The sequence below is a fragment of the Streptosporangium sp. NPDC002544 genome (assembly GCF_040295965.1).
Lineage (GTDB): Bacteria > Actinomycetota > Actinomycetes > Streptosporangiales > Streptosporangiaceae > Streptosporangium.
This window is the reverse complement of the sequence record NZ_JBEOWJ010000030.1, coordinates 1-55,730: the sequence shown is the minus strand read 5'-3', so window position 1 is coordinate 55,730 and position 55,730 is coordinate 1. Positions and strand designations below refer to the sequence as shown.

General features: G+C 71.2%; 54 protein-coding genes and 1 pseudogene (1 of these 55 running past the window's edge). 34 read left to right on the top strand and 21 right to left on the bottom strand.

Going from position 1 to position 55,730, the window contains the following annotated elements; translation table 11 throughout:
• The 8 genes from ABT061_RS35320 to ABT061_RS35285 form a co-directional block, all read left to right on the top strand.
• Positions 1-415, top strand: partial view of an ABC transporter substrate-binding protein gene (locus ABT061_RS35320; protein WP_350926270.1) — the 3' end only. Its footprint begins 1,400 nt before the window's first position; only the last 415 of its 1,815 coding nucleotides appear in the window; its start codon lies beyond the left edge, outside the window; it ends in the stop codon at positions 413-415.
• A 6-nt stretch (positions 416-421) separates the two neighbouring features.
• Positions 422-1,429, top strand: coding sequence for an ABC transporter permease (locus ABT061_RS35315; protein ID WP_350926268.1), 1,008 nt, complete (start codon positions 422-424; stop codon positions 1,427-1,429).
• 64 nt (positions 1,430-1,493) lie between these two features.
• On the top strand, positions 1,494-2,396 hold the full coding sequence (locus ABT061_RS35310) for an ABC transporter permease (RefSeq protein ID WP_350926266.1): 903 nt from the start codon (positions 1,494-1,496) through the stop codon (positions 2,394-2,396).
• 3 nt (positions 2,397-2,399) lie between these two features.
• Positions 2,400-3,524, top strand: a complete 1,125-nt coding sequence (locus ABT061_RS35305; RefSeq protein WP_350926264.1) for an ABC transporter ATP-binding protein — start codon at positions 2,400-2,402, stop codon at positions 3,522-3,524.
• Positions 3,521-4,531 (top strand): ABC transporter ATP-binding protein, encoded by a 1,011-nt coding sequence (locus ABT061_RS35300; RefSeq protein WP_350926262.1) that lies wholly within the window; start codon positions 3,521-3,523, stop codon positions 4,529-4,531. Before ABT061_RS35305 ends, ABT061_RS35300 begins: the two co-directional genes overlap by 4 nt.
• Positions 4,532-4,563: 32 nt before the next feature.
• A complete protein-coding gene (locus ABT061_RS35295) occupies positions 4,564-5,433 on the top strand; it encodes a GNAT family N-acetyltransferase (protein ID WP_350926260.1) in 870 nt (289 codons plus the stop codon).
• Positions 5,434-5,561: 128 nt separating this feature from the next.
• The gene (gene murQ / locus ABT061_RS35290) at positions 5,562-6,482 is read left to right on the top strand and encodes an N-acetylmuramic acid 6-phosphate etherase (protein WP_350926258.1); all 921 of its coding nucleotides are present in this window, start codon (positions 5,562-5,564) and stop codon (positions 6,480-6,482) included.
• Positions 6,475-7,572 carry a serine hydrolase domain-containing protein gene (locus ABT061_RS35285; protein ID WP_350926256.1) on the top strand — a complete coding sequence of 366 codons (1,098 nt, stop codon included), beginning with the start codon at positions 6,475-6,477 and terminating at the stop codon, positions 7,570-7,572. The genes murQ and ABT061_RS35285 overlap by 8 nt, the downstream gene beginning before the upstream one ends.
• 123 nt (positions 7,573-7,695) lie before the next feature.
• On the opposite strand, the gene ABT061_RS35280 is transcribed toward ABT061_RS35285, so the two are convergent.
• Both ABT061_RS35280 and ABT061_RS35275 read right to left on the bottom strand, forming a co-directional pair.
• Entirely contained in the window at positions 7,696-8,589 is an 894-nt protein-coding gene (locus ABT061_RS35280; RefSeq protein ID WP_343977259.1) for a MurR/RpiR family transcriptional regulator, read from the bottom strand.
• 247 nt (positions 8,590-8,836) lie between these two features.
• Positions 8,837-10,360: a glycoside hydrolase family 3 protein gene (locus tag ABT061_RS35275; RefSeq protein WP_350926253.1), complete on the bottom strand. Its 1,524-nt coding sequence runs from the start codon at positions 10,358-10,360 to the stop codon at positions 8,837-8,839.
• 387 nt (positions 10,361-10,747) lie between these two features.
• Between ABT061_RS35275 and ABT061_RS35270 the strand changes: the two genes are divergently transcribed.
• The gene (locus tag ABT061_RS35270) at positions 10,748-11,440 is read left to right on the top strand and encodes a mycothiol-dependent nitroreductase Rv2466c family protein (RefSeq protein WP_350926252.1); all 693 of its coding nucleotides are present in this window, start codon (positions 10,748-10,750) and stop codon (positions 11,438-11,440) included.
• 321 nt (positions 11,441-11,761) lie between these two features.
• The gene (locus ABT061_RS35265; RefSeq protein WP_350926251.1) at positions 11,762-12,298 is read left to right on the top strand and encodes a hypothetical protein; all 537 of its coding nucleotides are present in this window, start codon (positions 11,762-11,764) and stop codon (positions 12,296-12,298) included.
• 124 nt (positions 12,299-12,422) lie between these two features.
• On the opposite strand, the gene pgm is transcribed toward ABT061_RS35265, so the two are convergent.
• Entirely contained in the window at positions 12,423-14,063 is a 1,641-nt protein-coding gene (gene pgm, locus ABT061_RS35260; protein ID WP_350926249.1) for a phosphoglucomutase (alpha-D-glucose-1,6-bisphosphate-dependent), read from the bottom strand.
• A 282-nt stretch (positions 14,064-14,345) separates the two neighbouring features.
• Here pgm and ABT061_RS35255 point away from each other — a divergent pair, with 282 nt between their 5' ends.
• From ABT061_RS35255 to ABT061_RS35245, 3 genes are read left to right on the top strand one after another with little or no spacing between them, the layout of a single operon-like run.
• A complete protein-coding gene (locus ABT061_RS35255) occupies positions 14,346-15,266 on the top strand; it encodes an ROK family protein (protein ID WP_350926247.1) in 921 nt (306 codons plus the stop codon).
• On the top strand, positions 15,263-16,012 hold the full coding sequence (locus tag ABT061_RS35250) for a sugar phosphate isomerase/epimerase family protein (RefSeq protein ID WP_350926245.1): 750 nt from the start codon (positions 15,263-15,265) through the stop codon (positions 16,010-16,012). The genes ABT061_RS35255 and ABT061_RS35250 overlap by 4 nt, the downstream gene beginning before the upstream one ends.
• The gene (locus ABT061_RS35245) at positions 16,009-17,112 is read left to right on the top strand and encodes a Gfo/Idh/MocA family protein (RefSeq protein WP_350926243.1); all 1,104 of its coding nucleotides are present in this window, start codon (positions 16,009-16,011) and stop codon (positions 17,110-17,112) included. Before ABT061_RS35250 ends, ABT061_RS35245 begins: the two co-directional genes overlap by 4 nt.
• A 25-nt stretch (positions 17,113-17,137) precedes the next feature.
• Here ABT061_RS35245 and ABT061_RS35240 read toward each other — a convergent pair whose 3' ends face one another.
• Positions 17,138-17,329 (bottom strand): hypothetical protein, encoded by a 192-nt coding sequence (locus tag ABT061_RS35240; RefSeq protein WP_350926241.1) that lies wholly within the window; start codon positions 17,327-17,329, stop codon positions 17,138-17,140.
• 17 nt (positions 17,330-17,346) lie between these two features.
• On the opposite strand from ABT061_RS35240, the gene ABT061_RS35235 reads away from it, so the two are divergent.
• The gene (locus tag ABT061_RS35235; protein WP_350926239.1) at positions 17,347-17,991 is read left to right on the top strand and encodes a hypothetical protein; all 645 of its coding nucleotides are present in this window, start codon (positions 17,347-17,349) and stop codon (positions 17,989-17,991) included.
• A gap of 105 nt (positions 17,992-18,096) precedes the next feature.
• Here ABT061_RS35235 and ABT061_RS35230 read toward each other — a convergent pair whose 3' ends face one another.
• A complete protein-coding gene (locus ABT061_RS35230; RefSeq protein WP_350926237.1) occupies positions 18,097-18,558 on the bottom strand; it encodes a PPOX class F420-dependent oxidoreductase in 462 nt (153 codons plus the stop codon).
• Between the two features lie 210 nt (positions 18,559-18,768).
• Between ABT061_RS35230 and ABT061_RS35225 the strand changes: the two genes are divergently transcribed.
• The 3 genes from ABT061_RS35225 to ABT061_RS35215 all read left to right on the top strand — a co-directional run bounded on the left by ABT061_RS35225 (position 18,769) and on the right by ABT061_RS35215 (position 22,899).
• A complete protein-coding gene (locus ABT061_RS35225) occupies positions 18,769-19,449 on the top strand; it encodes a fasciclin domain-containing protein (protein ID WP_350926235.1) in 681 nt (226 codons plus the stop codon).
• A 349-nt stretch (positions 19,450-19,798) separates the two neighbouring features.
• Positions 19,799-20,539: an HAD family hydrolase gene (locus ABT061_RS35220; protein WP_350926233.1), complete on the top strand. Its 741-nt coding sequence runs from the start codon at positions 19,799-19,801 to the stop codon at positions 20,537-20,539.
• Positions 20,539-22,899 (top strand): glycoside hydrolase family 65 protein, encoded by a 2,361-nt coding sequence (locus ABT061_RS35215; RefSeq protein WP_350926231.1) that lies wholly within the window; start codon positions 20,539-20,541, stop codon positions 22,897-22,899. The genes ABT061_RS35220 and ABT061_RS35215 overlap by 1 nt, the downstream gene beginning before the upstream one ends.
• 208 nt (positions 22,900-23,107) lie before the next feature.
• Here the strand turns inward: ABT061_RS35215 and ABT061_RS35210 are convergent, their stop codons facing one another.
• The 3 genes from ABT061_RS35210 to ABT061_RS35200 all read right to left on the bottom strand — a co-directional run bounded on the left by ABT061_RS35210 (position 23,108) and on the right by ABT061_RS35200 (position 25,548).
• Positions 23,108-23,926, bottom strand: a complete 819-nt coding sequence (locus ABT061_RS35210; RefSeq protein WP_350926229.1) for an SAM-dependent methyltransferase — start codon at positions 23,924-23,926, stop codon at positions 23,108-23,110.
• Between the two features lie 136 nt (positions 23,927-24,062).
• The gene (locus tag ABT061_RS35205; protein ID WP_350926227.1) at positions 24,063-24,878 is read right to left on the bottom strand and encodes an SAM-dependent methyltransferase; all 816 of its coding nucleotides are present in this window, start codon (positions 24,876-24,878) and stop codon (positions 24,063-24,065) included.
• Between the two features lie 166 nt (positions 24,879-25,044).
• Positions 25,045-25,548 carry an ATP-binding protein gene (locus ABT061_RS35200; protein ID WP_350926225.1) on the bottom strand — a complete coding sequence of 168 codons (504 nt, stop codon included), beginning with the start codon at positions 25,546-25,548 and terminating at the stop codon, positions 25,045-25,047.
• Between the two features lie 229 nt (positions 25,549-25,777).
• Here ABT061_RS35200 and ABT061_RS35195 point away from each other — a divergent pair, with 229 nt between their 5' ends.
• Positions 25,778-26,014 (top strand): DUF397 domain-containing protein, encoded by a 237-nt coding sequence (locus ABT061_RS35195; protein ID WP_350926223.1) that lies wholly within the window; start codon positions 25,778-25,780, stop codon positions 26,012-26,014.
• Between the two features lie 130 nt (positions 26,015-26,144).
• Positions 26,145-27,062, top strand: a complete 918-nt coding sequence (locus ABT061_RS35190) for a Sco1979 family transcriptional regulator (RefSeq protein ID WP_350926221.1) — start codon at positions 26,145-26,147, stop codon at positions 27,060-27,062.
• A gap of 166 nt (positions 27,063-27,228) precedes the next feature.
• Here ABT061_RS35190 and ABT061_RS35185 read toward each other — a convergent pair whose 3' ends face one another.
• Positions 27,229-27,771, bottom strand: coding sequence for a TetR/AcrR family transcriptional regulator (locus tag ABT061_RS35185; protein ID WP_350926219.1), 543 nt, complete (start codon positions 27,769-27,771; stop codon positions 27,229-27,231).
• Between the two features lie 93 nt (positions 27,772-27,864).
• Between ABT061_RS35185 and ABT061_RS35180 the strand changes: the two genes are divergently transcribed.
• Genes ABT061_RS35180 through ABT061_RS35170 form a run of 3 tightly spaced genes read left to right on the top strand, consistent with a single transcriptional unit; the run spans position 27,865 to position 31,516 of the window.
• A complete protein-coding gene (locus ABT061_RS35180) occupies positions 27,865-30,378 on the top strand; it encodes a molybdopterin-dependent oxidoreductase (protein WP_350926217.1) in 2,514 nt (837 codons plus the stop codon).
• A complete protein-coding gene (locus ABT061_RS35175; protein ID WP_350926215.1) occupies positions 30,375-30,551 on the top strand; it encodes a hypothetical protein in 177 nt (58 codons plus the stop codon). The genes ABT061_RS35180 and ABT061_RS35175 overlap by 4 nt, the downstream gene beginning before the upstream one ends.
• Positions 30,548-31,516 (top strand): FAD binding domain-containing protein, encoded by a 969-nt coding sequence (locus ABT061_RS35170; protein WP_350926213.1) that lies wholly within the window; start codon positions 30,548-30,550, stop codon positions 31,514-31,516. Before ABT061_RS35175 ends, ABT061_RS35170 begins: the two co-directional genes overlap by 4 nt.
• A gap of 59 nt (positions 31,517-31,575) precedes the next feature.
• On the opposite strand, the gene ABT061_RS35165 is transcribed toward ABT061_RS35170, so the two are convergent.
• Positions 31,576-32,247, bottom strand: coding sequence for a response regulator (locus ABT061_RS35165; RefSeq protein WP_350926211.1), 672 nt, complete (start codon positions 32,245-32,247; stop codon positions 31,576-31,578).
• Complete coding sequence (locus ABT061_RS35160; protein ID WP_350926209.1) at positions 32,244-33,389, bottom strand: sensor histidine kinase; 1,146 nt, start codon at positions 33,387-33,389, stop codon at positions 32,244-32,246. Before ABT061_RS35160 ends, ABT061_RS35165 begins: the two co-directional genes overlap by 4 nt.
• 168 nt (positions 33,390-33,557) lie before the next feature.
• Here ABT061_RS35160 and ABT061_RS35155 point away from each other — a divergent pair, with 168 nt between their 5' ends.
• Positions 33,558-34,463, top strand: a complete 906-nt coding sequence (locus ABT061_RS35155; protein ID WP_350926207.1) for an ABC transporter ATP-binding protein — start codon at positions 33,558-33,560, stop codon at positions 34,461-34,463.
• A 35-nt stretch (positions 34,464-34,498) separates the two neighbouring features.
• Positions 34,499-35,296: an ABC transporter permease gene (locus ABT061_RS35150; protein ID WP_350926205.1), complete on the top strand. Its 798-nt coding sequence runs from the start codon at positions 34,499-34,501 to the stop codon at positions 35,294-35,296.
• Positions 35,297-35,379: 83 nt separating this feature from the next.
• Here the strand turns inward: ABT061_RS35150 and ABT061_RS35145 are convergent, their stop codons facing one another.
• Positions 35,380-35,853: a low molecular weight protein-tyrosine-phosphatase gene (locus tag ABT061_RS35145; RefSeq protein ID WP_350926203.1), complete on the bottom strand. Its 474-nt coding sequence runs from the start codon at positions 35,851-35,853 to the stop codon at positions 35,380-35,382.
• 255 nt (positions 35,854-36,108) lie between these two features.
• Between ABT061_RS35145 and ABT061_RS35140 the strand changes: the two genes are divergently transcribed.
• Together ABT061_RS35140 and cbiE are read left to right on the top strand one after the other, a co-directional pair.
• A complete protein-coding gene (locus ABT061_RS35140) occupies positions 36,109-36,507 on the top strand; it encodes a TIGR03618 family F420-dependent PPOX class oxidoreductase (protein WP_350926201.1) in 399 nt (132 codons plus the stop codon).
• Between the two features lie 148 nt (positions 36,508-36,655).
• Positions 36,656-37,885, top strand: a complete 1,230-nt coding sequence (cbiE, locus tag ABT061_RS35135; RefSeq protein ID WP_350926199.1) for a precorrin-6y C5,15-methyltransferase (decarboxylating) subunit CbiE — start codon at positions 36,656-36,658, stop codon at positions 37,883-37,885.
• 68 nt (positions 37,886-37,953) lie between these two features.
• On the opposite strand, the gene ABT061_RS35130 is transcribed toward cbiE, so the two are convergent.
• From ABT061_RS35130 to ABT061_RS35120, 3 genes are all read right to left on the bottom strand, one after another.
• The gene (locus ABT061_RS35130; RefSeq protein ID WP_350926197.1) at positions 37,954-39,792 is read right to left on the bottom strand and encodes a glycoside hydrolase family 15 protein; all 1,839 of its coding nucleotides are present in this window, start codon (positions 39,790-39,792) and stop codon (positions 37,954-37,956) included.
• Positions 39,793-39,938: 146 nt separating this feature from the next.
• Positions 39,939-40,877 carry a siderophore-interacting protein gene (locus ABT061_RS35125; protein ID WP_350926195.1) on the bottom strand — a complete coding sequence of 313 codons (939 nt, stop codon included), beginning with the start codon at positions 40,875-40,877 and terminating at the stop codon, positions 39,939-39,941.
• Positions 40,878-40,972: 95 nt separating this feature from the next.
• Positions 40,973-41,911 (bottom strand): CHAP domain-containing protein, encoded by a 939-nt coding sequence (locus ABT061_RS35120; RefSeq protein ID WP_350926193.1) that lies wholly within the window; start codon positions 41,909-41,911, stop codon positions 40,973-40,975.
• A gap of 383 nt (positions 41,912-42,294) precedes the next feature.
• On the opposite strand from ABT061_RS35120, the gene ABT061_RS35115 reads away from it, so the two are divergent.
• Positions 42,295-42,744, top strand: a complete 450-nt coding sequence (locus tag ABT061_RS35115; RefSeq protein ID WP_350926191.1) for a hypothetical protein — start codon at positions 42,295-42,297, stop codon at positions 42,742-42,744.
• Positions 42,745-42,749: 5 nt separating this feature from the next.
• Here the strand turns inward: ABT061_RS35115 and speB are convergent, their stop codons facing one another.
• Together speB and ABT061_RS35105 are read right to left on the bottom strand one after the other, a co-directional pair.
• Positions 42,750-43,775 (bottom strand): agmatinase, encoded by a 1,026-nt coding sequence (gene speB, locus ABT061_RS35110; protein WP_350926189.1) that lies wholly within the window; start codon positions 43,773-43,775, stop codon positions 42,750-42,752.
• Between the two features lie 363 nt (positions 43,776-44,138).
• Positions 44,139-44,306: a DUF3073 domain-containing protein gene (locus ABT061_RS35105; protein WP_084195352.1), complete on the bottom strand. Its 168-nt coding sequence runs from the start codon at positions 44,304-44,306 to the stop codon at positions 44,139-44,141.
• Between the two features lie 291 nt (positions 44,307-44,597).
• Here ABT061_RS35105 and ABT061_RS35100 point away from each other — a divergent pair, with 291 nt between their 5' ends.
• Genes ABT061_RS35100 through ABT061_RS35085 form a run of 4 tightly spaced genes read left to right on the top strand, consistent with a single transcriptional unit; the run spans position 44,598 to position 47,189 of the window.
• The gene (locus tag ABT061_RS35100) at positions 44,598-44,798 is read left to right on the top strand and encodes a hypothetical protein (protein WP_350926187.1); all 201 of its coding nucleotides are present in this window, start codon (positions 44,598-44,600) and stop codon (positions 44,796-44,798) included.
• A 2-nt stretch (positions 44,799-44,800) separates the two neighbouring features.
• Entirely contained in the window at positions 44,801-45,136 is a 336-nt protein-coding gene (locus tag ABT061_RS35095; RefSeq protein ID WP_343973370.1) for an ArsR/SmtB family transcription factor, read from the top strand.
• Positions 45,133-46,875 carry a SulP family inorganic anion transporter gene (locus ABT061_RS35090; protein WP_350926185.1) on the top strand — a complete coding sequence of 581 codons (1,743 nt, stop codon included), beginning with the start codon at positions 45,133-45,135 and terminating at the stop codon, positions 46,873-46,875. The genes ABT061_RS35095 and ABT061_RS35090 overlap by 4 nt, the downstream gene beginning before the upstream one ends.
• Positions 46,872-47,189: a hypothetical protein gene (locus tag ABT061_RS35085; RefSeq protein WP_350926183.1), complete on the top strand. Its 318-nt coding sequence runs from the start codon at positions 46,872-46,874 to the stop codon at positions 47,187-47,189. Before ABT061_RS35090 ends, ABT061_RS35085 begins: the two co-directional genes overlap by 4 nt.
• Here ABT061_RS35085 and ABT061_RS35080 read toward each other — a convergent pair.
• On the bottom strand, positions 47,176-48,363 hold the full coding sequence (locus tag ABT061_RS35080) for an FAD-dependent monooxygenase (RefSeq protein WP_350926181.1): 1,188 nt from the start codon (positions 48,361-48,363) through the stop codon (positions 47,176-47,178). The two genes, ABT061_RS35085 and ABT061_RS35080, sit on opposite strands and share 14 nt — an antisense overlap.
• 85 nt (positions 48,364-48,448) lie before the next feature.
• On the bottom strand, positions 48,449-49,306 hold the full coding sequence (locus ABT061_RS35075) for a fumarylacetoacetate hydrolase family protein (protein WP_350926179.1): 858 nt from the start codon (positions 49,304-49,306) through the stop codon (positions 48,449-48,451).
• A 294-nt stretch (positions 49,307-49,600) separates the two neighbouring features.
• Between ABT061_RS35075 and ABT061_RS35070 the strand changes: the two genes are divergently transcribed.
• Both ABT061_RS35070 and ABT061_RS35065 read left to right on the top strand, forming a co-directional pair.
• Positions 49,601-51,916, top strand: coding sequence for a phosphoketolase family protein (locus ABT061_RS35070; protein ID WP_350926177.1), 2,316 nt, complete (start codon positions 49,601-49,603; stop codon positions 51,914-51,916).
• Positions 51,917-52,057: 141 nt separating this feature from the next.
• Positions 52,058-53,239 carry a zinc-dependent alcohol dehydrogenase gene (locus tag ABT061_RS35065; RefSeq protein WP_350926175.1) on the top strand — a complete coding sequence of 394 codons (1,182 nt, stop codon included), beginning with the start codon at positions 52,058-52,060 and terminating at the stop codon, positions 53,237-53,239.
• A 90-nt stretch (positions 53,240-53,329) separates the two neighbouring features.
• On the opposite strand, the gene ABT061_RS35060 is transcribed toward ABT061_RS35065, so the two are convergent.
• On the bottom strand, positions 53,330-53,617 hold the full coding sequence (locus tag ABT061_RS35060) for a Fe-S cluster assembly protein HesB (protein WP_350926173.1): 288 nt from the start codon (positions 53,615-53,617) through the stop codon (positions 53,330-53,332).
• A gap of 253 nt (positions 53,618-53,870) precedes the next feature.
• Positions 53,871-53,966: pseudogene (locus tag ABT061_RS35055) on the bottom strand (hypothetical protein); the annotation flags it as partial.
• A gap of 356 nt (positions 53,967-54,322) precedes the next feature.
• On the opposite strand from ABT061_RS35055, the gene ABT061_RS35050 reads away from it, so the two are divergent.
• Complete coding sequence (locus ABT061_RS35050) at positions 54,323-55,696, top strand: ABC transporter substrate-binding protein (protein ID WP_350926171.1); 1,374 nt, start codon at positions 54,323-54,325, stop codon at positions 55,694-55,696.
• Positions 55,697-55,730: the final 34 nt, after the last annotated feature.

Here is a 55,730-nt window from a genome sequence, read left to right as displayed (position 1 = left end):
CCTCGGCTTCTGGCTGGTGGCGCTCGGGCCCGCCCCGTACAACATCTACCAGCGCCTGTACGGGGCCCAGAACGGCTGGCAGCTTTTCGGCGGCAGGCTCACGCACGTCGCCCCCGGCACGAAGGGCAACTGGATGGGCGGTGCCGAGACCCTCGACGTCAACGGCGAGGGCATGATCAACCCCGGCGAGCTCGCGGTCAGGCTGAACTCCGCGCCCGAGGCGGAGCAGAAGAAGATCATCTCAACCCTGGCCAGGGCCGCCAACCAGGATCTTCCGGTGATCCAGCTGTGGGACTACGTCAACACGCAGGTCGTCAACACCACGCGTTTCAGCGGATTCCCCGGTCAGGACAGCGACACGCTGCGCCTCACCGCAGGCGTCTGGCTCCAACTCGGCATGCTCGAGAGGAAGTAGCCACATATGACGGTCATCGCACGCCGCCTCGCGGGCCATCTCGCCCGAGGGCTCGTCATGATCCTGGTGGTCACCACGATCAGCTTCGTGATCATCAGGAACATCCCCGGCGACCCCATGCAGGCCCGCTACGAGAAGCTGGTCGAGCAGGGCATGTCGCCCGACCAGGCCGAGCGCGCCACTGCGGTGCTGTACGGCTTCATGCCGAAGGGCACGATGTGGGAGCAGTACGTCGACTACATGAAGGGGCTGCTCCACCTCGACCTCGGCCAGTCGGCGAGCGTCCCCGGCGCGGAGGTCACCAGCCTGCTCGCCTCGGCGGCCGCCTGGACGATCCTGCCGGTCCTCGTCGGCACCCTGCTCAGCTTCGCGGTCGGCATCATCATGGGCGTCTACGCGGCGATCAAGCGGTCCAGCAAGCTGGGCGACGTCCTGGCCGTCTCCGGCTCGCTCATGCACGGCCTGCCGCAGTACGTCCTCGCGCTGCTGCTGAGCGCGGTCTTCACGACCCTCCTGCCGATCTTCCCCGCGGGCGGTACGGCGGACGTCACGCTTGAGCCGGGCCTCAACGCCGCCTACATCGGCTCGCTGATCCAGTACGCCACGATGCCGGTCCTGACCTACGCGCTGGCCGGCTACGGAGGCTGGATCCTGGCGATGAAGTCGAGCGTGGTCACCGTGCTCGGCGACGACTTCATCCTGGCCGCCGAGCTACGTGGTCTGAAGCGAGGCTTCATCTTCCGCTACGTGGCGCGCAACGCCATCCTGCCGCTCTTCACCACCCTGGCGCTCTCGCTGGGCCTGCTGTTCGGCGGCGCGATCTTCATCGAGCGGATCTTCACCTACCCAGGGCTGGGTCTGCTGCTGCTCAACAGCATCACCGACCGCGACTACACGCTGATGGGCGGGGCCTTCCTGCTGATCACCGTGGCGATCGTCATCGCCAACATCGTGGCCGACATGCTCTACACCGCGATCGACCCACGGGTCCGTTCCGGACAGGAGGCTTCATGAACCGGCGAATCACGACAGCCGGCGGACACCGCGTCCAGGGCGGGCGGCCGGCGGGAGAGATCGCATGACCGCGCCGGTCATCACCAGGGGCGGCACCCGCGCGACGCTGCGGCGCAACTTCCGGCGCGGCGTCTGGCGGGTCCTGCGGCGCAAGCCCAGCCGGCTGGTGGGCGTGGTCATCCTGGGCGTGTTCGCGTTCATGGGTGTCTTCGGGCCACTGCTCTACCCCGAGCGGCTGCCGCGCGACGACAACGCGCTCTACGCCGCGCCCAGCTGGGCGCACCCCTTCGGCACCGACTTCGAGGGTACGGACGTGCTCGCCCTGGTGATCACCGGGGCCCGGTACGTCCTGCTGACCGCCCTGGTCACCGCCGTCATCACGGTCGCCCTGGGCACCGCGGTCGGGCTGTTCGCCGGGTTCAGGCGGGGGCGCTGGGACAGCGTGCTCATGCGGATCACCGACATGAAGCTGACCATCCCCGGTCTCCCGCTGCTGCTGGTGCTGTCGACGATCTGGAAGTTCACCGGCGCGATCGAGATGGGCCTGGTGCTCGGACTCCTCGGCTGGGGCGGGGTGGCGCGCGCCGTACGGGCGCAGACCCTCTCGCTGCGCGAGCGCGGCTTCGTCGAGGCGGCCAGGGGACTCGGCCTGTCCACCAGGCACATCGTCGGCAGGGAACTGCTGCCCAGCATGGCCCCCTTCATCGCGATGAACACGCTCATCGCGGTGACCGGCGCGGTGTACGCGCAGGTGGGCCTGTTCTTCCTGGGCGTCCTGCCGTTCGACGCCAACAACTGGGGCGTCATGCTCAACCTCGCCGTGTTCGGCGGCGGCGCGCTGACGACGACCGCCGCGCTGCCGTACATGCTGGCGCCGCTACTGGCGATCCTGCTGCTCACCCTGGGCATCGTCCTCGTCGTCGACGCCATGGACGAGATCTTCAACCCCCGGCTGCGGGAGGAGTGACCGATGTTCGTACCTGCTGAGAAGGTGTCCATGACACTGGGCGAGCGGCTGTCCGCGGCCGTGGGCGTCCGAAGCGCCGAGGCCGCCCGGAACACCCGCGGTGCCGCGGGCACCCGCGACGCGGAGAGGAGCGGGCCGCCGGGAGTGCGGGTCAGGGACCTGTCCGTCGTCTACCGGACGGCGGCGGGAGAGTTGCCCGCCGTGTCCGGGATCGACCTGGATCTACCGCCCGGGACGATCACCGGGGTGGTCGGTGAGTCCGGGTCCGGCAAGTCCACCCTGGCGCTGTCGCTGCTCAACGCGGTCCAGCCGCCCGGCAGGATCAGGTCGGGCAGCGTGGAGATCGACGGGCTCGGCGACGTCACCCGGTTGCGGGGCGAGGACCTGCGCAGGGCGAGAGGCCGGCACATCGGATACGTCTTCCAGGCCGCCCAGAACTCCCTCAACCCGCTCAAGACCGTCGGCAAGCAACTGCTCGACCTGGGGCGCTCGCACGAGATCCGGGACCTGCGCGGGCTGGTCAGGGACGCCAAGGACCTGCTCGGCCGGATGGGCATGGACGGCACGCGCGTGCTCGACTCCCACCAGCACGAGCTGTCGGGAGGGATGCGCCAGCGGGTCGGCATCATGTTCGCGCTGGTCCTCAACGCCCACCTCGTCGTGCTGGACGAGCCCACCACCGCACTCGACATGATCACTCAGGCCACGATCCTGCGGATCGTCAGGGAGGTCCACCAGGAGCGCGGGCTCACCACGCTCGTCATCACCCACGACCTCGGCGTGGTGGCCGAGGTCGCGGACCGGCTGGTCATCATGTACGGCGGGCGGGTGGTGGAGCAGGGGCCGACCACCGAGGTGCTCGGCGCGCCTCGCCACCCCTACACCCGGGGTCTGGTCCGGGCCATCCCTCGCCTGGTCGGCGACCTCGGGGAGGCCAGGGCGCTGCCCGGCCGCCCGCCGACGCTTGGGACCGTTCCCGCACGGGGATGCGTCTTCAGGGAACGCTGCGACCTGCGCATGGACGTCTGTGAGACCGAGGAGCCGCCCGCCGTCCCGTACGGCGAGTGGATCGTGGCCTGCCACGCCGTCGCCGCCCGCGACGCGGAGACCAGGGAGGAGAAGGCGTGATCACGGGGCAGCACATCACGAAGACCTTCAGGCAACGAGGAGGCGCGCTCGCCGGACGGGAGGTGAAGGCGCTGCGCGGCGTCGACTTCGCCATCCCGAAGGGCGGGGCGGCGTCGTTCATCGGAGAGTCCGGCTGCGGCAAGACGACGCTCGGACGGATCATCGCCGGGCTGGAGGGGCACGACTCCGGAGAGATCACCATCGACGGCACGCCCATGTCGTCGCTGCGCCCGCGGCAGCGTGAGCCGTACTTCCGCCGCATCCAGCTCATCCACCAGGACCCGTACTCGGCGCTCAACCCGACCCGTACCGTGCACCAGACGCTGGACGCGCCGCTGTCGCTGCGGGCGGGGCAGACCGGCCGTTCGCGGTCATGGGCGGACGGGCGCGCCAGGGAACTGCTGGAACTGGTCGGTCTCGATCCCGGCTACGTGCTGCCCCGCTACCCCCACCAGCTCTCCGGCGGCATGCGCCAGCGGGTCGTCATCGCCCGGGCACTCACCGTCGACCCCGAGATGCTCGTCGCCGACGAGGCCGTCTCCATGATCGACGTGTCGCTGCGGCTTGGCATCCTCGCCCTGCTCAAGGACCTGCGCGAGAACCTCGGGGTGAGCGTGCTCTTCATCACCCACGACGTGGCGACCGCCCGCTACATCGGCGACGACGGCGAGCTGTACGTCATCTACCGGGGGCAGGTCGTCGAGCGCGGCCATGTCGAGACGATCATCTCCGACCCGGTGCACCCGTACACCCAGTCGCTGCTGTCGGCCATCCCGGTGCTGCACGGCCTGGAGCGGCCGGGTGAGCAGCGGGTGACGCCGGCAGGGACGCTCGACGAGAGCCGCCACGACGCGGGCTGCCTGTTCGCCCGGCGCTGCCCGTTCAGCACCGGTCGTTGCGAGTCCGAGCAGCCGGTGCTCGGTCACGGTGGGGACACGCCCCAGGAGCACGCCTGCTTCCACCCCACCCCCCGCAACGTCGTCGCCATGCCGATCGGCCGGTCGTGAACCCGCCGGGGAACGGTCGCGGGACGCGCGGGGTGCCCGGGATCCGTGAGGCCGCCGCGGCCGACGCGGCGGCGCTCGCCGGGATCGCCGAGTCCGCGCTCACCCTGGACACCGGGGAGGCGGCGAGCCTGGTCGCCCGGCTCGCCGAGCCGCCCGGGTGCCGGCGCTGGACGGCACTGGTGACGCGCGACCTCGACGGCGTGGTGTTCGTCTCCATGTCGGCGCGCGATCCGTACGCGGGCCACGTCGACCTGCTCGCCGTGCGTCCCGAGGCCCGGGAGGCGGGGCTCGGCCGGGCGCTGGTCGCCGCGGCCGAGGACTGGCTGCGCGGCCAGGGGGCGACCGAGGTCCGCCTCGCGGGCAACCCGCCCGCCTACGCCTGGCCCGGCATCGACGTGCGCTACACCGAGGCGGCCTGCCTGGCCGAGAGCCTCGGCTACGAGCGCTACAACGTCGCCTGGAACATGACCGTCGATCTCACCGGCGACCTGTCCGTCGACGCCGACCTCGCGCGGCTGGCGGACCTGGGGGTCACCGTGCACGCCGCCGCCCCCGGGGACCGCGCCGCGGTGTCGGCCTTCGTCAGGGAGCAGTGGAACGGCAACTGGGCGTGGGAGGCGGAGCAGGCCGTCGGCTGCCACTACGCCGTCGGGGAGGGGAAGCTCCTCGGCTTCGCGGCGTGGGGGGCCAGGCCCACCTGGTTCGGTCCGATGGGCACCACGCCGGCCGCGCGGGGCCTGGGCGTCGGCCGCGTGCTCCTGCGCCGCTGCCTTGCCGAGCAGCGGGCCGCGGGCATGTCGAGTGCCCAGATCGGCTGGGTGGGGCCGCTGCACTTCTACGCCCGGGCGGTCGGTGCGCACGCCGAGCGGGTCTTCTGGCTTTACCGCCGTGATCTGCGGTGACGGCCCCAGCCCGCCGGCGCGGCCCGATGGGTCCCGCCCCAGCCCGACATACGCCTACAACGCCCGCATTGTCAGAAGATCATTTACTTGACGGTAGCGAGACAGGAACTTCAATGACATTGGACGCCATGAGTGATCCGCTTTCCGCGCTTTCCACCGAACAGAGCGATCCTCGCTACAACCGGATCGACCTGCTCTCGACCGAGCAGGTGGCCCGGTTGATGAACGCCGCGGACAGCACGGTGCCCGCGGCGGTGGCCGCGTCGATCCCGGAGATCTCGGCCGCGATCGACGCGGTCGTCGCCCGGATGAAGGCCGGTGGCCGCCTGTTCTACGTGGGCGCGGGGACGTCGGGCCGGCTGGCCGTGCTGGACGCCTCCGAGTGCCCGCCGACCTTCGGCACCGATCCCGAACTCGTGCAGGGGGTCATCGCGGGGGGTTCCCCCGCGCTGACCCGTTCCGTCGAGGGCGCCGAGGACGACCAGCAGGGGGGAGCAGCCACCATCGCCGAGAGGGGGGTGGGCGCGCTCGACTCGGTGGTGGGCATCTCCGCCAGCGGCCGCGCGCCCTTCGTGCTCGGCGCGCTCGCCGAGGCGAGCCGCCGCGGCGCGCTGACCGTGGGGCTGTCGTGCAACGTGGCGACCCCGCTGTCGGCGGCCGCGCTGCACCCCATCGAGGTGGTCGTCGGCGCGGAGGTGGTGACCGGCTCCACCAGGCTCAAGGCGGGGACCGCGCAGAAACTGGTCCTCAACATGATCTCCACGATCGCGATGGTCAGGCTGGGTCGTACCTACGGCAACACCATGATCGAAGTGTCGGCGATGAACTCCAAGCTGGCCGACCGCGCGGCCCGGATGGTCAGCGACATCACCGGGGCCGCCCTGCCGGTCTCCCGCTCCGCGCTGGAGGCGGCCGAGTGGCACGTGAAGGTCGCGGTGCTGATGATCGAGCACGGCCTCGACGCCGACGGCGCGCGGGTCCTGCTGGAGCGGCACGGTGACCAGTTGGAGGCGGCGCTGGAGGCGGCGGGGCGGAGCCGGGGTGCCTGAGCCTCCGGCGGACCCTCCCGACGAAGGGGGCAGGCTGGCCGAGATCCTGGGAGCGGCGGTGCCGCGCGTCTGCTCGGCGGCGGTGGCCGCGATCGCCGTCGGCGGCGTCACAGTGGCCGCCGCGGCCGTGGGGGAGAGCGTACGCTACTCGTCGGCCTCGGAGGAGCTCGCCGCCGACCGGCCGCCCGCCGGGCACGACTCGATCTTCGATCTCGCCTCGGTCACCAAGCTCTTCACGACCGCCGTCATCCTGTCGCTGGTCGAGGAGGGCCGCCTCGGCCTGGACGAGCCCGTCGCCGCCTGGCTGCCCACCTGTTACGGCGGCGCCCCCGAGGCCACCCTGCGGCATCTGCTCACCCACACGGCGGGCCTGCCGCCGAGCCGCAGGGCTCACGAGGAGATTCCCGGCGACGGCCCCGAGGTCCACGCCAGGCGTATGGAGCGGATCCTCTCGACACCGCCGATCGGCCCCGCGGGCGGGCGTTACCTCTACTCCGACGTCGGGCTGATCACGGCGGGCCGGGTGGCGGAGATCGCCGGGCGGGCGCCCCTGGACGAGCTCACCCGCGCCCGGGTCACCGGCCCGCTGGGCCTGTCCGACACCGGCTACCGTCCGGCCGCGGTCCTGCTGCCCAGGGCCGTCGCCACCGAGCACAAGCCGGAACGCCCGGGGCCGGGGTGCGTGCGCGGCGAGGTCCACGACGAGACCGCGCACGGCCTGGGCGGGGTCGCCGGGCACGCCGGGATCTTCTCCACCGCCGGTGATCTCCTGCGTTTCGCCGAGACGCTGCGCACCGGAGGCGTGCCGGTCCTGCGCCCCGCCACGGTCGCCGAGATCACCCGCGACCACGGCGTCGAGGGCGCGGACTTCCGTCACGGCCTGGGTGTGCGCATCGGCGACCCCGCGATCGTCGGCCCGCTCACCGACGCCTACGGCCACTCCGGCTTCACCGGAACCTCACTCGTCATCGACCCCGGACGCGCCCTCGCCGTCGTCCTGCTGACCAACAACGTCCATCCGTTGCGCGGTCGCGCGGGCATTCGCGACCTGCGCCACGCCGTCGCCGCCGAGGCCCTGCGCCTGTCCTGAACCCGTGCCGTGGCCGCGATCGCGGCCACGAGGGTTCGCGGTGCAGGTGACGGCGGCTTCCGAGGCGGGCCGATGCGGGGCGTCGATCGGCACGACCGTGTTCGGGCTCTCCGGCCCGGCGTGCTACCTGCTTCGGCGGCGGTGGTCGGCTCTGAACCCGTCGATGGCGTCCCTGGTGGCCCGCAGCGCGGCGTCCGAGGTCTCGAAGGTGCGCTGCGCGATGCCGACGAAGATGCAGTCGACGATCAGGAGCTGGCTGATCCGGCTGGCCAGCGCCCCCGGGCGGAAGACCGTCTCCCTGCCGGCCGAGACCAGGACGTGGTCGGTGAGCTCGGCCAGGGAGGAGCGTGGGTTGTTGGTGATGGCCACCGTGGTCGCACCCGCCCGCTGCGCGACGCGCAGCGGCGCGAGCACGTCGGGGGTCTCGCCGGTGCAGCTGACCACCACCGCGACGTCGTCCGCCCGTACCAGTGCCGCGCTGGTCAGCGCCAGGTGCGCGTCGGTGAAGGCGTGGGCGGGCAGGCCGATCCGCATCAGTTTCTGCGCCATGTCGGCCGCCACGAGCCCGGAGGCGCCCACTCCGTAGACATCGATCTTGCGTGCGGCGATCAGTGCCTCGACCACCGCGCCCAGCCGGTCGGGGTTGAGCTGCGCCGCGGTGTCGGCCAGCGCCTCGGCCTCGGCCCTGGCCACCTTCGCGATCACGTCGGTCAGCGGGTCGTCGGGGCCGAGGTCACCGGGCACCAGCCGCTCGGGCTGGTCCCTGGCCACCGCGGCGGCCAGCGCGAAGCGCAGCTGGGAGTATCCGGCGAAGCCCAGGGCCCTGGCGGTGCGCACGATCGTGGCCTCGCTCGTCCCGGAGACCGCGCTGAACTCGGTGATGGTGCTGCGGGCCACCATGCCGGGATCGTCGAGTATGAGGCGGGCGATGGCCTGGGCCGCGGGGGTGAGCGAGGGCAGGACGGCCCTCACCGTGGCCACCAGGTTCACGGGGGTGGGGCCGTCGAGGACGTTCATCAAATCTCCTTGAGCGTGGAGACCCCGAGTTCTGGTTCTGGGGAGGGAAGGCGGCGCGGTGCCGCATGGTTCTGCGGGGTGTTCGGGGGTGGCGATAACCAAGCTACCGAAGCACGCCGCGTGGTGCTCTCGCCGTCGGGCCGGCGGAGAGGCCGGCGGAGAGGTGGGACGCCGGTGGGGGAGAGGTGGGACCCGGCCGGCTGCCGGTGGGAGGTGGGATCTCCTGCTCTCGGCCGTGGGGAGGAGGTCAATGAGCGCCTTCCGGGTCGGTGGTCAGCCAGTGGGCGACGGCGCGGGCCGAGGCCCGGGAGATGCCGTTGGTGGTCACGTACACGGCTCCGGTGGGCTCGCCGGGCACTCCGGTCTCGACCACGATGGCGTCGGGGCGCAGCGTGACGGCCCGTGCCAGCAGGTCCCTGACCCAGGGGTGGCGCCAGGCGTCGTGTACCACCAGGACCAGCGGGCGCCTCTCGCCGCCGGGGCCGGACAGTTCGGGTAGCTCGGGCCTGTCCGCGGTGACGACGTGCCCGGTGGTGTCCGGCACCAGCTCGGCGAAGGCGCCGATGAGGCCGGTGGGCGTACCCGGCTCGACCGCCTGGCTCAGCCGAGGAGCGATGTCGACGACCAGCGGTGGTCCGGAGAGCGCCGGCGGGGTGCCGACCACGCGCATGGCCGCGAGGGCCGTCCTCAGGCCGAGCTCCTCGTCTCCCGGGCCATCCCCGTCCCGCGCGGCGCTCTGGGCCGCTCGGGCCTCCACGGCGCCACTCGCGGCGTACCAGCGGGACAGGGCCAGCACGCGCGAGGCCGCTTCGGCCAGCCGCTCCTCGGGGAGCCTGCCCTCCCGTACGGCGTCCACGATGGCGTCGCGCAGCTCGTGGACGCTCTCGCCGCCGGGGGAGGAGATGCCCGCGCAGATCGCGTCGGCCCCTGCCAGCAGGGCGCGGACCGCGATCTCCCCCGGTGGGTGGAGGGCTGCGACGGCGCGCATCTCGATGGCGTCGGTGACGATCATGCCGTCGAATCCCATCTCCTCGCGGAGCAGCCCGGTCATGATCCGCCGGCTCAGCGTCGCGGGGTTGTCCGGATCGAGGGCGGGGACCAGCAGGTGGCCGCACATGACGGCCCGTACTCCGGCTGCCACCGCGGCGCGGAAGGGCGGCAGGTCGCGCTCGGCGAGAAGCTCTGTGGAGGCGTGCACGGTCGGCAGGGCATGGTGGGAGTCGGTGTGGGTGTCGCCGTGACCGGGGAAGTGCTTGGCGCAGGCGGCGACCCCGGCGCCCTGAAGTCCCAGGATCCAGGCCGCGGTGTGCCTGGAGACCAGCTCCGGGTCCGGGCCGAAGGAGCGGACGCCGATCACCGGGTTGGCGGGGTTGGCGTTGACGTCGGCCACCGGGGCGTAGTCGAGGGTGATGTCGGCCGCGGCGAGGAGACGGCCGATCTCCTGGGCGACCAGCCGGGTCCGCTCGACGTCGTCGCCCACACCCAGCGCCCGGTTACCCGGCCACGAACTGCCCCTCGCGGCCTGCAGGCGGGTGACCGACCCGCCCTCCTCGTCCACCGCGACCACCACGGCGGGATTCTCCGCGCGCAGCCGGGCGACGAGCTCGGCCGTGTGGGCGGGGCCGGTGAGGTTCCTGGCGAACAGCACCGTCCCGCCGAGACCCTCCTCGCCGAGCCCGCGGCGCAGCCAGCCGGGAGGCTCGGTGCCGTCGAAGCCCGGCTGGAGGACGGTCATGGCCAGCCGGGCCAGGTCGGGGCTGCGGTGGGGCATGCGGTCACCTTCTCGGTCGAGGGAGGCGTCTTCGGACAGGTCGGCGGCGGGGGGCGTCCCAGAGCAGGTTACACATTAATGACACTTTTCTTCATAGTGGCTGCCCTGAAAGTAGCTTTTTGTCATTCTCTTGATCGAGATTCGCGCTGCCGGGAATGCCTTGCCGGTGTGCGGGAGCTGTCGGATTCGATCAGCCGTTCGTGACGACGCCGTGTTCGAAGGTCCCGTGAGAGAAGGGTGGCACACGAGCGGGGCGGGCTCGAAAGGCCGGGTCCCCTGACGCGGCCATGTTCTCCACGCGCTCCAGTGATCTCCGGCCCGCCCTTGACCTCCATCGCGGTTGAGGTTCCATCCTGGAATGAGGACTTCCGAGGAAAGAGGATCGCCGTGAGCGAGGATCTGGTCGACTTCTGGTTCGATCCCGGCTGCCCCTGGGCCTGGATCACCTCCCGCTGGATCGTGGAGGTGGGCAAGGTGCGTCCCATCACGGTCAACTGGCGGGAGATGAGCCTGGCGGTGCTCAACGAGAAACAGGAGATGTCCGAGGAGTACCGCGAGATCGTCGAACTCGGCCGGGGCACCATCCGGGTGTTCGCCGCGGCGCGCGAGGCGGCGGGGAACGTCGCCGTCGGTGACCTCTACACCGCGCTCGGCACCCGCTACCACGGCGCGGACGGCCTGTTCCGGCGGTCCCGCGAGGCCGTCGCCGCCGGCGGCCTCACCGACTGGCGGGCCGCGATGGAGGGTCTGGCACCGGTGATCGCCGCCGCGCTGGCCGACGCCGGGTTGCCCGCCGGGCTTCTCGCCGCGAGAACCGATCCCAGCTGGGACGACGCGATCCACGCCTCGCACGCCCTGGTGCCGGCCGGGAAGCGGAACCAGTCGCTGATCGGCGTCCCGACCATCTCGGTGAACGGGCACGCCGGGCAGTTCGGCCCCGTCATCAGTGAGATCCCGGTCGGTGAGCGGGCCGGGCGGCTCTGGGACGCGTTCAAGGTGCTCGCCACCGAGGAGGCGTTCTTCGAGCTCAAGCGGGTCACGGACCGGGCGGATCCCCGCACCTTCCCGGAGGCCCCCTAGCGCGGAACGGGGTCTCTCTCCCCGCGCCCTCGCCGCCCTTTGCGGAGAAATGGCCCGTTCTTTCGTGAACGACATGCCTCATCGTGTTCGTCGCCCCTGCCTGAGGGCAGGCCCCCGAGTGTGATGGAGCGTGAGGTTCGCCGCCGCCGCGCTGCCGGGGTTCGTGGCAGGCGCGGCTTCGCCGGTCTCTCCGTCGTGGACGGTTCCCCCGCCGGGGCCCGTTCCCTTGGTAGGTCCCCCGTGTGAGCTCCGCCTGAACGCCGCCCGCCGGGGCCCTTGGAGCAGGCGGCCGGCGTGCGCTACGAAGGGAGGGAGGTCACCGTGGGTAAATCCGGCCAGGAGGTGGCGCTGCGAGCCCTTGGCGCCGCGCTCGACCTGCACGCCCCGACGGCCCGCCACGGCGTCAGGGCGTTTCCCGAGGGCACGCCGTTCCTGTGGCTGATCGTTCCCGGCGCGGGCGGGGCCACCGTCTTCCTTGACGACCGCCAGTGGATCTGCCTGAGCGAACCAGAGCGGGGCGGGGTGACCGTCCAACTCGTCGCCGGCGGGATCGACGACGACCCCGCCCTCGTCGTGGGCCGGATCATGACCGTCATGGTGCCGGTGCCCCGTCGCAGGGGCCGCCTGTCGCGCGCGCTGGGAGCTGGGCTGCTCGGCATCGTGGGAGGCGCGGGTGTGGGGCTGCTGGCCGCGCTGCTCATGGCCGTCCTCGTCGCAGGCAACGGCTACATCTCGGACGCGGCCGGCAAAGTGGTGTACGCGCTGGCCGCGCTGATCGGCGTCGGGTCCGGGTGCTGGGTGGCGCTGCGCTGCTGGCGGCTGGGCGCGGGGCCGCGTGGCAAAGGTCCCCCCGCCTAAGGTCCCCGCGGGCGGGGACCATCAGGAGGACCACGCGAAGGAGCGGGCCGGGCGGCCGACGGTCTACGACGGGTTCACGGGGCACACCCGCGACCCGGCCGCCCGGTACCTGTTCACCTCGTCATCATCTGCTCAGGGACGCCGAGACCAGGTCGCGTGCCTCCCGCTGGACCTGTGCCAGGTGCTCGGTTCCCCTGAAGGATTCGGCGTAGATCTTGTACACGTCCTCGGTGCCCGAGGGGCGGGCGGCGAACCAGGCGTTCTCGGTGGAGACCTTGAGCCCGCCGATGGCGGCGCCGTTGCCGGGGGCGGAGGTGAGCACCTGCGTGATCGCCTCCCCGGCGAGGGTGTCGGCGGTGACCTGCTCGGCCGAGAGCCTGGCGAGCACCGCCTTCTCCTGCCGGGTCGCGGGGGCGTCGACGCGGGCGTAGGCGGGGTCGCCGAACCTGGCCACCAGGTCGGCGTGGTGCTCGCTCGGCGAACGGCCGGTGGTCGCGATGATCTCCGAGGCGAGCAGCGCCAGGATCAGGCCGTCCTTGTCGGTGGTCCACACCTCGCCGTCGCGCCGCAGGAACGACGCCCCGGCGCTCTCCTCGCCGCCGAAGCCCAGCGAGCCGTCCAGCAGGCCCGGGACGAACCACTTGAACCCGACGGGGACCTCCACCAGTCGCCTGCCCTTCTCGGCGGCCACCAGGTCGATCATCCGGCTGCTCACCAGCGTCTTGCCGATTCCCGCGTCCGCGGGCCAGCCGGGCCGGTGGGAGTAGAGATAGGAGATGGCCACGGCGAGGTAGTGGTTGGGGTTCATCAGACCGGCGTCGGGGGTGACGATGCCGTGCCGGTCGGCGTCGGCGTCGTTGCCGGTGGAGACGTCGAAGGCGTCGCGACTGGCGATGAGCGAGGCCATCGCGTACGGCGACGAGCAGTCCATCCGGATCTTGCCGTCCCAGTCCAGTGTCATGAACCGCCACGTCGGATCGGTCTGCGGGTTGATCACCGTCAGGTCCAGCCGGTGCCGTTCGGCGATCTCCCCCCAGTAGGCGACGCTCGCCCCGCCCAGCGGGTCGGCGCCGATGCGCACCCCCGCCTCCCGGACGGCGTCAAGGTCGAGCACCGAGGGCAGGTCGTCCACGTAGTGGCCGAGGAAGTCGTAGCGGCCGGTCGTGTCGGCGGCCAGCGCCCTGGTGTACGGGAGCCTTCTGACCTCTTTCATGCCTTCGGCGATCAGCGCGTTGGCCCGGTCCTGGATCCACGTGGTGGCGTCGGTGTCCGCCGGGCCGCCGTGCGGCGGGTTGTACTTGAAGCCGCCGTCGCCTGGCGGGTTGTGCGAGGGGGTCACCACCACACCGTCGGCGCGGCCCGCGGCGCGTTTCCGGTTGTGGGCCAGGATCGCGTGGGAGACCGCCGGTGTCGGGGTGTAGCCGTCCCGGCTGTCGATCATGACCGTCACCCCGTTGGCCGCGAAGACCTCCAGCGCGGAAACCCGGGCCGGTTCCGACAGCGCGTGGCTGTCGGCACCGAGGAACAGCGGGCCGTCGACACCCTGGGCGGCCCGGTACTCCACGATGGCCTGGCTGGTCGCGAGGATGTGGTCCTCGTTGAACGCGACGTTCAGCGAGGAGCCCCGGTGTCCCGACGTCCCGAACGCCACCCGCTGGCCGACCTCGCCCGGATCGGGGTGCAGCGCGTAGTAGGACGTCACCAGGCGCGCCACATCGACCAGATCGGACGGTTCGGCGGGCTGTCCCGCGCGTTCGTGCGTCATCACAGTCTCCTCACGTCACTCCTGAGCTAACCGTATCTACTCCTGGAATCGGACAGTTTTCGCAAGCTGTCCGGCCAGTGTGCTGGACCGGTGCCCCACACTCCCCGCGCATCGTTGACAACGTTGTCAGCATCGTCATACCTTCAGCCTGTTTGCCCGGCCGCCGGGGGAACGTACTCTTTGTTCCATTGATCACCGGAGGATCCCCTTGCACAGCCACGTGGTGCTCCCGGTGGCCACCTGCCGTCCCCCCGCGCACCGGCGTGCCCGCGGGGGCGGCCGGTGACCGCCCTCGCGATCGACATCGGCGGCACCAAGTTCGCCGCCGCGCTGGTCAGGCCGGACGGCACCATGGTCCGCAGGGTGGAACTGCCGGTCGGCCACGACCCCGCCGCGACGCTGGCCCTGCTGGTCCGCGACGTCGGCGCGGGCACCGGCGGCGGTACCGGCACGGGGGGCCTGAGCGGGGTCGGGATCGGCTCCGCGGGTCCCCTTGACGCCGTCGCCGGCACGGTCAGCCCGGTGAACATCCCCTCCTGGCGTGACTTCCCGCTGGTCGGCACGGTGGGCGAGCTCCTTCCCGGCCTCCCCGTCACGCTCGCCGGAGACGCGCAGTGCATGGCGCTGGGGGAGTGGTGGCGGGGCGGGCACGGCTCGCGCTCCCGGGCACTGCTGGGCATCGTGGTCTCCACCGGCGTGGGCGGCGGGCTGGTTCTCGGCGGGGTGCCGTACCTGGGACCGACAGGAAACGCCGGGCACATCGGGCACATCTCCGTGGACCGGAACGGTGAGCTCTGCCCCTGCGGGGCGACCGGCTGCCTGGAGACGATCGCCAGCGGCCCCAGCATGGTCCGCTGGGCGCTGGCGAACGGCTGGGGCGACCCCGGTACCCCGACGGACGCCCGCACGCTCTCGGCCGACGCCGCGCGCGGAGTCCCCATGGCCCAGCTGGCCTTCCAGCGGGCCGCCGACGCGTTGGCCGTGGCGATCCTCACCACGGCGGCGCTCTTCGACATCGACGACGTCGTCATCGGGGGCGGCGTCTCCGGGGCGGGCGAGACCCTGCTCACCCCGCTGCGCCAGGCGGTCGTCAAGCAGGCGGGCCTTGGCTTCCTGCGCCGCCTGAACGTCGAGCGCACCCGTCTGGAACGCGACGCCGGCCTGTACGGCGCCGCGGCACTGGTCCTCAAGGAGAGCCGATGAGCCCACTCGCCGTCCAGTTGTACTCCGTGCGCGAACAGGCGGCCGTCGACCGCCGCGCCGTGCTGCGCCGCATCGCCGAGATGGGGTACGGCGCGGTCGAGCCGTACGACGCGCACCTCGATCCGGATGGGCTCCGCGAGGAGCTGGAGGAGACCGGGCTCGCGGTGTGCAGCGTGCACGCCCCGCTGCTCGACGAGCGGCGCGCGACGGCGCTGGCCGCCGCCGCGGCCATCGGCGCCACGACCGTCATCGTGCCCGCCGCCCCCGCCGAGTGGTTCGCCGGCAGGCAGGAGCTGGAGCAGGCGGCCAGGACCATCGGCGAGGTGGCCAGGGAGGCGGCGGACCACGGCCTGCGGCTCGGCTACCACAACCACTGGTGGGAGCTGGAGCAGCGGGTGGAGGGCCGCCCCGCGCTGGAGGTGCTGGCCGACCTGCTGGACCCCTCGGTGCTGCTGGAGGTCGATCTCTATTGGGCGGCGACCGGCGGGGTCGACCCCTCGGGGCTGCTGGCCCGGCTGGGCGAGCGGGTGAGCCACCTGCACGTCAAGGACGGACCTGCCACCCTCCAGGGCCCGATGACCGCGGTCGGCTCGGGTGAGGTGCCCATTGTGGACGCGCTGAACACCGCTCCGGGCGCGGTGCGGATCGTGGAGCTCGACCACTGTGCCACCGACATGTTCCAGGCACTGGCCGACAGCCACGCCTACCTGACCGGCCTCGTCGCCGCCGGGCGGGTGAGCTCGTGACCGGGCCGCTCGGAGTGGCGATCGTCGGCTGCGGGAACATCAGCCACCAGTACCTGAACAACCTCGCCTCCTTCCCCGGCGTGCGGGTGGTGGCGTGCGCCGACCTCGACCGGGCACGTGCCGAAGAGGTCGCGGCGCGCTACGGCGTGCCGGTGGCGGCCGCACCGGAGGAAGCGATCTCGCACCCCGACGTGGAGTTGGTGATCAACCTCACGGTCCCGTCCGCGCACGCCGAGGTGGCGCTCGCCGCCGTTCTGGCCGGGAGACACGTCTACAACGAGAAGCCGTTCACGGTGGACCGGGAGTCCGGAGCGGAACTGGTCGAGGCCGCCGCGTCGGCGGGGGTGCTCCTGGGCAGTGCCCCCGACACCTTTCTGGGCGCGGGGCTGCAGACCGCGGCCCGGCTCGTGGCCGAGGGGGCCATCGGCACGCCGCTCACCGCCCTGACCCTGTTCCAGAGTCCGGGCCCCGAGTCGTGGCATCCCAGCCCCGAGTTCTTCTTCCAGCCGGGGGCCGGGCCGCTGTTCGACATGGGCCCCTACTATCTGACGGCCCTGGTGACCCTGTTCGGCCCGGCGGAGCGGGTGGCCGCCGTCGGCCGCAGGGCCAGAGACGAGCGGGTCATCGGCTCAGGGCCCAGGGCCGGCACGCGTTTTCCCGCGGTGGTCCCCACCCACACGACCGCGCTGCTGGAGTTCGCCGCGGGACAGGCGGCCACAATGATCTTCAGCTTCGACTCGCCGCTCCGCCGCGCCGGGTTCATCGAGATCACCGGCACCGAGGCGACCATGCAGGTGCCCGATCCCAACACGTTCGGGGGCGAGGTGCGACTGCGCCGGGCCGCCGACGAGGAATGGGTGCCGGCTCCCACGACGGGCACCGAGGCCGGTCGTGGTCTGGGCGTGCTCGACATGGCCCAGGCCATCCGCGAGGGAAGGCCGCACCGCGCCACCGGCGAGCTGGGCCTGCACGTCCTCGACACGATGATCGCCGTCGCGGAGTCCTCGGAGCAGGCCGAGTTCGTGAAGATCGCCAGCACCTGCCCGGCGCCCGCACCACTGCCTGAAGGGTGGGATCCGGCCGAGATCCGTTTCGGCTGATCCCCGGACGGCCGCGCCCGAATGGTCAGGGGTTCCGGTCGGCGGGGGCGACGGCCTCGGGGCCGCCCTCGGAGGACTCCGCCAGGCGGGCGCGGAGGCGGGTGCGGATCTCGTCCGGGGTGTAGGCCTGCCGGCGGCGCTCGGCTCGCGCGATCACCACCCCCGTGGCCGCGACACCTGCGACACCTGCCAGACCGAGTACCTTCCACCATCGCATGTGCCTACGCTAGCGGAATGTCCGGTAAGAGCATCAGCCTCGATGAGGCAGTCAACCTGACCCGCACCGGCGACGTGTGGCTGTTCCGCGGCCGAACGGTGCCCGATCGAGCCATCCAGACCGTGACGAACAGCCCGGTGAACCACGTCGGAATGTCGGTGGTCATCGAGGACATGCCCCCCATGATGTGGCACGCCGAGCTGGGCCGGTCCCTGCCCGACCTGTGGTCAGGGACCAACCAGCGCGGTGTGCAGCTGCACGACCTGCAGGAGGCGGTCACGGTCTGGGCCACCAGATACGGCCAGCGCGGCTGGCTGAGGCAGCTGGAGCCGCAGGTCACCCGCGAGATGGAGGACGCCGTTCTGCGCACCGTCGCCCGGCTGGACGGCACGCCGTTCCCGTCGACGGCCAGGCTCGCCGGTCGCTGGGCGAAGGGGCGGGTGCCCAGGATCTTCAAGCGGGGCACCGGGGAGAGCGCCCTGGAGAGCGCCTACTGCGCCGAGGTCGTCGCGGTCACCTACGAGGCCATGGGGCTCCTGCCCGGCGGCCGCAGGCCGAACTGGTACGACCCGGGCCGGTTCTGGAGTGGTGACGACCTCGAACTGAGCGGCGGTTTCCGGCTAGGCGGAGAGATCACCGTGAACCTGGGGCAGGCCCCGTAGGAGGAACGGAGCGGCGGGCCGATAGGTGTGCGGCGCCACCGTGACACCGGTTCCCAGCAGGGCGCCCTGGCCTCCGGGAGGCGGTCCTGGCCGGGCCGGGGCGATTCACGCCAGCCGGGCGGGAAAGCCTCCCGTGGCGATCGGGCCCCAGCGCTCGGGGGTGAGACGCAGCAGCGACTTGCCCTGCCGGGTCATGGCCGCGCGGTACTCCTCCCAGTCGGGGTGCTCGCCGGAGATCGACCGGTAGTAGTCGACCAGCGGTTCGAGGGCGTCGGGCAGGTCGAGGACCTCGGCCGCGCAGTCCACCTGCACCCAGGGGCCGTCGAAGTCGTCCGACAGGACCACGACGCTCACCCGGGGGTCGCGGCGGGCGTTCGAGGCCTTGGCGCGCTCGGGATAGGTGGACACCACGATGCGGCCCTCGGCGTCGACGCCGCAGGTCACCGGGGACGCCTGTGGCCTGCCGTCGCGCCGCGTCGTGATGACCAGCGCGCGGTGGCGATCACGGAGGAAATCCAGAAGCCGGTCGTGTGAGACGACCTCGTTGGTCGCGATCTTTGGGCTCATACTCCTACTGTACGGGGATACGGCGCGCCTGAATTAACGCTCTGCCGGGTGGAAAATGGCCCTCTTTCTCGGGAGATATGTGGTCAAGAGTCTTCTAATGGGGCATTTGGCGCCAAATCTCAGGGAATTGATCTCCAATACAGCACATGAGTGGCTCGGGAACCGGCCGACGGACCCCGGTGGCTCATCCGCCCAATCAAGGAGATAACCGTGAAGCAGAAGTCTCTTCTGGCATCGGCCCTGACCGTGCTCGCCCTGTCCGCCGTCCCCGCCGCGCAGGCGGTCGCCGCCCCCGCGCGCATCACCTCTCCCACGCCGGTTCCGACGGACATGGCCTCCAGCCCGCCGATGGAGAGCGCCGCGCCCACGGAATCCATGATGCCCGGCGAGAGCGGATCGCCCGAGCCTTCGGGCGCGATGACGGAGCCGTTCGGCCCCGGCTGCGCGTCTCTGCCCACCAGCGGGGCGGGAAGTCCCAGCGAGATGGCGACGCAGCCGGTCGCCACCGCCATCGCCTCCAGCCCCGACCTGTCCACGCTGTCCAAGGCGATCGATCAGGCCGGTCTGTCCGAGAAGCTCAACTCCGCCAAGGACATCACGGTGTTCGCGCCCACCAACGCCGCGTTCGACAAGATCCCGAAGGAGAAGCTCGACAAGATCCTGGGCGACAAGGAGAAGCTGACCAAGCTCCTGGGCTACCACGTCGTCGAGGGGAAGAAGACTCCGCAGGACCTCGCGGAGGGCGAGCTGACCACGATGGAGGGGGGAACGCTGAAGGTCAAGGGTTCCGGTGAGGACTACACGGTCAACGACGCCAAGGTCGTCTGCGGCGACATCCAGACCTCCAACGCCGTCGTCTACCTCATCGACGGGGTGCTCAAGCCCAAGTGATCGCGGTGGCCCAGTGGTCGCGATCCGGCCGGGCGAGGGGTGCCTGCGGGGGCGCCCCTCACCCGTGGCCGTCTCGGCGGTCTTCTGCTGGTCGTCCACCACCTCCTTGAGCGGTGCCGCGAGGCCGCGCCGGCGGCCGACGGCTGATCTGGAGGCGCGGATGGACACCAGCCGTGCCTCTCAGCGGAGGAACCGGGGACTTGGAGGTGTGCCGGCGTGCCGCCGACCACCTGGCCGCGGGTCGGGTCCACCTCATGACCGACCCGCTGTCGCGTGAGTCGCTGAGTCCTGAGCACGTCAAACCCCACTCGCAGGTATTCGTGGGGATCGTGCCGGGAAGGTGTGGTCCATGACGAGGTTGGGGATCCCCGACGAGATCCGTGCCTGCCTGTTCGATCTCGACGGCGTGCTGACCAAGACGGCGGTGGTGCACGCGGCCGCCTGGAAGCAGATGTTCGACGACTTCCTCAGACGGCGAGACGGCGAGAGGTTCCGCCCGTTCGACGCGGTGGACGACTACGACGCCTACGTCGACGGGCGCCCGCGTTTCGACGGGGTACGTACCTTCCTCGCCGCGCGCGGCATCGTGCTGCCCGAGGGGGAGCCGGGCGATCCGCCCGGGCGTGACACCGTGTACGGCCTGGGCAACCGCAAGAATCTCCTGGTGCTGGAGAAGATCCGCAAGGACGGAGTGCAGGCGTATCCGGGGTCGGTGCGCCTGGTGGTGGCGGCCCGCGGTGCGCGGCTCGCGACCGCGGTCGTGTCCTCCAGCGCCAACTGCCAGGCCGTCCTGGCCGCGGCCGGCATCGAGCGGCTCTTCGACACCCGGATCGACGGCGTGATCGCGGCCGAACGGGGGCTCGCGGGCAAACCGCACCCGGACACCTTCCTCGCGGCGGCGCGCGACCTGGGCGTCCCACCCGCCGGCGCGGCGGTCTTCGAGGACGCGCTGGCCGGAATGGAGGCCGGCCAGGCGGGCGGATTCGGCTACGTCGTCGGGGTCGACCGGACCGATCAGGCGGACGCGCTGCGCGCGCACGGCGCGGACGTCGTGGTGCGGGACCTGGCCGAGCTGCTTCGGGAGGAGTGATGATCAGCCATCCCTCGTACGCGGTCGAGCCGTGGAGTCTGCGGGAGACCGCCCTGCACCTGGAGGTACTGGCACAGAGCGAGTCGGTGTTCGCGCTCGCCAACGGGCACATCGGCTGGCGTGGCAACCTGGACGAAGGGGAACCGCACGGTCTGCCCGGCACCTACCTCAACGGGGTGTACGAACGGCACCCGCTGCCGTACGCGGAGGCCGGCTACGGTTATCCGGAGACCGGCCAGACCATCCTCAACGTCACCAACGGCAAGATCATCCGACTGCTCGTCAACGATGCGCCGTTCGACCTGCGCTACGGCCGGTTGCGCTCTCATGAACGGCTGCTGGATCTGCGCGCCGGGGTCCTGCGGCGCACCTGCGTGTGGACCTCACCGTCCGGGCGAACCGTCCGGGTCCGCTCGACCCGGCTGGTCTCCTTCACCCAACGAGCCGTCGCCGCCGTCGCCTACGAGGTGGAGCCGCTGGACGCGGCCATCCGTGTCGTCATCCAGTCCGAACTGCTGGCCAACGAGCAACTGCCGCGGCCATCCTCCGCCGACCCGCGGGTTTCGGCTGCCCTGGAGACATCCCTGCGACCGGAGGAACACCTCGCCGAGAGCACCCGGCTGCGCCTGATCCACCGCACCGCCGACAGCGGCCTGCGGGTCGCCGCCGCGGCCGACCACCTCGTCACCGGACCCGACTCGACACAGACCTACGGCGAGAGCGGCGCGGACGTCGGCCGGTTCACCATCACGGCGTCGCTGAACCCCGGGCAGGTCCTGCGGCTGGAAAAGCTGGTCGCCTACGGCTGGTCGGGGGTGCGTTCACTGCCGGCGATGCGCGACCAGGTGGAGGCCGCGCTCGCCGGAGCGCGCAGCACGGGCTGGCCGGGGCTGGTGGCGCAACAGCGCGGCTACCTGGACGATTTCTGGGCCGGCGCCGACATCGAGATCGACGGTGATGCGGAGATCCAGCAGGCGGTGAGGTTCGCGCTCTTCCACGTGCTGCAGGCCGGTGCCCGCGCCGAGTGCCGGGCCATCCCCGCCAAGGGCCTGACCGGATCCGGCTACGACGGTCACTGCTTCTGGGACACCGAGACCTTCGTTCTGCCGGTGCTGACCTGTACCGTGCCGCAGGCCGTGGCCGAAGCGCTGCGCTGGAGGCAGTCCACACTGTCCCCGGCTCGGGAGCGGGCGGCCCAGCTCGGCCTCCAGGGCGCAGCCTTCCCCTGGCGCACCATCGAGGGCCTGGAGTGCTCCGGATACTGGCCCGCGGGTACCGCCGCCTTTCATGTGAACGCCGACATCGCCGACGCCGTCCTGCGCTACCTCGCCTTCACCGGGGATCAGGAGTTCGAGCGCGACGTCGCGGTGGAGTTGCTGGTGGAGACGGCGCGACTGTGGTGCTCGCTCGGTCACCACGACCACCAGGGCCGCTTTCACATCGACGGGGTGACCGGACCCGACGAGTACAGCGCGATCGCCGACGACAACCTGTACACCAACCTCATGGCGCAGGCGAACCTGCTGGCCGCCGCCGACATCGCCGGACGGCATCCCGGCCGTGCCGCCTCCTACGGGGTGGACGACGACGAGGCGACCGCCTGGCGGGCCGCCGCCCACACCATGGCCGTGCCCTACAACCACGAGCTGGGGGTCCACGAGCAGTCGGCCGGATTCACCCGCCACCAGAAGTGGGACTTCGCGAGCACGCGGCAGGATCAGTATCCGCTGCTGCTGCACTTCCCCTACTTCGACCTGTACCGCAAACAGGTCGTCAAACAGGCCGACCTGGTCCTGGCGATGTACCTGCGCGGCGACGCGTTCGACCCGGAGCAGAAGTCACGCAACTTCGCCTACTACGAACCGCTGACCGTGCGGGACTCCTCCCTGTCCGCCTGCAGTCAGGCCATCATCGCCGCCGAGACCGGATACCTGCGCCTCGCCGACGACTACCTCGGCGAAGCCGCGCTGATGGACCTGGAGAACCTGGAGCACAACACCCGCGACGGCCTGCACATCGCCTCCCTGGCCGGCACCTGGCTGGTGCTGGTCGCCGGCTTCGGCGGCATGCGCCACCGGGACGGCACACTCCACTTCGCGCCCCGCCTGCCGGAAACCCTCACCCGGCTGCTGTTCACCGTGCAGATCCAGGGCCGAAGCCTGCAAGTGGAGATCACCGGTTCCGCCACCACCTACCGCCTGCTCAAGGGAGCCGATCTGACGATCCGGCACTACCAGCGGCCGGTCACGCTCAACGGCCGGCGTCCGCAACAGCGCCCCACACCACCTCTGCCGCCCCGCCCCGAGCTCCGGCAGCCACCAGGACGCCGCCCGAAATCCCGCCATCCCGAACACATGTGACAACACACCCGCCGCCGCTCACCGAACCCGATCACAGCGGCTGCGGCAATCCTCGGTGACGTGGCGGAGCACAAGGACAGGCGGACCGGGCCAAGCGGCGCAGGAGGATCACAGCCCCGTCTCGCCTGCTCACCAGGCAGGACGCGCGCTGCCCGCTCCGCGGCGAGAAGACCACCCTCCCGCCCGTCAGGGGAACGGGCGAAACCGGTCAGGATTCGACCTTGCGGGCTACCCCGCCCATCGTCCACGTCTTCTCACGGCCCTGCGTCGCCAGCGGGTTGTCGGGGCGCCAGTGGCGGACGTAGACCAGGCCGGGCTCGACCAGCTCCAGCCCGTCGAAGAAGCGCAGCACCTGGTCACTGCGCCGGGAGGCGTCCTCATGGCGGCCGAGGATCTTCCGGTAGATGTCGACCAGCGGACCCGCCGCCTCCGGGCGCCTGTCGAAGACGACGTGGCCGATGGCGAAGTGGCTGCCCGCGGGCACCGAGTCGCGCAGGATCGCCACGTTCTTGTGCGGGTTGTCCTCGTCGGGGATGAACTGCAGGGCCGACAGGATCAGGACGGCCACCGGCAGGTCCAGGTCGATCAGGCGCCGCAGCTCGGGATCGTTGAGCAACTCGCGGGGGTGCAGCACGTCACCCTCGACGATGGCGGTGTGGGGGTTGGTGGCCAGCATGGCGCGGGCGTGGGAGAGCACGACCGGATCGGCGGCGACGTAGACCACGCGGGTGTCCGGCGCGATCGCCTGGGCCACCTGGTGGACGTTGTTGCGGGTGGGCAGCCCGGAACCGAGGACGACGAACTGGGTCATGCCCTGCTCGACGAGATAGCCCGTCGCCCGGCGTAGGAAGGCCTGAGCCTCCTGGGACATGGCCCTGATCTCCGGCGCGATGGCGAGCACTTCCTCGGCGGCCTTACGGTCGGCGGCGAAGTTGTCCTTGCCCCCCAGGAAGTAGTCGTTCATCCTGGCGATGTTGGGCACGCTCGTGTTCAGGCCGGCCGCCGGTCGCCGGTCGGCGTCGCTCATCTGTCATCTCCTCTGTTGCCTCTGACGTCCTCTCCGGCTCGCGGTCCGAGGATTTCGGCACCCGGTCGGTTCCGGTGACACTCAACTGTCAGGGCGTGGGTAACGATCGAGGGGCCAAGCTGTTTTCCGGGGCAGTCTATTCCTTGCGGCCTACTCCGCCGACGACCCAGACGGAGTCCGGCCGGTGGGGCACCGCGCCCTCCGGCCGCCATCGGGGAATGTAGACGAGGCCCGGCTCGACGGGTTTCAACCCATCGAGGAAAGGCTCGACCTCGGCTCTGGTCCGCAGGTTCGCGCGGCGGGGACCGGTGATCGACCCGCGATCCTGAAAGAGGTCGGCGAGCCTCGCGGTTCTCTCGGGACACAGGTCCGAGACAGCGTGGGAGATGGCCATGTAGCTGCCCGGGGCCATCGCCTTCCTCAGGGTGGCGGTGACCCGCAGGGCCTCGGCGTCGTCCGGGAAGTCGGTCAGGAACGAGAAGAGGAGGATCGCCACGGGCCGATCGAGGTCGATCACGCCGGTGAGGCAGGGATGGGCCAGCAGGCCCTCCGGGTCGCGGGCGTCGGCCTCGATGACCGTGGCCCGGCCGTCCTCCTTCAGGAGGGCCCGGGCGTGCACGACGACCATCGGGTCGTTGTCGACGTAGACGACCTGCGCGTCGGGAGCGATGCCGTGCAGGATCTGGTGCACGCTGCCCTGGGTCGGCAGTCCGCAGCCGATGTCGATGAACTGGCGTATGCCGGTCTCGGCGAGAAACCGCACGACGCGGCCGAGGAACCTGCGTCCCTCCACCGACATGGCGGGAAGTTCGGGGGCCAGTTCGAGCGCCACCCGCGCGGCGTCGCGGTCGGCGGCGAAGTTGTCCTTGCCACCCAGGAAGTAGTCGGCTATCCGGCCCGCGTTCGGGATCGTGGGGTCGAACCTGAGGCGCTCAGGTTGCGGCGACGCCATGATGTCCTCCGTCCGGCGGTGCGGCTTTCAGCGGACATTATCGGCCTTCAGACCCCGAGGTGATGTATTTCCGGTCAATAACCCCTTCTGGCGGCGCGTCTTCCTGATGCCCGGCTGCCTGCGCTCCGGTTGGGCGCCGTTTCGCCGGTGACGGGCCGCGCCGCGCTCAGTGGCAGGCCTCCAGGTGGCGTCCCCCTCTCCCGGGGAGGGCGAAGGCCGCCCATACCGCCTTGCCGCGGGTCTCCAGGGGAGCCCAGCCCCACATCTCGCTGATGCCGTCGACCACCTGTAGTCCCCGGCCGCTCTCCGCCTCGTAGTCGGGCTCGCGCAGGCAGGGCTCCTGGTCGCTGGGGTCGGTGACCGCGCACAGCATCGAGCGTTCGGTGTGGCAGAGGATCACCTTGACCTCGGGGCAGGCCCGGGAGTGCTGGACGCTCCGCGTGCCGTGACGTACGGCGTTGGTCACGAGTTCGGAGACCACGACACCGGTGTCGTCGATCAGTTGCTCGAGCTCCCAGGCCCTCAGGGCGCCGGCGGTGAACTCACGGGCGGTCCGTGCGGCGCACGGATCGTGGCGAAAGCTGCGTACGGCCATCTGCAGCCGGTTGACGTGGCTCTCGCCGCCGGCCCAGGGGGGCAGGCCGCTCGGGGGCAGTAGGTGATCGAGCATCGACAGCCACCGTTCCCACCCTCCGATCTCAGCTCGGATGGGTGCGGCTTCATGTCTCTGGTAACCAGTCATCGACGACCTTGGGGGTGGGCGATCGTGCGGCAAGGGCGATCCGTCTAGTCATCTTGCACGCCGTAATGTGCATAGGCAAGTACAGATGCACGTGCATCTGCACAAAAAGCTCTATGCTCGTGGTGTTGTTTCCCTCCCTAATCGGTGAGAGGCGAGGATGAACCAGCTGTACAACGGCATGCCGGCAGCCCTGATGGGCGCCATCGTCTGGCGCAAGAGCCACTTCAGCAACCCCAGCGGCAACTGCGTGGAGCTCGCGGAACTCCCCGACGGCAGGGTCGCGATGCGCAACTCCCGCGATCCCGAAGGGCCCGCGCTGATCTACACGCGCCGTGAGGCCGACGCCTTCGTCCGCGGGGTGAAGAGCGGGGAGTTCGACGACCTGATCACCTGACTGTCGGCAAGAGGTGGTTGAAGAATAAAATTCTCTATGGCCTGGGCTTGGCGGGCGGAGTAGCGTGAAAGGTCGCGATCGCCGCAAGGAAGTCGGAACAGGCTCGCGTTCCGTGCCCAAAGGACTGTAGATGATCACACCTCACGCCGACGGTCAGCCGGTCGTTCCAACCCCCATGGCCGTGCCGAGGGGCAGTTCCACGGTGCTGCGGATCGTCCTGGGAGCGCAGCTCCGCCGGCTGCGCGAGCACCGGGGCATCACCCTGGAGGAGGCGGGGAACGCCATCCGGGCCTCGCACTCGAAGGTCAGCCGCATGGAGCTCGGCAGGGTCAGCTTCCGGATCAGGGACGTCGCAGACCTGCTCTCCCTGTACGGCGTGACCAGCGAGGACGAGCGGGAGCCGCTGCTGTCCCTCGTCGAGAAGGCCAACCTCACCGGCTGGTGGCACAACTACAACGACGTGCTGCCCAGCTGGTTCGAGACGTACGTGGGGCTGGAGGAGTCGGCCACCGGCATCCGCAACTACGAGGTCCAGTTCGTGCCGGGACTGCTGCAGAGCGAGGGGTACGCGCGAGCCGTCGTCCAACTGGGCTTCCCCTCGGCCTCCCGGGAGGAGCTGGACCGCCGGGTGCGGCTGCGCATGGCGCGCCAGCGGCTGCTGCGCGGCTCCGCGCCGCCCCACCTGTGGGCCGTGCTGGACGAGGCCGTGCTGCGCCGCCCGCTCGGCGGGGTCCAGGTGATGTGCGAGCAGATCGACCACATCCTGACGGCGCTCGAACTGCCCAATGTGACGGTCCAGATCGTGCCCTTCAGTGTGGGCGGGCACGCCGCGGCCGGCGGGCCCTTCAGCATCCTGCGGTTCGCCCAGCCCGACCTGCCCGACGTGGTCTACCTGGAACAGCTCACCAGCGCCGTCTACCTGGAGAAGCGCGACGACGTCGACAGCTACCTGGAGGTCATGGAGCGCCTGTGCATCGAGGCCGAGCCGGTCACCCGCACCCGCGAGATCCTGCTGGGAATCCGCGAGGAGCTGAGCAGGAAGCGCTAGCCGGGAGGCGGGGGCGAGCGCCGCCGCGTCGCCTCCCGGCGGTCTCGCCCCTGAGGAGAGGCTCTCGCCGCGTCCGCGCTCCCGCGCCATCATCCGGCGCCGCCCGCGCCGTGATCGCGAGGACGGCGCCCCGCTCTGATCGCGGAGGTGGCCGGGCTCCGGGCCGTCAGTCCACGAAGGGGGCCACCAGGACGTCGACGATGTCCTCGTAGCCGAGTCCCTTGTGCGCCAACTGCCCGGCCACCGCGAGTTCCGCGAGGCCGTGGGCCGTCGAAAGCAGGGCCATCAGCCGGGCCTTGGGCACCGGTCCCTCCCCGGCGCCCGCCATGCCGAGCGCCGTCGTCACCTGGTCGATCGCCTCCTCCAGTTCCGGATGGTGGCCCGCGAGGAACTCCGAGGCGAACACCAGCCGGTACTCCTCACGATGCGCCGTGGCGTACTCGACGTAGCTCAGGTAGAAGGCCCGCAGCCGGTCGCGCCGGTCGGCTTCCTGCGAGATCGCCGCGGCGACGTGCGCGCTGAGGTCGGCGATGACCCGGACGGCGAGCGCGGCCAGCAGTGCGGTCTTGTCGGTGAAGTGCCGGTAGGGGGCCGTGCGGGACAGGCCGGTCAGGTCGCCGACGGCGCGCAGCGTCACGGCGTCGAGCCCCTCCTCGCGCAGCAGCCTCAGAGCGCTCTCGACCAGGCGGGTCCTGGTGTCGTCCATCATCCGCTCGTACCTTTCCCGGCAACCCGTGTTGACAATGTCAACGTATCTGGTTGACACTGTCAACAAGATGTTGACGACGTCAACTGGAGAGCTATGAAGATCACGGTGAACGGTGTCCCCGCCACGGTGGACGCATGCCCTGACGACGCCGCCGTGGACGTCCTGCGCGACGGGCTCGGCCTCACCGGCGCCAAGGCCGCCTGCCGCACCGGAGTCTGCGGCGCCTGCACGGTCATGGTGGGCGGCACGCCCCAGGCGAGCTGCCTGCTGCCCGCCGCCATCCTGGAGGAACGCGAGGTCGTTACCGCGGAGGGCCTCGACCACCCCGTCCAGCGGGCGTTCGCGGTCCACGACGGCCTGCAGTGCGGCTACTGCACGCCAGGGTTCGTGGTGGAGGCCGCGGCCTTCGTCGACGCCTGGCGCGCCGAGCACGGCGACGTCGCTCCGCCGCGCGAGCGGATCGCCACCGCCATGGCGGGCCACCTGTGCAGGTGCGGCGCCTACGAGGGGATCCACGCGGCGATCGCCGCCGCCTGCCGCGGCGAACACGACGGCGCCGCCGGGACCCCCGCCCGCCTGGAGGCGATGGACAAGATCACCGGCCGGGCCCGCTACACCACCGACGTACGCCTGGACGGCCAGCTGGAGGGGGTGGTCATCCGCTCCACCAGGGCACACGCCCGCGTCACCGCGGTGACCGCCGGCACCGCGCACGTCATCGACCTGCTGCCGCCCGACCGCACCGTCCGCTACGCGGGCCAGCCCGTCGCCGCCGTGGCCGCCCCCACCCGCCGCGAGGCCCTGGCGATCGCGGAGGCCGCGGAGATCGACTACGACCCGATGCCCGCCGCGCTCGACGACACGCCCCAGGCCCCGCCCGTCTACGACGAGTCCACCAGGAAGCACGCCCCCAGCTCCAGCGAGGGGTTGGACCTGCCCGGCGGCTGGCACGGCAACGTGCGCGGCCCCTTCACCAGGGCGAGCTGGCGCGGACGCACCGCCGTCAAACGGATCGAGGCCGCGCGGCGCGACGCCGACCCCCGCCTGGTGAGCGGCACGTTCACCACCGCCGTGCAGGTCCACACCCCGATGGAGCCGCACGCCTGCGTGGCCCGCTGGGACGGCGAGGGCGACCTCCACCTGCACCTGTCCACCCAGACCGTGGGCCTGGTCACCGAACACGCGGCCAGACGCTGGAACCTGCCCGCCGACCGGGTCCACGTCGTCGCCGATCACGTCGGCGGCGGTTTCGGGGCCAAGAGCGGCGTCACCGTCGAGACGGTCGCGGCCGTCGAGCTCGCCCGGGCCTGCGGCGCACCGGTCCGCGTGGTGTTCGGCCGCGCCGAGGAACTCACCGACGCGGGCAACCGCCCCGGTACCCGCACCACGCTCGAACTGCTCACCGACGACCGGGGCGACCTCGCCGCCCTCACCGTGGACGTCCACGGGCGCGGCGGCGTGGCCATCGGATCGATGGTCGCCGGGATGGCCCGCCTCATGTACGGCACCGCGCCCCGGCGGCTCCGCGACTACGACGTGGTCACCAACGAGCCGCCGGGCACCCCGTTCCGCGGACCTGGGGCGCCGCCCCTGCTCTGGGCGCTGGAACAGGCGGTGGACGAGGCCGCCCACCGCCGCGGAGAGGACCCGATCGCGCTGCGCCGCCGCTGGGACGGCAACCGCAAACGGCACGCCCTCTACGACCGGGCACTGGCCCTGCCGCTGTGGGCCGACCGGCCGCGGATCGGCTCCCAGACGGGCCGCTTCCGCAGGGGCGTCGGGGTGGCCGCCGCCAACTGGCTCTACATGCTCGACCCCGCCACCGAGGTGGAGCTGCGCGTCGAGGGCGACACGGTCGTGGCCGCCACCTCGACCCAGGACATCGGGACCGGCATCCGCAGCGTCATCGCCGACATCCTGCGGGAGGAACTCGCGCTGCCCGCCGAGCGCGTTCGCGTCGAGATCGGCAGGACGGGCACCGTGCACGGACCACCCTCCATCGGCAGCCGCACCACGACCTCGGTCGCCCCGGCCGTACGCGACGCCGCGCGGCGGCTGCGGGAGCTGGGCCTGACCGACGGAGCCAGGGTCGTCGGCAGGCGCCGCCGCGACCGGCGCGGCTACCTGACCCCGGTCGCGGTGGCCGGTATAGCCCTCGGCCGGGGGTTCAGCGGCGCCGTCCACGTCACCGAGGTCGAGGTCGACACCCGCCTGGGAGCCGTCAGGCCGCTGCGGGTGTGGGCGGGGATCGCGGTGGGCCACATCTACGCCGAACGGCTGGCGCGCAGCCAGTGCGAGGGCGGCGTCGTGCAGGGCATCGGCTACGCGCTGTACGAGGAACGCCTGGTCGACCCGGTGACCGGAACCGTGCTGACCGCCAACCTCGACGACTACCGCATTCCCGGCATCGGTGACACTCCCGAGATCACCGTGCACTTCCACCGCGACGGCTGGGACCACGTCAACGGCCACGGTGTCGGAGTCGGCGAGGTCTCCACGGTCGGCGTGGCCGCCTCGGTGGGCAACGCCGTGCACAACGCCACCGGCTGGCGCCCCCACGACCTGCCCATCCGCCCCGACCGGCTCCTCGAAGGGATCTCCCGTTGACCTCCTCCCCGAAGCCGCCTCCCGGATTCCCCGGGGCGGGTCCGCTCTCCCCGGAGCCGGGCACCGAAGCCCGCACGACGGGGCCGTATCGCCTGCTCCCCGAGGGAGCCGTCCCGCTGACCTTCTCCCCGGAGCGGCGGTTCCGGGTCCGCGCACCGGAGGGCGTCCGATGACCGTGCTCACCGACCTCGACGACCTCGGCGACGCCGTGCGGCGCGGGGGCGAGTTCCGCGCCGGAGGCACCGACCTGATGGGCCGCCGCGCGGCCGGGCCGCACGTGGACCTGCGCGGCCTGCCCGGTCTGACCGGCCTCGCCTGGCAGCCGGACGGCGCAGTCCGGATCGGCGCGCTGACCACGGTCGCGCGCGTCGCCGCCGACGCGCGTCTCGGTGCCGCCCACCCCTGCCTGACGCTGACGGCGGCGGGCCTGGCCACGCCCCAGATCCGGGAGGTGGCCACGGTCGGGGGCAACCTGCTGCAGCGCAACCGCTGCGCGTACTTCCGCGGCCCGTCCTTCTCCTGCCACCAGAACGGCGGCGGCCACTGCCCGGCCCGCGCCGGGCTCGCCCCGAACGCCGCGATCGTCGACACCGGGCCGTGCATAGCCCCGCACCCGTCGTCACTGGCGGTGGCGCTGCTCGCCTGTGACGCCCTGGCCGAGGTCCACGGCGGTGTCCGTGATGATGTCCGCGATGATGTCCGCAGTGGGGTCCCGTTCCCGGTCGGCGACCTGTACGGGGATGGCTCCGACCCCACCCGTGACCACCTGTTGGGGCCGGGGGAGATCCTGCTGTCCGTCGTCCTGCCGCCGTCCGTGCCGGGCGAGCGGGCCGCCTACCACCGGGCGATCGGCAGGTCCGAGGCCGAGTGGCCGCTGGTGGAGGCGGCGGCGCGGCTGGTCATGGACGGCGGCAGGATCACCTTCGCCAGGGTGGCCGCGGGCGGCGTCGCCCGCGTCCCGGTGCGCCTGCCCGAGGTCGAGGAGGCGCTCCTGGCCGGGGAACCTCTCGACCGGGCGGCCGGGCTGGCCACCGCCCGGTGTACCCCGGCGGCTCGCAACCGTTACAAGCTCGCCCTGCTCTCCGGGACCGTCCTGGAGGTGCTGGAGCGCGCCACCGGAACCGCCGGGCACCGCTGACCGGCTCGCCCGTACCGGCGCGCGGCTCCTCGCCACGGCGAGGAGCCGCGAAACACACCTCAGCGGGCTGGTCGCGCGGCCGAGACCAGCCCCGTCTCGTAGGCGACGATGACGAGCTGGGCCCGGTCGCGCGCGCCGAGCTTGCCGAGCAGCCGGCCCACGTGCGTCTTCACGGTCGCCAGGCTCAGGGTCAGGTGCTCGGCGATCTCGGTGTTGGACAGCCCCCGGGCGATGAGCGCCAGAACGTCGCGCTCCCGTCCGGTGATCCCCTCGAGCTCGCGGGCCACCGGGCGCGCCGGTTCCGGGAGCCGGGAGAACTCGGCGATGAGCCGGCGCGTCACCGTCGGGGCGAGCAACGCCTCGCCGGAGGCGACCACCCGGATCGCGGCCAGCAGATCGCCCGGCGGGGTGTCCTTCAGCAGGAAGCCGCTGGCCCCGGCGCGTAGCGCCGCGTAGACGTACTCGTCCAGGTCGAACGTGGTGAGTATGAGCACACGCGCCCCCAGGACGCCCGTGGGGCCGCAGATGCGCCGGGTCGCCTCGATGCCGTCCATCTCCGGCATCCGCACGTCCATGAGCACCACGTCCGGCGACTCGTCGCGGGCCAGCTCCACCGCCTCGGCACCCGTCCCGGCCTCGCCGACCGTCACCAGATCGGGGGCGCTGTCCACCAGCAGCCGGAAACTTCCGCGCAGCAGCGCCTGGTCGTCCACGACGAGCACCCGGATCACGGCGCCTCCCCGTACGGCATGCGCGCCGAGATCCCGAACCCGCCCTCGGGGCGGCGCCCGGCTGTGAGACTCCCGCCGTACACGGCCACCCTTTCGCGCATCCCGATCAGTCCGTGCCCCGGGCCGCCGGGCAGCACCCGCTCACCGGGCCCGTCGTCGGCGACCTCGACCCTGACCTCGCCCGCAGACGCCTCGACCGAGACCCGGCACCGGGCGGGGGCGGCGTGCCTGACGACGTTGGTCAGCGCCTCCTGGACGATCCGGTACACCGACAGCTCCACTCCCTCCGGCAGGCCGGTCGCCCGGACGTCCAGTTCGACGCGGACCCCGGCCATCGCCGCCTGCCCGGCCAGCACGGAGAGGTCCGTCAGACCGGGGGAGGGGGTGAGGTCGGGTGGTGCGTCGAGATCGGAGCGGAGCACACCCAGCAGCCGGCGCATCTCGGTCAGCGCGCCCCGGCTCGTGACCTCGATGACGCGCAGCGCGTCCGCGGCCTCCTCGGGCCGCGCCGCGGCGACGTGGTTGGCGATGCCCGCCTTGACGGCGATCAGGCTCATGCTGTGCGCCACCACGTCGTGCAGCTCACGGGCGATCCGCAGCCGTTCCTCGGTGACCGCCCGGTCGGCGAGTTGCTCGGCCGACCGCACCGCGTGCGCCCGGCGCTCGCGCACGGCACGACCGGCGATCCAGGCGCCACCCATGAAGGCCACTCCTGCCAGCAGCACCCCGGCGATGTTCGCCGCCTGGCCGGGGGTACCCGCCACCGACAGCAGCAGGACGGCCACCGCGCTGCAGGCGCCGATCGCGAGCGTGGGCTCCCCGCGCGGCCGGGGCAGGGTGAGCGCCACCATGTAGATCGCGAAGGCCGCCGCCGCGAACCTGTCGTGCGCCAGGCCGAGAAGGACGGACGCCAGCGACATCGCGAGGACGGCGCAGAAGACGGTGAGCGGCCACAGCCGCCGCACCGCGAGCGGCAGGGCGACCCCGGCCAGGACCAGGTACTCCGCCCAGGTGGGCACCGCGGGATCCGGGCTTCCGGCCGCGAGCAACAGGAGCGCGACCGCGTATCCGGCCGCCGCCACGGCATCGAGGCGGACGAGCCGGTCATGGCTCCAGCGGCTCAGGAAGAGTGAGTCGTCCACGCTGGAACGGTATCCGCCGGGGTCGTGTCCTCGCCTCCACCTCAAGGACGTCATCCCCGGGGCCCACCTTCGCGCGCCGTGGCCGCCGTCGTCGGACCCGGGGCCGAGCGTGAAGTGCCCGCCGTAGGCCGACGCGGGCGCGACCCGCCCCGCGAGAGCCTCGACGACATGATCGAAATCATGAGGCTGACCAAACGCCACGGTGACAAGGCCGTGCTGGACGGGCTGTCGTTCCAGGTGAAACCGGGGCTGGTCACCGGTTTCCTCGGCCCCAACGGCGCGGGCAAGTCGACCACCATGCGCGTCCTGCTCGGCCTGGACGCCCCCACCTCGGGCCACGGGCTCGTCAACGGGCGCCGCTACGCCACGATGCGGTACCCGATGCGCGAGGTCGGCGCGCTGCTCGACGCGAACGCGGTGCACGGCGGCCGCAGCGCGCTCGACCACCTGCGCTGCCTGGCGCGTGGCAACCGGATAGGGCTCTCCAGGGTGACGGACGTCCTGGAGCAGGTCGGCCTGGCCGGAGTCGCCCGCAGGCGGGTCGGCGGCTTCTCCCTCGGCATGCGTCAGCGGCTGGGGATCGCGGCGGCGCTGCTCGGCGACCCGGGGGTGCTGATGTTCGACGAGCCGGTCAACGGGCTCGATCCGGAGGGCGTGCGGTGGATCCGCCATCTGATGCGTTCGCTGGCCGCAGAGGGACGCACCGTGCTGCTCTCCAGCCACCTGATGAGCGAGATGGAGCTCACCGCCGATCGCCTCGTGATCATCGGCCGCGGCAGGCTGGTCACCGAGACCACGGTCGGAGAACTGGCCGCCCGCCATGACCGGGGCGTGCTGGTGCGCTCCCCCCGGGCCGCCGAGCTCACCGGAGTGCTGGAGGCCGCCGGGGCGACGGTCGAGACGGAGCCGGGCGGGGGAGTGGTCGTCAGGGGACTGGACGTCGCGGCGATCGGTGACCTGGCCGCGGGGAGCGGCCTCGCCGTGCACGAGGTCACCCCGCGCAGTGCCTCCCTGGAGGAGGCCTACATGGAGCTGACCGCTGACAGCGTCGAGCACCGGGCGGGCGGGCGATGACCGGTCTGTCGCGGCGCGAGGGACCGGGTGGCCTGATGGCTGTCGACGTGCCGGCCGCGGAGTGGCTGAAGCTCCGCACGGTCCGCTCCACCTGGTACGTCCTGGCGGTCGTCGCGGTCTTCGTCGTGCTCGCGGCCGTGTTCACCCTGTACGTGGGCAGCCTCTGGGACGGGTTGCCGCCCGAGGGGCGGCTCACCCTGCGCGCGGCGCGTCCCGAGCAGATCATCCTGATGCCGGTGCAGATCTGCATGGCCGTGCTCGGCGTGCTCTCGTTCACCTCCGAGTACGCCACCGGCATGGCCCGCACCAGCTTCACGGTGCTGCCGCAGCGGGGAGTCGTGCTGGCGTGCAGAGCCGCGGTCGTGGCCGCCGTCGCGTTCACGGTGGGGCAGGCGAGCGGTTTCATCACCTTCTTCGTCAGCCGGTTGATCATCGGTGACCGCCCGATCCCGGACTTCGCCGCGTCACTGTCGCAGGAATTTCCGAAGATCTTCGCCGGGGGGCTGTCGGTGGTGGTGCTCGCCATGATCGGGCTAGGCGTGGGCGCCGTCCTGCGCTCCACCGCGGGGGCGATCACCGCCGTCGTCGTGTACCTGTACGTGTTCCCGAGGTTCGCGCTCCTGCTGCCCGATCCGTGGAACGCCAGGATCGGCTCGGTGCTGCTGGAGGACCTGACCGCCCAGGCCACGGGTGAGCCGCCGGTGGCGGTCGGGCTGGGCGAGGCGGCCGCCGGGATCGGGCTGTCGCCGCCCGCGGCGCTGGCGGTGATGTTCCTGTACGTCGTCGTCGCGCTCACCGCGGCCGCCGTCGCGCTCGCTCGCCGGGACGTGTGATCCTTCCGGCTGCCGGGCCTTCGGCTTACTTTGTAAAGGCGATGGCTCTCCACAGCGAGCCGAACAGCAACGCCGGGGGAGTCTCACCTAAGGGTGATCATCAGGTGCCCGGCCAGACCCCTGCTCGCCGCTTCGACCATCTCCAGTACCTCGGCGAAACCCTCACGTTCACCGTAGTAGGGGTCGGGCACCTCGGAGCCCTCCGGGGCCGTGGGGTCGAAGGAGCGGAACAGGCGCACGTCCGCCCCCTTGGGGGCAAGGCGGCGCAGGGCGCTCAGGTTGCGGGTGTCCATGGCCAGCACCAGGTCGATCCGGCCGTACCAGTCACGCAGGAACTGCCGGGCCCGGTGCCGCGAGCCGTCGTAGCCGTGGTCGGCGAGCATCTCGGCGGCCCGCGGGTCCATCGGGTCGCCCTGATGCCAGCCGCCGGTGCCCGCGCTGTCGACCGTGACGCGATCTCCGAGGCCGTGCTCGTCGAGGGTCTTTCTCAGCACGACCTCGGCCATCGGCGACCGGCAGATATTTCCCATGCACACCACGCATATGCGATAACTCATGCCTACCAGGATGCCGTCTGCCGAGGGTGCGGCGACCGGGTGCGCGGGCTGCCGGGGAAGGGATCGTCGCCGAAGCGGACTCAGCGCCGGATCCGCCCGCGAAGCCTCGATGACCGCCGCCCTCCCGGACGGTTGCCCGCCGAGACGCGCCCGGTTCCGCGAATCGCCGGCGGTTTTCTCAGCGGAGGTGGAATCGATCACGTGCGAGCGATGTTCGACTGCCTTGTAGACATCGTCCATGAGGTGGAGGTTCCCGTGGGAAAACTGAGCGAAGACGCCAAGAACCTGCTCAAACAGCCGATTCATGCCTGGGTGACCACCGTCAGGCCGGACGGTTCGCTGCACAGCACGGTCGTGTGGGTTGACGTCGACGGAGACGACGTCGTCTTCAACACGGCCGTGGGCCGGGCCAAGGAGCGTCACCTGCGCGAGGACCCGCGCGTGTCGGTGAGCGTCCTGGACCCCCAGAACGCCTACCACCTGGTCAGCGTCTCGGGGAAGGCCCGGCTGGAGCTGGAGGGCGCGGACGAGGTCATCGACGGCCTGGCGAACAAGTATCTCGGTGTGGAGTCCTATCCCTTCCGTAAGCCGGATGAACAGCGCATCACCGTGCGGATCACGCCCGATGACGTCATCTTCAACCCGGCGAGCTGAGCGGCGGCGGGTGGTCGCGGCGTGCCCGCGCCCACCCGCCGCACCGGTGCACGGCTGACCGTCGCCGGGCCTGGCCGCGATCCGCGGCCGGACCCGGCACCGGGCTAGCATGTCGCCCGGTGGAAACGGCATCGGGAAGGGGTGGGTGATGTCTGACCTCGTCACCGTCGTCGGCATCGGAGCCGATGGCTGGGCCGGGCTCTCCCAGGAGGCGCGGCGCGAGTTGCACGCCGCCGAGGTCCTGATGGGGAGCGCTCGGCAGCTGGGGCTTCTCCCCGAGCCCAGCGCCGAGCGCGTCGTCTGGCCCTCCCCGCTGCTCCCCGCCCTGCCCCGGCTGATCGCCCCCCACCGGGGCCGCCGGGTGTGCGTGCTGGCCAGCGGCGATCCCATGTTCCACGGCATCGGCGCGACCCTGGTACGGCTGCTCGGCGCCGACCGGGTCCGGATCCTGCCGCACCCGTCGTCGGTCTCCCTGGCCTGCGCCAGGCTCGGCTGGGCGGTCGACCGGGTCGAGGTGGTCAGCCTCGTGGCGCGTCCCGTCGAGGTGCTGCACCCCGCCGTCCAGGACGGCCGCCGGGTCCTGGTCCTCAGCGCCGACGGCCGCACTCCGGCCGGGGTCGCCGGGTTGCTCGCCGCCCGAGGTTACGGCGCGAGCGCGATGACGGTCCTGGAAAGGCTGGGCGGCACCGAGGAGCGGGTGATCTCCGGTACGGCCGGTCAGTGGTCCCTGCCGGTGGCCCACGCTCTCAACGTCGTCGCCGTGGAGTGCCGTGCCGATGCCGGGACCGTTCCGCTGCCCCGCCTGCCCGGCCTGCCGGACGAGGTGTTCGAGCACGACGGCCGGCTCACCGGGAGCGAGGTGCGCGCGGTCGTCCTGTCCCGGCTGGCGCCCACTCCGGGCGAGCTGCTGTGGGACATCGGTGCGGGGGCGGGCGGCATCGGTGTCGAGTGGATGCGTGCCCATCCGGAGAACCGGGCCGTCGCGGTGGAATCCCACCCCTCACGGGCGGACGTGATCGCCCGTAACGCCGCGGCGCTGGGAGTTCCCGGTCTCGACGTGGTGACCGGTGCCGCCCCCGCCGCACTCGCCGGGCTGAAGGCGCCGGGAGCCGTCTTCATCGGCGGTGGGGTGACCGTTCCCGGGGTGGTGGAGGGCTGCTGGGAGGCGCTGCGACCGGGCGGCAGGCTGGTGGCCGGCGCGGTGACCGTCGAGTCGGAGGCGGTTCTGGCCTCCTGGCAGGGGGAACTCGGTGGAGACCTGGTCCGGCTGGCGGTCAGCAGGACCGCCCCGGCCGGTGGCTTCACCGGCTGGCGGCCCATGGCGCCCGTCACGATCTGGACCGTGGTCAAGCCGCCGGTTCGGGACAGCGCCCGCTGAGCGGCCCGGTCGGCACGGGTGCTCCTGGCGGTCCGGGTCTTGGGCGCCCGCCCGCCGTGGCCGGGGGATCAGCCCAGGGCGTGGTCGAGGTTGAACGCGGCGCTGATCAGCGAGAGGTGGGTGAAGGCCTGCGGGAAGTTGCCGAGCTGCTCGCCGGTCTGCCCGATCTCCTCGGCGTACAGGCCGAGGTGGTTGGCGTAGGTGAGCATCTTCTCGAACGCCAGCCGCGCCTCGTCCAGGCGCCCGGCGCGGGTGAGCGACTCGACGTACCAGAACGAGCAGATCGAGAACGTGCCGTCCTGCCCGTGTAGCCCGTCCGGGCTGACCGAGGGGTCGTAGCGGTAGACCAGCGCGTCCGACACCAGGTTCGCGCCGAGCGCGTCGAGGGTGGACAGCCACTTGGGGTCGGTGGGGGAGATGAACTTGGTCAGCGGCATCATCAGCACCGAGGCGTCGAGGACGTCGTCGTCGAAGTGCTGGACGAACGCCCGCAGCCGCTCCGACCAGCCGCGCCGCATGATCTGCCGGTAGATCGCGTCGCGGGCCAGCTGCCAGCGCTGCGTGTCGGCGGGCAGGCCGCGGTGGGCGGCCATCCGCATGGCCCGTTCGATCGCCACCCAGCACATCAGCCGCGAGTAGACGAAGTTCTTGCGCCCGCCGCGGGTCTCCCACACGCCCTCGTCCGGCCGGTCCCAGTTGTCGCAGACCCAGTCGACCAGGAGGTGGACCTCCTCCCACAGGTCGCTGGAGATCGGCCGGTGCCACTTGTCGTAGAGGTAGATCGAGTCGAGGAGAGCGCCGTAGATGTCCAGCTGGAGCTGGTCCACGGCGGCGTTTCCGACGCGCACCGGGGCCGAGCCCTGGTAGCCCTCCAGGTGGGGTAGCTCGACCTCGGGCAGTTCGGTGCGCCCGTCGATGCCGTACATGATCTGCAACGGCCCGGAGGGGCCGCCGCAGTCGTGGCTGACGTGCTTGGACAGGAAGTTCATGAACGCCTCGGCCTCCTCGCCGAAGCCCAGCCTGAGCAGCGCGTACACGCAGAACGCCGAGTCGCGGATCCAGACGTACCGGTAGTCCCAGTTGCGCTCCCCGCCGATCCGCTCGGGCAGGCTGGTCGTCGCGGCGGCCACGATCCCGCCGGTGGGCGCGTAGGTGAGGAGCTTCAGTGTGAGCGCGGAGCGGTGCACCATCTCCCGCCACCGGCCGCGGTAGCGCGACGCCGACAGCCAGCGGCGCCAGAACGCGACGGTGGCGGTGAACTGCTCCTCGGCCTCCTCGATCGGGCACGGGCGCGGGGCCAGGTCATCGCTGAGCCTGTCGAGGGCGAACACCGCCCACTCGCCCTCGTTGAGCTTGAACTCCGAGCGTACGTCCTGACCGTCCGCCTCCAGGGTCGCGCTGGAGGCGAGGGTCAGGCGGAGCGACGGTGACTCGAAGATCGCCCGGCCGTCCCGCATGCTCAGGATGTGGGACTGCCTGCCGTAGTCGAACCTGGGAGCCACCCGTGCCCGGAACGGCAGTGATCCCCGTACGCATCTCACCCGCCGGATCAGCCGGTGCCGGTCGCACTCGCCGCAGTCGTCGACGACCGGCATGAAGTCCTGGATCTCGCCCACCCCGTCGGTCGCGGAGAACCGGGTGATCAGCACGTTGGTGTCCGGGAAGTAGAACTGCCTGGTTCTCGCGGGCACATCGGTGCCCAGCTCGAACGAGCCGCCCTGGGCGGTGTCCAGTATCGAGCCGAACACGCTCGGCGCGTCGAAGCGCGGGCAGCAGTACCAGTCGATCGTGCCGCGGGTGTCCACCAGCGCCACGGTGCGCAGGTCACCGATCAACCCGTGGTCGGCGATGGGCGGGTATCCGGGGGCTCCCGCCGGGTCCTGAGGGCCGGGCCGTGCTGCTGTCATGTCGGCCCTCCCAGGTCGCGAGCCGGGTACCCTACGCCCTCAAGCTACGCGGCCCGGACACCTGTCCGGCCCCGCCTCGGGGCAAGGAGTCGGCAGGTTTTCGGGTACGGAACGGCAAAGGCCCCGCGGGGCCTCTGCCGCCGGGTTCAGGCGCTCTCCGCGCGTCCCAGCCGCCAGTAGCCCATGAAGGCCACCGCGGAGCGGTCGATTCCCGCCTCCCGTACCAGGTGGCGGCGGAGCAGCTTGACCATCCCCGCCTCGCCCGCCAGCCAGGCGTACAGGCCGTCGGTCGTGGAGGAGTCAGGGACCTCCCAAAGGATCTCCGTGTCGACGTCGACGTCCTCCAGCGGGGCGGCGGCATCGGGGGCGGTGCCCGCCGGTGCGGCGAGCGCGCTCAGGGCGTCGCGGACGGCGGGAATGAGCAGGTCGCCGTGGCGGGCACTCCCGCGGGGCAGCCAGGTGACCCGCACACCCGGGCGGACATCGAGGGCGAGCGCGTCGGCGGCCTCGGGGACCTCCAGCAGCACCGTGGCGGGCACGGAACCGGGGAGCGACTCGGCGATCGTGGTGATGGCGGGCACGGCCGTCTCGTCCCCGGCCAGCAGCAGGTGCGTCGCCCCGGCGGGCGGCGCCCACTCCTGGCCGCCGGTGGGGCCGGGGTGGGCGGCGTTGGGGCCGACCACCACGACCCGGTCTCCGGGGGTCACATGGGTCGCCCACCGGGACGCGGGGCCGGTCTCACCGTGCAGGACGAAGTCGACGTCGAGCTCGCGCCGCTCAGGCCGGACGGCGCGGGCGGTGTAGGTGCGGATCGGGTTGCGCAGCTCCTGCGGGAGCGCACGCCACCGCTGGTACCAGTCGTCCCCGTCGCCCAGGGGGGTGAGGCTGCCGTCCGGCAGCGGGAGGATCACCTTGATCCGCTGGTCGAAGCCCTTGTCGGCGAAGCCCGCCAGGTCCTCGCCGCCGAAGGTGACCCGGACGAAGCTCGGGCTGAGCCGTGCCGTCCGCAGAACCTCCACGTGGTGGCCCCGGTAGACCGGAACCCCCGCCGTCCGCTCCAGGGTCTGCTCGCCGCCCGCTGTCATCACGCCGCCTTTACTGGGAAGTGCCGTTTCCAGTAACTTAGCTTTGCCTAACCTTATTAATCAACCTGTGAGTCCGCGCTCACCGGCCCGGGGGGTCACGCGGCCCGGCGCGCCTCCGCCTCGGGGGCCGGGGTCTCGGGGGCGGAGGTCTCGGGGGTAAGGCCGCTGACGGGCCGTGGGTGATCCGCGCGGTACGGCTCGTGCGCCCAGCCCGGTCTGCGCACCCGGAGCGTCTCCGGACTGCCGGCCCCGTCCTGTTCGGGTGCCCCGGCCAGGGAGAGCGAGGCCCCGGCCGGGGGCGCTCCACCGGTCCGCCGTTCCGCCCGCCGCCGAGCCTCCTGCCGCCCGTTCCTCCTGCGGTGCCGTCCCGCCGAGACGCGGGGACGCAGCCGGGACAGGACGAACGAGGTGCCGAGGACGAAGGTCAGCAGCCCCGCGACCACGGCGGTCTCCATGGAGACGGGGGGCGTACCCGAGGTGTCGGTCAGGGCGGTGGAGGCCGGGGCGAGTGCCGGGCGGACCTCGATCCGGCCGATCTGCTGCGGGGCGGTGTCGTTCTTTCCCGCCAGGTTCTCCTTGACCTTGCGCGGCAGGCCGTAGCCCACGACCTTGCTCTGGTCGCGCGTCTTGCGCTTCAGCCAGACCCGGTCGACGTTCCCTTCAATGGTGTGGATCGTTCCACCCTCGACACTCTCGACGACACCGACGTGGTCGATCCCCTTGATGTCCTTGCCGCCCGACCAGTCGAAGAAGACCAGGGCGCCCGGCTCGGGTGTCCGCGACCAGGCGCCGTTCGTCTCGAACCAGCGGGCCTGCGACGGGGTCCAGGCGAACTGCCCGACGTACTGCTGTACGCCCGCCCGTTCCGCGGCCCAGGCGATGAACATCGCGCACCACGGGGCCGTCTCGTACTGCGGGTCCTGGACCACGTTGGCCGCGTACCACTCACCGAACTTGCTGTGCTGGCCGGGTCCCTCCCGGTACCCGATCTCAGGCCTGATGATTCTGAGCAGATCGTCACCGATCGGATCCATGGCCGTGAGCCACCCCGTCCACTCTCCTCCGCCCTTCCGCGAAGGGGGCGCCGTCCGATAGAGCTGGACTGTATTCGCAGAAAAACCGAGGAGTGAGGCTATTAGCGGAAAAAGCAGGCTTGCGGGGCTGTCGAATACCGGATTCGACAAAAGGGGTGAAACCCTGCCGTACACCCTTTAGCATCGTCCGGTGGCCGGGAGCGGACACCACGAGCGAGGGGCCGAGGCCATCCCCGGGGAGCAGGGGGCACACCGGGAGCCGCCCGTGCCCATCGGGTCGAATAGCATGTGATCGCACATGCGCGGCATGCGCGGATGCCGACGCCGAGACCCGCTCTCCCGGTCCGGCGAAAACACCGGACGCGAAGGCGGATTGGGTTTCCATGTTCGACGACAAGACACAGGAGACCCTCCGCCGCCTCCTGGACCTCGCCGAGCACCCCTCGACCCCACAGGCCGAGCGTGCCCTGGCCGTCGCGCGGGTCCGGGCTCTCATCATGGTGCCCGAGGGCGACGCCCGCCGGGCACCGGTCACTCCGGCGATGGAGGCCGGGATCCTCCGCCGGGTCAGGCCGCTCGCCCACCGGGTCGAGGAGGACCTGGTGAACGCGGTGCACGGGGACCTCTACGCCTTCAGCACCCGCTACCGGGTGATCGGCGAACTCGCCGAGGAGATCGCCCTGCTGCTTGAGCGCTGGAGCGCCGCCGTACCGCAGAAGCGCCACCGGCACGAGGAGGCCGTCAGGCTCGCGGCCTCGAAGCTCGTCTACCTGCTGGAGCGGCGCGATCTGTTCCGCAAGCCCAGGTGGGGCAACCGCCCGAGAGCCAGGTAGACCTCTCAGCGGTCCGGGCGGTCGGCGAGCAGGGGAAGCAGCGGGTTCCACGCCGTACCGTCCCGGGCGTCGCGCCGCCGCCGGGCGATGGCGCTCAACGCCTCGAGAACCACGCGGTTGGCCAGCGCGGCGGTGATGTCCGCGTGGTCGTAGGGCGGGCTGACCTCCACCACGTCGACTCCGACGACCGGCAACTCCAGGCAGATGCGCCGTACGGAGTCGAGGAGCTGGCGCGCGGTGATGCCGCCGGGCTCGGGCGTCCCGGTGCCCGGCGCGTGACCCGGGTCGCACACGTCGATGTCGATGGACAGGAAGACACCGTCGCACTCGTCGGTCGCGATGGCGAAGGCCTCGGTGAGGCACTCCGTCAGGCCGCGGTGCACGATCTCGGTCATCTCGTACGAGCGCATCGAGCGCTCCGCCATCCAGTCCAGCGTCTCCGGCGGCGGCCAGTAGCCGCGCAGGCCGATCTGCAGGAACCGGTCGCCACGCAGCGCCCCCGACTCGATGAGCCTGCGCATCGGCTGCCCGTGCCCCCACAGCGAGCCGAACTCGATGTCGCCGGTGTCGGCGTGGGCATCGAAGTGGATCATCGAGATCCGGCCGTGCCCGAGGACGTTGGCCACGCCCTTGGCATCGGGGAAGGCGATCGAGTGGTCACCGCCCAGGACCACCGGGATGGCTCCGGCTCGGGCCACCTTCTCGACGGCGGCCTCCAGCGCGGACAGCGAGGCCAGGATGTCGCCGGGCGGCATCTCGACGTCACCGGCGTCCAGGACGCGCAGGTCGCGCAGCCCGTCGGTGCGCAGTGCCAGGCTGGGGCGCGCCCCGTCGTGTGGCAGGTAGTCGGTCATCCGGATCGCCTGTGGCCCGAAGCGCGCTCCTGGCCGGTGCGAGGTGCCGCCGTCGAACGGCGCCCCCACGATCACGACGTCGGCGCCCGCATAGCCGGCGGGGTCATCCAGTGAGCATCGGTCGACGCCGAGGAAGGTGATGTCGGGCCCGAACTGGGCCCCGTAGCGGTTCGTCAAGGCCTCTCCGGCACACGCGATGGGTGGTGGCCGTGGCCCAGGGAGACTTTCCGCCTCGGCGAGGCATGACCTCGCGGGAGCCGGCGATTCTTCCCGGGGCCACGGCGTGTGAACTGGCAGATCCCGGTGTCCGGGGGGAAGGGGCAGCCGGTCACCGTCTTGATGAGGTGGGACCCGCCAGAGCTCTCCGTCGACGCGCCGTACGGGGGGTGTGACCCGCCGTGCGGCGGTATCGCACAACCGTGACGGTAAGCAGCTCTGCCTGGTCGCCTCAATGATGTTGCAGGATGTTGCGCGGGATTCGCCGCCGTACTCGGGGGCACGGGCCGTTCCCTCGATCCGTGAAACCCCGCGCAACCAGCCCTACCTGCCTGTCGGCTCGCCGACAGGGTCGTCGGCCTCGCTCTCCGGCGCGGTGTCGTCACCGGCGCCCAACTCCTTACGCAACCGGTCGAGATCCATGCTGTGGCTGCTGTACTTCAGCTCGCGAGCAACCTTTGTCTGCTTCGCCTTGGCTCGGCCCCGTCCCATTGGCTGTACTCCCTCACGCAGGCCGTGCTCGGCCTCTCGTCACTGTCGCATCGCCGGCTGGCGCGCTCTGACGCCGCAGGTCAGCCCGCGGTAGCCGCACCAAGTATCCCGCTTGGCGGTCGATCCGTCATTGATCGGGCCCGACCGGCCGGGGACCTGTGGAAAACGGCTCCCGCCATCATAGCCAACGTCATTACGATTTGAAGAATTATGCAATTTGGCACATCATCAGGAAGGGTGTGCCGGTAAACCGGACGCCGGGGATGACCTGATCCACGGGAGGTGGGGGGCGTGAGCGAGAGCGAGTTCGCGGCGGAGTTAAGGGCGCGCATAGCCGATGTCGACGGCGAGTTGGAGCTCATGCGCCGGGCCTCCGACGATCACGCGGTCGAGGTCCTGACCGGGCGCCTGGAGAACCTGCTGCGCATCGCCGCCCGGCACTGCGTCGATGTACGCCCCCCCGGTGGCGGGCCAGTCGCCGGGGCCGCGTGATCATGCCGGTGCCACTGCACCAGGCCAAGGCCGAGCTCTTTCGCACCCTCGGCCATCCGGTCCGTGTCCGGGTGCTGGAGCTGCTGCAGGACGGCCCCCTGCCGGTGCGGGATCTGCTGAGCGCCATCGACGTCGAGGCCTCCAACCTCTCCCAGCAGCTGGCGGTGCTGCGCCGTGCCGGGCTGGTGACCGCCACCCGGGAGGGCGCCACCGTCGTGTACGTGCTCTCCACCCCGGATGTGGCCACCTTGATGTTCGCGGCGCGATCCATCCTGACCGAGCTGCTCGCCGAGCAGGGTGAGCTGCTCGCCGAACTGCGCGCCGAGGCTCGCGGGTGAGCACGCCCGCCGCCGCAGGGCGGCTGCGGGCCCGCCTGTCGGACCTGCTGCCCACTCGCGCCGACTGGGCACCCGCACGTCGCGATCCGCGACGGGATCTGCTGGCCGGGCTGACCGTGGCGGTCGTGGCGCTGCCCCTCGCGCTGGCCTTCGGGGTCAGCTCGGGGATGGGGGCCCAGGCAGGTCTGGTCACCGCGATCGTCGCCGGGACGCTCGCGGCGGTTTTCGGCGGGAGCAACCTGCAGGTCTCCGGGCCGACCGGCGCGATGACCGTGGTGCTGTTGCCGATCGTGCACCGGTTCGGCGCACCCGGTGTGCTGATGGTCGGACTGCTGGCCGGGGTGGTGCTGGTCGGGCTCGCGGTGGCCAGGGTCGGCCGCTACGTTCAGTTCATCCCCACCTCGGTCATCGAGGGGTTCACCGCCGGGATCGCCATGGTGATCGCGCTGCAGCAGGTGCCCGCCGCCCTCGGGGTCTCGGGAGTGGACGGGGAGCAGGTCTGGCGGGTGGCCGCCGAGGCCGTCGCCCGTTTCGCCGCCGCCCCCGACCCGGTGCCGGTGGTGATGGCCGTGGCGGTGGCCGCCCTCATGCTGGTCGGTGCCCGCCTGCGGCCCGGCCTGCCCTTCTCGCTGATCGGCGTGGCGCTGGCGACGATGGTCACCGTCTTCGCCGGCCTTGATGTCGCCCGCATCGGAGCGCTTCCCGCCGGTCTGCCCGCCCCCTCGCTGGGCTTCCTCGACACCGGCGCGATAGCCGCGCTGCTTCCCTCGGCGCTGGCCGTCGCCGCGCTGGCGGCCCTGGAAAGCCTGCTGTGCGCCTCCGTGGCCGACGGGATGAGCGTCAACGAGAGACACCACCCTGACCGCGAGCTTTTCGGCCAGGGCATCGCCAATCTGGCCGCGCCGCTGTTCGGCGGCATCCCGGCCACCGCCGCCATCGCCCGCACCGCGGTCAACGTCCGCTCGGGCGCCCGCTCCCGCCTGGCCGCGCTCACCCACGCGGTGGTGCTGGCCGTGATCGTGCTCGCCGCGTCCGGAGTCGTCGGGCACATCCCGCTGGCGGCGCTGGCCGGTGTGCTGCTGGCCACGACGGTGCGGATGGTCGAGGTCGGCTCGCTGCGTGCCATCGCGCGCGCGACACGTGGTGACGGGCTCGTCATGCTGCTCACCTTCGTCGTCACGGTCGCCGTGGACCTGGTGACCGCGGTCGCCGTCGGCATCGGTACGGCGATCGTCCTGGCGCTGCGCGCCATCGTCAGGAACGCGCAGGTGCAGCGGGTGCCATTGGAGAGCGGTGACCACAGCGAGGAGGAGTACCGGCTTCTGCGGGAGCACATCGTCGCCTACCGGTTCGACGGGCCGCTGGTGTTCGCCGCCGCCCATCGGTTCCTGCTGGAGCTGTCGGAGGTCGCCGACACGCGCGTGGTGATCCTGCGCATGTCCCGGGTCTCCACTCTCGACGCCACCGGGGCGCGGGTGCTGGGAGAGGTGATCACCGATCTGGAACACCGCGGCATCGTCGTGCTGCTGTCCGGCATCCGGCCCGGCCACGATCAGGTTCTGGCCGCGCTCGGGGTGGCCGACCATCTGCGTCGCGACGGCCTGATCTTCCCCGACACCCCCGCCGCCATCATGCATGCCCGTGACCTGCTCACCGATGCCGCCGAGGGGTGGCCGCGGTCGATGACGTCCACCGTGACGTCCACCGAGTCCCGGGGCGATGTCACGGCCGGACCGTGAAGCGGGCCATCGCCGATCTCGCGGTCTCCCCGGTCGAAGGGGGCGACGCGATCGTGGTCGGCGTCGGCACCACCGCCCAGGAGTTCGCCCGGCGCAAGGCGGAACGTCCACGCCATCGGCGGGAGCGAGGACGCCGCCGGCCTCATGGCGTGCCGGTCGTTCGCACCAGGGGCGTCGTCTACCTCATGTCAGGGCTGCCGGCCGGCCTGGGCGGGGTGTGCAAGGTGGAGCGACCACCCGCGCCGCCGGGTGTTCCCACCCCGAGCGGGCCGGAGCCCTGCGGCGCGAGGCCGGGCCGCCTCAGCCTGCCATGATCGTCTCGGGGTCGTGGCCGTAGAGCCAGGCGTTCTGCCGGAGCGGGTCGCCGCCGGCGAAGGCCGCGTCGCGCTCCAGCTGGGCGGGCCCGTCGGGCAGGTGGTTCTGCACCTCGCGGCCACGGCTCATCAGCTGCACCTGCGAGGCCCGGGGCCGGCGGATCTCCGCATAGCGGGCCAGCGCCTGCGCCACCGTCTCGCGGGTGGCGGCACGCAGGCAGCTCGCGAGGACCACCGCGTCCTCGACCGCCTGGGCGGCTCCCTGGCCGAGGAAGGGCAGCATCGAGTGGGCGGCGTCACCCAGCAGGGCCACCCGCCCGGATGTCCAGCGCTCCAGGGGGGTGCGGTCGTACAGGGCCCAGCGCCTGGTCTCGGTGGCCGAGGCGACCAGCTGCCTCAGCCGCGGGTCCCAGGTCTCGAACTCGCGCGCCAGGTCCTCGATCCGCCCCTCTGCGGTCCACGACTCGACACGCCAGTCGCCGGCGGGCACGATCGCGACGATGTTGATCAGCTTTCTGTCCCTGATGGGGTAGTGGACGAAGTGACGGCCCGGGCCCAGCCAGAGCGTCTGCACCCGGCGTAGCGCCAGCTCCGGCGCGTGCTCGGCCTCGACCAGGCACCGGTAGGCGCACAGCCCGGAGAAACGCGGCGGCGCCTCCTCGACGACCGTGGGCCGTACCGCCGAGTGGATGCCGTCTGCGCCGATCACCCCGTCGGCGGTCACCGTCGTCTTCTCGCCCCGGCTGTCGGTGAAGACCAGCTCGACCTCGGAGCCGTCCTGGCGCAAGGTCTCCAGCCTCCGGCCGGCCCTGACCGCGTCCGAGGGCAGTGCCTCCAGCAGCATCTCGAGCAGGTCGGCCCGGTGCGCGACGTAGCAGTCGGCGCCGTACAGCCGGCGGCACTCCTCGCCCATCGGCTGGGAGAACAGCACCCGGCCGTCCTGCCAGCGCCGGAACTCCCAGGCGGCCTCCAGTGGCACGGCGAAGGACGCCAGCCGCTCGCCGAGACCGGCCCGCGCCAGGGGACGGACCATGTTGGGGCCCACCACGATCCCGGCGCCGACCTCACGCAGCTCGGCGGTCTGCTCGTACACGACTGCCTCGACACCCGCCTGCCGCAGCAGCAGGGCGGCGGCCAGCCCGCCGAGGCCTCCGCCGATGATGGCGATTCTCACTCAGGGGTTCCTCTCCTCGAACGGCCTCTCATCCCGGCGCGCCGCGATATGGAAGCGCACCGGCCAAGACGCCTGCGACGTCGTTTCAGCTCTCCGGCCAGGCCACGATCGGGTTGCGCACCGAGCCCAGCCGGTCGATCTCCACCTCGACCACGTCACCGGGCCGCAGGAACCACGCCGGGGTGCGTGCGTGCCCCACCCCCGAGGGCGTGCCGGTCGCCACCAGGTCTCCGGGCAGCAGCGTCATCGTCCGGCTCAGGTGCGCCAGCACCTGCCCGACCGGGAAGATCATGTCCTTGGTGTCGCCGTCCTGGACGACCTCGCCATTGACCCGGGTCACCAGCCGGAGGCCGCCGGCCGGGTCGCCCACCTCGTCGGCGGTCACGACAGGCCCGATCGGCCCGCTGTGGTCGGAGTTCTTGCCGAGCGTCCACTGCGCGGTCAGCCGCTGTGCCCGCCGGGCGCTCAGGTCGTTGAAGACCGCGTAGCCGAACACCCCGGCGAGCGCGGTCTCCGGGTCCACGCACCGCATGGCCGTACCGACCACCGCGACCAGTTCGACCTCCCAGTCCAGGCCCGCCTCGTCCGGCGGCACCGGCACGGGCGTCCCGTCGACCGCGAGCGACGTCGTCCACCGTCCGAAGATCGTCGGTGTCTCCGGGGTGGAGAAACCGCCTTCTGCGGCGTGTTCTCGGTAGTTCAACCCGACGCACAGCACCCGTGCGGAACCGGTCACCGCCGGAGCCAGGCTCAGTTCGCCCAACGCCAGCTCACCTGCCGGCTCGCCCGCCGGCTCACCGGTGGTGAGCTCGCGCGCCCTGGCGGTCCAGCCGGGCAGGTCCTCGTAGAACTCGCTCACCTCGGCCAGCGGCACCACCTGGTCGGTGCCGGTCAGCACTCCCACCCGGACCTGACGACCATCCCGAAACCCGACAAATCTCATTGCTCACTCCCGACGTTCCCGGCGAGGGGGACCACCGCATCCTCGAACACCGCCACGGTGCCATCGGCTCACCCGGAGATCTTCGTACATTCCACCTCAATACCGTAATGGGACAGGAGACACAGATGATCACGGTGGTGTGGAGATCCCGGCTCCGGCCCGGTGCGGGGGCGTCCAGGGGGAGCCCAGGTGGGGCCGCCCGCCGCGGGCGCCTTCCCGCTCGTGCCAGGCACGCGGGATGAACACGTTCGCCCCGTCGAGGTTGGAACGCCTCCGTGGAGGAACTGTCGATGTATGGACGCACTCGCGCACGTCGACGCCTACTGGCGCGCGGCCAACTACCTGTCGGTCGGTCAGATCTACCTGCTGGCCAACCCCCTGCTGACCGAGCCGTTGCGACCCGAGCACATCAAGCCCAGGCTGCTGGGGCACTGGGGGACCACGCCGGGGCTGAACTTCTGCTTCGCCCACCTCAACCGGATCATCACCGAACGCGACCAGGACATGATCTACGTCGCCGGGCCCGGCCACGGCGGTCCCGCGGCGGTGGCGCATGCCTGGCTGGAGGGCTCTTATACCGAGAAATATCCGGATGTGGGGCAGGATGCTCGGGGGATGCAGCGGCTCTTCCGGCAGTTCTCCTTTCCCGGCGGCATACCCAGCCACGTCGCGCCCGAGACCCCGGGGTCGATCCACGAGGGCGGTGAGCTGGGCTATGCCCTGGCCCATGCCTACGGAGCCGCGTTCGACAACCCGGACCTGGTGGTGGCCTGCGTCATCGGTGACGGCGAGGCCGAGACCGGGCCGCTGGCGGGCAGCTGGCACTCCAACAAGTTCCTCGACCCCGCCTGTGACGGGGTGGTGCTGCCGATCCTGCACCTGAACGGTTACAAGATCGCCAACCCGACCGTGCTGGCCCGGATCCCCGAGGAGGAGCTGGTCAAGCTGATGGAGGGGTACGGCTACCGGCCGCACTTCGTCTCCGGCGACGACCCCGAGGTCATGCACGCGCTGATGGCCGAGACCCTGGAACGGGTGTTCGACCAGATCGCCGACTACCGGCACGGACGGGCCGACCGCCTGCCGATGATCGTCCTGCGGACGCCGAAGGGGTGGACGGGGCCGCGTGAGGTCGACGGTCTGCCGGTGGAGGGGACCTGGCGGGCGCATCAGGTGCCGTTGACCAGAGTGCGTGACAGTCCCGAGCATCTGGCGATGCTGGAGGAGTGGATGCGCTCCTACCGGCCGGAGGAGTTGTTCGACGGCCGGGGCCACCCGGTGGCGGAGGTCCTGGAGACGGTACCCGAGGGGCCGCTGCGGATGAGCGCCAATCCGCACGCCAACGGCGGTGAGCTGCTGCGGCCGCTGGCACTGCCCGACTTCCGTGACTACGCGGTCGAGGTGAAGGCTCCCGCTCGCGTGTCGACGGAGCCCACCCGGGTGCTGGGGATGTTCCTGCGTGACGTGATCGCCGCCAACCCCGACAACTTCCGGTTGATGGGCCCGGACGAGACGGCGTCCAACCGGCTGTCGGCGGTCTTCGAGGTCACCGACCGGGCCTGGGACGCCGAGATCCTGCCCACCGACGAGAACCTCGCCAGGGGCGGGCGGGTGATGGAGGTGCTCAGCGAGCACCTGTGCCAGGGCTGGCTGGAGGGGTACCTGCTGACCGGCCGTCATGGGCTGTTCAACTGCTACGAGGCGTTCATCCATATCGTCGACGCGATGTTCAACCAGCATGCCAAATGGCTGGAGGCCTGCCGGAAGATTCACTGGCGGCGGCCGATCGCGTCGTTGAACTACCTGCTGTCATCGCATGTGTGGCGTCAGGATCACAATGGTTTCTCCCATCAGGATCCGGGTTTCCTGGACGTGGTGATGAACAAGAAGGCCGAGGTGGTGCGGGTCTACCTGCCGCCGGACGCCAACACGCTGCTGTCGACGGCGGATCACTGCCTGCGCTCGCGTGACTACGTCAACGTGATCGTGGCGGGTAAGCAGCCGGTGCTGGACCTGCTGCCGATGGACGAGGCGATCGCGCACTGCACCCGGGGCCTGGGCATCCTGGAGTGGGCCAGCAGCGATGCCGGCACCGAGCCGGACGTGGTGCTGGCGTGCGCGGGGGACGTGCCCACGCTGGAGACACTGGCGGCGGCGGCCCTGGTGCGCGAGTACCTGCCCGAGCTGAAGGTGCGGGTGGTCAACGTGGTGGACCTGATGCGGCTGCAACCGCCGAGCGAGCATCCGCACGGCATGTCGGACGCGGAGTTCGACACGCTCTTCACCGCCGACAAGCCGGTCGTCTTCAACTTCCACGGTTATCCGTGGCTGATCCACCGGCTGACCTACCGGCGCCATGGCCATGACAACATCCATGTGCGCGGCTACAAGGAGGAGGGGACCACCACCACTCCGTTCGACATGGCCATGCTCAACGACATCGACCGTTTCCACCTGGTCATGGATGTCATCGACCGGGTTCCCGGGCTGGCGGAGCGGTCGGCGCATCTGCGTCAGCACATGATGGACCGCCGGCTGAGCGCTCGCGCCTACACCCGTGAGTACGGCGAGGATCCCGCCGAGATCCGCGACTGGACCTGGCCGTACTGACCACGACCCCGCCCGTGCCCTGCCCGTGGAGGCCACGCCGGTCTCCCGGGCAGGTCGCACCCCGGCGGAGAACCACCCAGTTTGGCCCTCACGGAGCGGGTAAGGAGGCATCGTCACAGCTCACGCGATAGGGGAGGGAAAATGAAGGCTCTCACCTGGCATGGCAGGCGCGACGTACGGGTCGAGGAGGTTCCCGATCCGGCGCTCAAGGAACCGAACGACGCGATCATCAAGATCACCACCACCGCCATCTGCGGCTCCGACCTGCACCTGTACGAGGTCCTGGGGCCGTTCATGGGCGAGGGCGACATCCTGGGCCACGAGCCGATGGGCGTGGTGGAGGAGGTCGGCCCCGAGGTCACCGCCGTCAAACCGGGCGACAGGGTGGTCATCCCGTTCAACATCGCCTGCGGCCACTGCCACATGTGCCGCATGAGCCTCTTCGCCCAGTGCGAGACCACCCAGGTCCGCGACCAGGGCATGGGCGCGGCCCTGTTCGGCTACACCAGGCTGTACGGCGAGGTCCCCGGCGGGCAGGCCGAGTACCTGCGGGTCCCGCAGGCGCAGTTCGGCCCGATCAAGGTCCCCGAGGGGCCGCCGGACGAGCGGTTCGTCTACCTGTCCGACGTGCTGCCCACCTCCTGGCAGGCGGTGTCGTACGCCGGCATTCCCGACGGCGGGAGCGTCACGGTCTTCGGGCTCGGACCGATCGGGCAGATGACCTGCCGGATCGCCAGGCACCTCGGCTACCGGGTCATCGGTGTCGACGGGGTGCAGGAGCGGCTCGCGATGGCCCGAGGGCACGGCGTCGAGGTGCTCGACGCGTCCGTGACCGGCGACATCCCCGGGGCGGTCAGGGATCTGACCGGCGGGCGCGGCACCGACTCCGTCGTCGACGCGGTCGGCATGGAGTCGCACGGCTCCCCGGTCGCCAAGTTCGCCCACACCGTCACCGGCCTGCTGCCCGACGCGATCGCCGCCCCGCTGATGTCCAACGCGGGGGTCGACCGGCTGGCCGCGTTCAACCAGGCCATCGACACGGTACGGCGCGGTGGCACGATCTCCGTCGTCGGCGTCTACGGCGGCATGGCCGACCCGCTGCCGATGCTGAGGATGTTCGACAAGGGCATCACGCTGCGGATGGGCCAGGCCCACGTCAAGCGCTGGATCGACGACCTGATGCCGCTGGTGACCGATGACGCCGATCCGCTCGGGGTCATGGACCTGGCCACCCACCGGCTCCCGCTCGACCAGGCCCCCTACGGCTACGAGATCTTCCAGAAGAAGCGGGACGGGGCCATCAAGATCCTGCTCAACCCCTGACGAGGACGGCCGAGGGAGCGCTGAGAACGCGGACGCGCCCCGGTCCCCCCAGGGGGATCGGGGCACGCGTACCGGATTTACGGCGGATGGTCAGTGAGGCTGTTCGGTGACGAGAAACGCGACGCCGCCACCCTCGTCGACGTCGGCGTCCAGGGACTTGTCGTCCAGCATGTCCACGACCTGCGGGTCGAGGAAGATCCGTGCTCCCGCCGACTCCACCACCTTGTCGGCGGACTCGGGGTGTTCGGCGATCGACAGCATGAGCGATCCGGTGCCGTCGCTCTGGGACGAGATGCGGACCCCGGTATCGGGAGAGTCCGTCACCTGCGAGCTGAGATCCCGGATTACCTGGGCTGCGGTGTCCGTCAATGTGAGCATTGCTACTCCTTGTCGGTATCGGCACTTGGATTCTTCGCCCTTGCCCGCTCTCATCCGGCCCAACCATCCACCCGGGGTTTCTCGTGGCCGCCGCGTCCAGGTCGGGCCGGCGGATCAGCCCTTCCGGCCGAGCCGCTCGACGTGTTCGGCCGTCTTGCGTGCGGCGATCAGAACGGGGTCCCACACGGGGGCGAACGGGGGGAGCGTACGACAGGTCGAGCCCGGTGATCTCCTCTGCGGTCATCTCGTGCCAGACGGCGATGGCCAGGGCGTCGATGCGCTTGGCCGCGCCCTCCTGGCCGACGATCCGGGCCCCCAGCAGCCGGCCCGTCCCCCGGTCGGCGATCATCTTGATCCTCATCCGGCGGGCGCCGGGATAGTAGCCGGCACGCGTGCTGGACTCCATGATCTCACCGGCCGGGCCCTCCTTCCGGCGCCCCGGACGGTACGGCTTCGAACAACCGCTTTCTGAAAGTTCCGACAAGAAAATGACGTCATCAAGCATCTTCTTGCAGCCGGATGACTACATCCCGCGTCGTCTCGACATGTTCGCAGGTCAGACGGATTTTTTGGTTGCAGCGAGGTGTTACGGCGGGATGACCGGCCCGTCACTGTCACTTTTTTGCATCTGAACTGACGGGCTCTTGCTACTTCCTGCACGTATCTATATGTTTCTCGCAACCGACCCGCCAAGGAGTGCCTCGGATGAAATCCCCCAAGCTCTCGATGCTGCTTGCCGCAGCCATCGCGCTCACCGCCGCCGGTTGCGGCAACGACGACAGCGGATCCAAGGCCGCCGAAACCAGTCCGAGCGCCGCTGGGGCCGATGCTCCGGTCACGATCTCCGTCGGCTGCCAGCCGCCGAAGAGCAACCCGCTGGAGCGAACCGCCTGGGACGAGGACGTCGCCGCGTTCCAGAAACTGCATCCGAACATCACGATCGACAGCAAGGACGCCTTCCCCTGCATCAACCCGGACACCTTCCAGGCGAAGCTGGCCGGCGGCACGATGGAGGACGTCTTCTACGTTTACTACACCGATGTCAAGAAGATCATCGCGGCGGGCCAGGCGGCCGACATCAGCCCGTACGTCGGCAGCGTCACCAAGCTGGGCGACCTGCGGCCCGACGTCATGAGCATCTTCAAGGAAGGCGACAAGATCTACGGCCTTCCCAGGAACAACTACTCCATGGGCCTGGTCTACAACCGAAAGTTGTTCACCCAGGCGGGTCTCGACCCCACCGCGCCGCCCAAGACCTGGGCCGAGGTGCAGGAGGCCGCGAAGAAGATCTCCGGACTTGGTGCCGGATATGTCGGATTCGGTGAGTACAGCGCCGGCAACACCGGTGGCTGGCACTTCGCCGCCTCCCTCTACGGGCGGGGCGGCGAGATGGTCACTCCCGACGGCAAGACCGCGGCGTTCAACAGCCCGGAGGGCAAGGCCGTCCTGGAGAACCTCAAGACCATGCGCTGGACCGACAACAGCATGGGCACCAAGCAGCTCCTCCAGTGGGAGGACCTGATGCGGATGATGGGCGGCGGCAAGCTCGGCATGATGATCGGCGCCCCGGATGTCGTCCAGACGGTCAACAACGACTTCAAGGGCAAGTTCGAGGACTACGGGGTCACCGCCCTGCCCGAGGCCAGGGCCTCACTCAACGGCGGCGACGGCTACATGATCAACCCCAAGGCCACGCCCGAGAAGATCAAGGCCGCCATGCTGTGGCTGGAGTTCCATGAGCTGACCCCGGGCCAGGGGCAGTTCAACTACGCGCGCAGCAAGCAGCAGGGCCGCCCGGTCGGCCTGCCGATCCCCGACCTGTACGGCGACGCCGCGCCGGGCAAGGAGATCACCGAGCTGCGTAAGGTGAACGCCACGGTGCCGGTGGAGAACTTCACCCCCTTCGTGGAGGGATCGGCGACCATCCAGAACAAGCTGGAGCCGCCGAAGTCCCAGGAGCTCTACGCGATCCTCGACGTCCCGATGTCGGCGGTGCTGACCAGGCAGGACGCCGACATCGACAAGCTCCTGGCCGACGCCGAGGCCAAGGCCAACAAGGTGCTGGCGAAGTCGAGCTGATCTTCTGCCCCCCGGGGTGCCGGCCCGTCGGCCG

What these genes read in the sequence shown, in the direction of transcription:
- ABT061_RS35070 (WP_350926177.1), top strand. Translation starts at nt 49,601, where the DNA reads ATGGACGCACTCGCGCACGTCGACGCCTACTGGCGCGCGGCCAACTAC.
- ABT061_RS35145 (WP_350926203.1), bottom strand. Translation starts at nt 35,853, where the DNA reads ATGAGTTATCGCATATGCGTGGTGTGCATGGGAAATATCTGCCGGTCG.
- ABT061_RS35095 (WP_343973370.1), top strand. Translation starts at nt 44,801, where the DNA reads ATGCCGGTGCCACTGCACCAGGCCAAGGCCGAGCTCTTTCGCACCCTC.
- ABT061_RS35185 (WP_350926219.1), bottom strand. Translation starts at nt 27,771, where the DNA reads ATGATGGACGACACCAGGACCCGCCTGGTCGAGAGCGCTCTGAGGCTG.
- ABT061_RS35195 (WP_350926223.1), top strand. Translation starts at nt 25,778, where the DNA reads ATGAACCAGCTGTACAACGGCATGCCGGCAGCCCTGATGGGCGCCATC.
- ABT061_RS35205 (WP_350926227.1), bottom strand. Translation starts at nt 24,878, where the DNA reads ATGGCGTCGCCGCAACCTGAGCGCCTCAGGTTCGACCCCACGATCCCG.
- ABT061_RS35065 (WP_350926175.1), top strand. Translation starts at nt 52,058, where the DNA reads ATGAAGGCTCTCACCTGGCATGGCAGGCGCGACGTACGGGTCGAGGAG.
- pgm (WP_350926249.1), bottom strand. Translation starts at nt 14,063, where the DNA reads ATGACGCACGAACGCGCGGGACAGCCCGCCGAACCGTCCGATCTGGTC.
- ABT061_RS35220 (WP_350926233.1), top strand. Translation starts at nt 19,799, where the DNA reads ATGACGAGGTTGGGGATCCCCGACGAGATCCGTGCCTGCCTGTTCGAT.
- ABT061_RS35120 (WP_350926193.1), bottom strand. Translation starts at nt 41,911, where the DNA reads ATGGATCCGATCGGTGACGATCTGCTCAGAATCATCAGGCCTGAGATC.
- ABT061_RS35280 (WP_343977259.1), bottom strand. Translation starts at nt 8,589, where the DNA reads ATGAACGTCCTCGACGGCCCCACCCCCGTGAACCTGGTGGCCACGGTG.
- ABT061_RS35155 (WP_350926207.1), top strand. Translation starts at nt 33,558, where the DNA reads ATGATCGAAATCATGAGGCTGACCAAACGCCACGGTGACAAGGCCGTG.
- ABT061_RS35130 (WP_350926197.1), bottom strand. Translation starts at nt 39,792, where the DNA reads ATGACAGCAGCACGGCCCGGCCCTCAGGACCCGGCGGGAGCCCCCGGA.
- ABT061_RS35050 (WP_350926171.1), top strand. Translation starts at nt 54,323, where the DNA reads ATGAAATCCCCCAAGCTCTCGATGCTGCTTGCCGCAGCCATCGCGCTC.
- ABT061_RS35200 (WP_350926225.1), bottom strand. Translation starts at nt 25,548, where the DNA reads ATGCTCGATCACCTACTGCCCCCGAGCGGCCTGCCCCCCTGGGCCGGC.
- ABT061_RS35075 (WP_350926179.1), bottom strand. Translation starts at nt 49,306, where the DNA reads ATGAGATTTGTCGGGTTTCGGGATGGTCGTCAGGTCCGGGTGGGAGTG.
- ABT061_RS35150 (WP_350926205.1), top strand. Translation starts at nt 34,499, where the DNA reads ATGGCTGTCGACGTGCCGGCCGCGGAGTGGCTGAAGCTCCGCACGGTC.
- ABT061_RS35250 (WP_350926245.1), top strand. Translation starts at nt 15,263, where the DNA reads ATGAGCCCACTCGCCGTCCAGTTGTACTCCGTGCGCGAACAGGCGGCC.
- cbiE (WP_350926199.1), top strand. Translation starts at nt 36,656, where the DNA reads ATGTCTGACCTCGTCACCGTCGTCGGCATCGGAGCCGATGGCTGGGCC.
- ABT061_RS35180 (WP_350926217.1), top strand. Translation starts at nt 27,865, where the DNA reads ATGAAGATCACGGTGAACGGTGTCCCCGCCACGGTGGACGCATGCCCT.
- ABT061_RS35305 (WP_350926264.1), top strand. Translation starts at nt 2,400, where the DNA reads ATGTTCGTACCTGCTGAGAAGGTGTCCATGACACTGGGCGAGCGGCTG.
- ABT061_RS35210 (WP_350926229.1), bottom strand. Translation starts at nt 23,926, where the DNA reads ATGAGCGACGCCGACCGGCGACCGGCGGCCGGCCTGAACACGAGCGTG.
- ABT061_RS35230 (WP_350926237.1), bottom strand. Translation starts at nt 18,558, where the DNA reads ATGAGCCCAAAGATCGCGACCAACGAGGTCGTCTCACACGACCGGCTT.
- ABT061_RS35215 (WP_350926231.1), top strand. Translation starts at nt 20,539, where the DNA reads ATGATCAGCCATCCCTCGTACGCGGTCGAGCCGTGGAGTCTGCGGGAG.
- ABT061_RS35240 (WP_350926241.1), bottom strand. Translation starts at nt 17,329, where the DNA reads ATGCGATGGTGGAAGGTACTCGGTCTGGCAGGTGTCGCAGGTGTCGCG.
- ABT061_RS35060 (WP_350926173.1), bottom strand. Translation starts at nt 53,617, where the DNA reads ATGCTCACATTGACGGACACCGCAGCCCAGGTAATCCGGGATCTCAGC.
- ABT061_RS35105 (WP_084195352.1), bottom strand. Translation starts at nt 44,306, where the DNA reads ATGGGACGGGGCCGAGCCAAGGCGAAGCAGACAAAGGTTGCTCGCGAG.
- ABT061_RS35310 (WP_350926266.1), top strand. Translation starts at nt 1,494, where the DNA reads ATGACCGCGCCGGTCATCACCAGGGGCGGCACCCGCGCGACGCTGCGG.
- ABT061_RS35235 (WP_350926239.1), top strand. Translation starts at nt 17,347, where the DNA reads ATGTCCGGTAAGAGCATCAGCCTCGATGAGGCAGTCAACCTGACCCGC.
- ABT061_RS35125 (WP_350926195.1), bottom strand. Translation starts at nt 40,877, where the DNA reads ATGACAGCGGGCGGCGAGCAGACCCTGGAGCGGACGGCGGGGGTTCCG.
- ABT061_RS35315 (WP_350926268.1), top strand. Translation starts at nt 422, where the DNA reads ATGACGGTCATCGCACGCCGCCTCGCGGGCCATCTCGCCCGAGGGCTC.
- ABT061_RS35115 (WP_350926191.1), top strand. Translation starts at nt 42,295, where the DNA reads ATGTTCGACGACAAGACACAGGAGACCCTCCGCCGCCTCCTGGACCTC.
- ABT061_RS35170 (WP_350926213.1), top strand. Translation starts at nt 30,548, where the DNA reads ATGACCGTGCTCACCGACCTCGACGACCTCGGCGACGCCGTGCGGCGC.
- murQ (WP_350926258.1), top strand. Translation starts at nt 5,562, where the DNA reads ATGAGTGATCCGCTTTCCGCGCTTTCCACCGAACAGAGCGATCCTCGC.
- ABT061_RS35275 (WP_350926253.1), bottom strand. Translation starts at nt 10,360, where the DNA reads ATGCCCCACCGCAGCCCCGACCTGGCCCGGCTGGCCATGACCGTCCTC.
- ABT061_RS35190 (WP_350926221.1), top strand. Translation starts at nt 26,145, where the DNA reads ATGATCACACCTCACGCCGACGGTCAGCCGGTCGTTCCAACCCCCATG.